The following is a 57671-nucleotide window of genomic DNA, read 5'->3' as shown; positions in this document are numbered from 1 at the left end:
GCGGGAACTCCCACAGGTAGATCGCGCCGGTCGTGTCCAGGACGATGCGGTCGTCGTACAGCGCGCGGATCCGGCGCGGGACGGGTGCGGTGCCGCCGGGCGGGATCAGGGCTTCGGGGTAGGCGCTCATGCACCAAGTAAAACGCGGGGCCGGCCCTGGTGGTGCCGGCCCCGCGGATCTTGTCGGCTACACGGTGATCCAGTCGATGTCGGCGATATAGCCGTTCGGGTTGCTGATCTTCAGGGAGTTGGCGCCCGCCGTGAGCTTGACCGGGAGGTACGTCGTCTGCGGCGTGCCCCAGTCGTTGTCGCCCAGGCCGCTGTAGTTCACCCAGTAGTTGTCGATGTCGTTGACGGTGAGCATGCTCTGCCGGCTCGTGTCGCCGTCGGTGTACGCGATCTTCACCAGGTAGGTACCGGTCTTCGGGACGGTGATCCCGGTCAGCGTCACCGTCGACGAGTACCCGATGTTGCCGACCTTCGCGCCGCCGGAGCACAGGCTGCACCCGTTGACGCTCGCCGACCCGGTCAGCGTGCTGGTCGGCGCCTCCGCCTCGTACCGCACCGGCCCGTCGGACGCCGACGTCAGCATGGTCACCGGCGCACTCGGCGTCGACGTACGACCGCCCTTCACGCCCTTGACCGTGAACGTGTACTGCGTCTGCGGCAGCAGCCCGGTCACCACGGTGTTCGGCGTGGTGCTCGCCGCCACCTGCTTGCCGTTGGCAAATACCTGGTACGACGTCGCGCCCGCGCTCGGCCGCCAGGTCAGGGCCACCGTCGTCCGGCTGACGTCCGTTGCCGTCACGTCCGCCGGGATCGTGACCGGCACGTTCGCGGGCCAGATCTTGTAGAGCTTCGAGCCGTGCGCGGGCAGAGCTGCAGACACCTGACCGGACACATCACGGGTGTTCCGGTCCGCCCAGATGTCGCGGACGGTGGACTTGCCGTCGATGCCGAGCTGGGCGAAGTCGCCCGTCACGGTCGCGGGGGAGTCGGCCAGGTTGAACAGGGCAACGGTCGTACTGCCGTCGGCGTTCTTGGCGTACCAGGTCTGCTGCAGCTGGTCCTGGTTCAGCGGGCGGGCCGGGTTGCCGGACTGGTCGATCGCGATCACCTCGCGGTTCGTCAGCAGCTTCAGGCCGTACGCGTCCAGCTTGGTCAGGTCGTCGCCGGAGAACAGCGGCGCGGCGTTGATCGCCCAGAACGTCATGTACGACTGGCGTTCCGCGTCGGTCAGGCCGTCCATCGCGCCGACCCCGACGTCCAACGCGTCCAGGTTGTTCCAGTGCCCCGGGCCGGCGTCGTCGATCCACTGCGCGACGTCCCACCAGCGCTGCTTGACCGAGCTGTCCCACTTCACGATCGTGTCGCAGTAGCACTCGACGTCGGTGTCGATCCGCCAGCCGTTCGAGTTCTGCTTCCAGACATCGGCGTACCGGTGGCTGAGCGACCATGACAACGTGTACTGCATCGGGCGGCCGGCGTTCTGCACCGCGCGCCACCACGCCTCGACATCGGCGGTGTTGTTGTGGTTCGGATCGTCCGGAGCGCCCTTCCAGGAGCCCGGGCCGACGCCGTCCATCTTGATGAAGTCGACGCCCCAGGACGCGAACAGGTCGACGATCGAGTCGGCGTACTTCTGCGCACACGGGCTCGCGTAGTTGATCTTGTACGCCGCGTCCCAGCCGTTCGTCTTCCGCAGGTCCGGGTAGACGATGTCGCGGGTGAAGCACCCGGGCGCGTCGTAGATCGGCGTGTTGCCGTCGCGGTACACGTCCGTACCGAGGCCGACCGTGGTGTAGATCCCGAACTTCAGGCCGAGCTTGTGGATGTCGTCGCCGAGGGCCTTCATCCCGCGCGGGAACCGTTTCGCCATCGCGACCGGGCGGCCGTACTCATCACCGCCGTCCTGCCAGCCGGCGTCGACGTTGACGTACTCGTAGCCGTACGGCTTCAGCTTGGTCGCCAGCGCCTGAGCCTGGGTCAGGATGTTCTTCTCGCTGATGAAGCTGCCGGGGCCATCGGGGTTCACACCCGGGTAGTTGGTGGACTGCAGACTCCAGCTGCTCCAGCCCATGTAGGGCTTCGCAGCGATCTGTGGAGCGCTCGGCCGCGGCTCCTGGGCCGCGTCGGCGGGGGCGGTTGCTGTCGTCAGAACAAGGGCTGCCGGCACCAGGGCGACAGCGGCGAGCACGATCGAGGTACGACGTCTCAAGGACATAGAACGTCCTCCGGGGGAGGAGTGAGCGGACCTGGCCGAGCCTAGGTGGGCTTAATTTACGCAGTCAAGTATCAAGCGCCTGCGACTTTCAAGGGACTTCCTGTGACAGGACTGCCATCGAACCTTGATCAACTTCGTGACGGAGCCCGGTCGTCGTACCAGCAGCAGGCCGGCCTCGTGAGGACGCCGGCCGAATGCACGAGGGGGTTCCATCGTGAAGGCACGAAAGCTCGGCCGGGCGGCTGTCGCCGCGGCCGGGGCGGCCGGTCTGGTCGCACTCGCAACCGCCGGCGCATCGACGGCCTCGACCGCTGCTCAGACGGCTCGCCCGCCGTTGAAGTTGGTTGCCGGGAGCATCGACGTGACGCTCGACAACGATCCGGACTACGGCATCGCGCTGGATCTCGGCACACACCTGGTGGCCGGCAACGCACCGGTCGAGATCCGCGCGAACCGGGCGACCTACGCGTCGCCGGTCGTCGCGTGGCAGTACGTCAACGGAAAGGCGACCCGGCGACTGCCGAAGGGGCTCGTCACGGACTTCGCCGGGCTCGGGAAGTTCCTGCACGTCACGATCACCGATGCCACGGGCAAGAAGGTGCTCGAGCGGGACGAGACGGTCTGTTTGAACGGCGAGGGTTCCCGGACCCGCCCGGACGCACCGGCCACGTCGCCGTACCCGGACGGTTGTTCGGCGAACCCGTTCACCCAGGGCGCGGTCTGGGGATTGCAGACCGGCTGGTCGACGCGGACGTACGACTACAACGCGGCGCCGGTGAAGCTTGCCAATGGCAAGTACAAGGCGACGGTCACGGTCAACAAGGCGTACCGCGACTTCTTCAAGATCCCGGCGAAGGAGTCGTCGGTCAAGCTGAACCTGACCGTCGAGAAGGCCCCGGACTGCGTCCGCGGGTGCGCAGCCGCGAAGGACCTGGCGGCGAAATCCGTTGTGCTGAAGCCGAATGCGGCTCGTCCGACCGGCAAGGCGAGCGTGCCGAAGGGGCCGAAGCCTGATCTGCGGCCGGTGCCTGCATGGGGTATCGAGGTCGCGCCGGGCGACGCGGGAACGCCGGACGCGAACAAGGACTTCCTGCAGTTCTCGGCGACCGTGTGGAACGCGGGTCCGTCGCCGCTGGTGCTGGACGGTTTCCGTCGTCAGGGCAAGGATCTGATGGATGCCTACCAGTACTTCTACGACGCGCACGGCAAGCAGGTCGGGTACCACAACACCGGCACGCTGGAGTGGGACGGCCGGCCTGGCCACAACCACTGGCACTTCACCGACTTCGCCCGGTACAGCCTGCTGAACGCGAAGCAGACCGAGGTGGTGCGCAGCCAGAAAGAGGCCTTCTGTCTGGCCGCGACCGACTCGATCGACTACACGGTGAAGAACGCGAACTGGCACCCGGACAACACCGATCTGCACACCGCGTGCGGCGACCACGGTTCGCTGTCGGTCCGTGAGGTCCTCGACGTCGGCTCCGGCGACACGTACGTGCAGTCGTTGCCCGGTCAGTCGTTCGACATCACCAACCTGGCCAACGGCACGTACTACGTCCAGGTGACGGCCAACCCGGAGCACCGGCTGTACGAGGCCAGCACGACCAACAACGTCGCGCTGCGCAAGGTGATCCTGGGCGGCACGCCGCACCACCGCACCGTCAAGGTGCCCCCGGTCGGCGTCATCAACATCCCCTGATGCCGCCACCGCCGGCTGGTCGGTTCACGGCCACCGGCAAGCTCGCGCTCCTGGCCGACGATCCAGCCGGGAGCGCGAGCCTTCTCAGCGTGTTCCAAGCAGGGCCCACCTATCTTCGGACGGACCAGAGGGAGGGCGGATGCGCCGAGGTTTCGTCGCTGTCGTCGGATTGTTGGCAATCGTCGTGTTGGCCGGCTGTCAGGCGGGACCGAAGCAGCAGCCTTCGGCTGCCCTCGGCAGCGTCTCGCATGCTGTGAGCGCCGGAGCACGAACTCCGGCTTGGGTGATCACCGACAGCCGGATGGCGGGTCCGGCCGACCTGGGCGGCTACACCGACCATGTCAGCGTCACGAGCGGCGAGCCGTTCCGGCTCTTCGTCTCGTCGTCCGACGGCAACTTCACCGTCCGCGCATTCCGCCTCGGCTGGTACCGCGGAACCGGCGCCAAGCTCGTCTGGACGTCGGCCGTCGTACCGGGCGTGCCGCAGCCGCCGCCGACCCTCACGCCGCTGCGGATGATCACGACGAACTGGAAGCCGTCGCTGACGGTCCCGACCAAGGGCTGGCTGCCGGGCGCGTATGTGCTGTTGCTGCGCGCCGCGAACGGCAAGGAGAAGTACGTACCGATCGTCGTGCGGTCGAACTCCGCCCGCGACGCGGTGCTGATCGTCGACGCGGTCAACACCGAGGAGGCGTACAACGCCTGGGGCGGGTACTCGCTCTACCACGGGCCCCATTCGCTCGCCGCACGTCGTTCGCTCGAGGTCACGTTCGACCGGCCGTACGACGACGGCGGCGCGCGCGGGCTGCTGAACTACGCGGCGCCGGTGATCCAGGAGGCGGAGCAGAGCGGCGTACGGCTGGCGTATGCGACCAGTGCGGATCTGGACGCCGACCCGGGCCTGCTCGCCGGAGCGCGCGGGATCGTGTTCGGCGGGCACGACGAGTACTGGACGCTCGGGATGCGGAACGCGGTGACGAAGGCGCGGGACCACGGCACGAATCTGGCGTTCCTGGGCGCGAACTCGGTGTTCTGGCGGGTACGGTACGCGCCGAGCCGGCTCGGGCCGCGGCGGGTGATGGTCGGGTACAAGGACGCCCGGCTTGATCCGGTGAAGAACCAGCCGGTGACGACGGTGCGGTGGCGGAGCAACCCGTTCGCTGATCCGGAGAACAGCCTGACCGGGATGCTGTACGAGTGCTTCCCGGCGGTCGGGGCGTTCACGGTCCGGGACCCGGGCTTCTTCCTCTTCGCGGGCACCGGTGCGCGCGCGGGTACGGCGTACCCCGGACTCATCGGCGACGAAGCCGACCGGGCGTACCCGATCCCGGGGACGCCGGCGAACCTGCAGGTGGTCGCGCACTCGCCGACGACCTGCGGACCGACGCATCACACGTTCTCCGACGCCACCTATTACACGGCGCCGTCCGGGGCCGGCGTGTTCGCCACCGGTTCGATCGAGTGGGTGCGGGCGCTGGCGGGGCCGGACCCGAAGGCGGGCGTCGATCTGGCCGGCGTGACGTTCGCACGGACTGTGACGTTGAACGTGTTCCGGGCGCTCGCGTCCGGGCCGCTCGGGCGTACGCATCCGGCGCACGGTGATCTGGCGCCGCTGCACGAATCGCCGTCGACCGCGAGTGGTACCGGAGGGGTGGTCGGCACGGTGCCGAAACCGCTCGACCTGCATACCAAGGCCTGAAGGAGATCATGTTCACGGTGCGACGCGGATTGGTGCTGGGCGCAACGATGGTGCTGCTCGCGACGGGTTGCAAGTCGACGGCGCCCACCTCGCAGCCGGCACCGGCCTCACAGTCCGCACCGACGTCCGCGCCGGCAACAACGCCCTCAGCCGTCGGCCCCGGTGTGGTCGCCGAGAACGCCAAGCGCGGGACGACCGCCTGGAAGATCGACACCCAGCGGATCGCCGGGCCGCTCGAACTGGCCGGCTACGCGGACCACGTCAGTGTCCGCAGCGGCCAGCCGTTCAAGCTGTTCGTGACGTCGACCGCGGGCGCCTTCACCGTGCGGGCGTTCCGGATCGGCTGGTACGGCGGAACCGGCGGGCGACTCGTGTGGACGTCGCCGAGCGTTCCGGGTCGGGTGCAACCTGCGGCGGTTGTCCGGCCGTCCGACCATCTCGTCACGACCACGTGGCAGCCGTCATTGACGGTTCCGACGACGGGCTGGCCGGCCGGTGCGTACCTCTTGCTGTTGACCGCGGCTGATGGGAAGCAGAAGTACGTCCCGCTGACCGTCCGCTCGGAGTCGACGCAAGGCGCGGTCGCGATCGTCAACGCCGTGAACACGTACGAGGCCTACAACGAATGGGGCGGTTACTCGCTCTACAACGGTCCGGACAAGTCGTTCGCGTCGCGCGCGCACCGGGTCACCTTCAACCGGCCGTACGACGGCAACGGCGCGCGGACGCTGGTGCAGTCCGAGCTGCCGTTGATCCAGCTGGCGGAACGTAGCGGCGTACGGCTCGCGTACCTGACGAGCGTCGACCTGGCCACCGATCCGAACGCGCTGTCCGGTGCGCGCGGTGTGGTGTCGCTCGGGCACGACGAGTACTGGACGGTCGCGATGCGTGACGCGGTCACCAAAGCGCGGGACAGTGGGACGAACGTCGCGTTCCTGGGCGCGAACGCGGTGTATTGGCGGGTACGGTACGAGGCCGGGAATCGGGTGATCGTCGGCTACAAGGACGCGACGCTGGACCCGCTGCGCAACCGCCCCGACACGACCGCGAAGTGGCGCAGCAAGCCGGACCCACGCCCCGAGAACTCGCTGACCGGCATGCTCTACGAGTGCTTCCCGGCGGTCGGATCCTTCACCGTACGCGACCCTGACTTCTTCCTGTACGCCGGAACAGGTGCGCGCAAGGGCTCGGCGTACCCGGGCCTGACCGCGACCGAGGTGGATCGCGCCTACCCGATCCCCGGAACCCCGAAGACTCTGCAAGTCGTCGCCCATTCGCCGGTTTCGTGCGGGCCGACGATCCACACATTCTCGGACGCCACGTACTACACAACGCCTTCCGGCGCGGGCGTCTTCGACACCGGCTCGATGAACTGGGTCCCGTCCTTGCACGGGCCCAACTCCAAGCACTCGTTGACCGCGCGAGAGGTCGCGTTCGCCCGCACGGTCACCGTCAATCTGCTTCGAGCCATGTCGGCAGGTCCGCTCGCCCGCACACACCCCGCGCAACCGGATCTGAACACGCTCGGCGCTTCAGCATCGACGTCCACCGGCTCGGGCGGCTCCGTCGGCTGACCAGCTGCGCGGGAGCCCGGGACAGGGCCGAGGTGTGGACGGCAGCCGCTCGACCCTGTCCCAGGAGTTTCTAGTGGTGCTGCGCGCGACGGCGGGGGCGTAGCGGGCGGAGGTGGGAGTCCGCGCGTGCGTGTTGCCGGCGACCGAGAACGAAGGGCCGCGAGGTGCGGGGGAACGGCGTGCTTCTCGGCGCCGACAACTGGATCTCGGTCTGCTGCAGGTTGAGACGGACGGGGACCTGGTGCCAGGGGGAGCGAGTGCGGACGAGGACGAGCCGGAACTGACCGTCCCGCCGCAACCGCAGGCCGATGGCCACCGTGGCGATCGCCGGGACCAGGCCCGCGATCAGCAGCGCCGAGCGCGCGCCGAAGTGCTGCGCGAGGAACCCGACCAGCGGGCCGCCGATCGCGCCGCCGCCGATGAAGACCAAGTTGTAGATCCCGGACACCCGGCCGCGCAGACCGTCCGGCGTGGTCAGCTGGACCATCGACTGCGCCGCGGTGAGGAACATCAGCGTCGCCATCCCCATCGACGCGAGCACCGGGATGAACGTCCACAGCGACGGCTGGATCGCCGCGAGTACCTCGGTGATCGTCAGCAGACAGGCGATCCCGATCAGGTTCCGCAGCCGGGTCGGCCGGACGCGGCGGGCCGACAGCAGCGCGCCGGCCAGCGCCCCGAACGCCACCACCGAGTTGAGGACGCCGTACCCCGAAGCGCCGGTGTGGAAGACCCGGTCGGCGAACGCCGTCAGCGTCACCGGCAGGCTGATCGTGAACATTCCGTAGATCCCGACCAGCGCGATCGCCCAGCGCACGGCCGGCTCGTCGAGCGCATACCGCACGCCGTCGCGCAGACCGTCCCGCATCCGCAGCCCCGCGCTCGCCTTGCGCGCCGCGTGGAACCCGGGCATCTCGCTCTCCCGCATCCGCAGCAGCGCGCTGATCGACGCGAAGAACGTCAGACCGTTGAGCGCGAACGCCCATCCGGCCCCGATCGTGCCGAGCAGTACGCCGCCCAGCGCCGGGCCGATCAGGCTGCCGAGCTGGAACGTCGACGAGACCATGCTGATCGCGTTCCGGACGGTGTCGCGCGGGACGAGTTCGGTGACGAACGACTGCCTGGTCGGATTGTCGACGGCTGTCGCGAGGCCGAGGACGAACGCCATCGTGTAGACGTGCCAGACCTGGACGCTGCCGGTGAACGCGGTCAGTGCGAGCGTGCCGGCACAGGTACCCATGGTGATTTGGGTGACCAGCAGGACCTTCCGCTTCGGGAAGCGGTCGGCGATCACGCCGCCGTACAGGCCGAGCACCAGCGTGGGCAGGAACTGCAGCGCGGTGGTGATGCCGACCGCGGTGGCGCTGCCGGTGAGCGTGAGCACCAGCCAGTCCTGGGCGATGCGCTGGATCCAGCCGCCGGTCGAACTGACCAGCAGACCGCTGACCAGGAGGCGGAAGTTGCGGACCCGCAGTGCGCTGAAGGTGTCCTTGAAGCCCGGGCGGCGCGTCTCCCGGAGGCGGTTCGAGTCGGTGCGGTGGAGGTGGAAGTCGGTGGACGGGACAGTACCGGTGGCCCGGGTGGTCAAGAGTAATCCCTACGCGAGTGGTCGGTCAGGGGAGGACACGTCCATCCTCACGGTTCGGTACTGGATATCGACAGCGAATTACTCCTATTAGTCTTATAGCGTCACGTAATGGGAGGTGCATCGATGTACGACCCGGACCAGTTGCGCACGTTCCTGGCCGTCGCACAGTCGCTCAGCTTCACCCAGGCGGCCGAACGCCTGGGGATCCGGCAGCCGACGGTGAGCCAGCACGTCCGCAAACTGGAAACCGCGGTCGGACGGCCACTGTTCGTCCGCGATACCCGCACAGTGACGCTGACCGCCGACGGCGAGGCGATGGCCGGGTTCGCGCGCACCATCCTGGCCGCGCACGAGGAGGCCGCGGGGTACTTCACCGGCTCCGAGCTCCGCGGCCGGCTGCGGTTCGGCGTCACCGACGACCTGGCGCTGACGCCGCTGCCGAAGATCCTCCGCGACTTCCGCCAACTGTACCCGCGGATCGACCTCGAGCTGACCGTCGCGCAGAGCCCGAACCTGCTCCGCCGGGTCGAGTCCGGCCACCTCGACCTCGCCTACGTGAAGCACGGCGCCGGCGGCGGCTACGAGCCGAACGGCCGGCTGGTCCGCCGAGACTCGCTCGTCTGGGCCGGGATCGCCGGCACCCGGATCGCGCCCGACGGCCCGGTGCCGCTCGTCACGTACCAGGCGCCGTCGCTGAGCCGGTCGCTCGGTGTGCAGTCGCTCGAGCAGGCCGGCCGGACCTGCCGGATCACCTGCATCGTCCGGGGCGTCAACGGCGTCCTCGCGGCCGTTCGGGCCGGGCTCGGGATCGCGATCTTCGCCCGGTCGCTGATGCCCGCGGACCTGGTCGAGCCGCCGCCGAGCGCGGGACTGCCCGAGTTGCCGCCGATCGACCTGGTGCTGATCACGAACCCGCGCGCCGCCAAGGAACCGGCCGAGGCCCTGACCGCCGCGATCCTCGGCAGTACGTCGCCACTCAAACCGGACGCGGGTTAAGTCAGCGCATCCCCGCGCAGTACCAGCGAAACGATGCTGACGGCAGCGATCGCGATCGTCACCAGGAACGGCGCGTTCCGCCAGAACAGAATCGTGGTGAGCAGCGCGGCAACCACCGCCAGCGCGATCCAGCCGACGACACCGATCGCGCCGGCCGGGGCGATCACCAGCAGGACGGTCGCCGCCGCGAGCGGGAGCGGCGCGATCAGGCGCGCGTAGCGGCCGAGCCGCTGCGGCCAGCCGCGGACGCCGGTCGCCAGGTCGTCGGCGAGATCCGGGACGACGTTTGCGAGATGGGCACCGATTCCCAGAAGAGCACCCGCGGCGGTGGCCCACCACGGCGCCCAGACGTGCGCGGTCCCGAGCGTCACGAACGAGGGCAGCCCGCCGAACGCGACGGCGTACGGGAGCCACGAGATCACGGTCGACTTCAGGCCGAGGTTGTACGCCCAGGCGCAGGCAACGAACAGCAGATGAACCAGTCCGGCCAGGAATCCGTTGGCCAAAGAGACGGGGACGGTGATCACGAGCATGACGCCCGCACCGATCGCGAGGGTCCGGCGACTCACCAGTCCACGCACCACCGGCTTGTCCCGGCGGTTCACAATGGTGTCGCGGGCGGCATCAATCGCGTCATTGCTCCAGCCGATCGAGAGGTGGCCGGTGAGGATCGTTGCTGCGACGAGGAGACACCCGGCCGGATTCCGCCCGGCCGACCACGCGACGGCCGTGACCAGGGCGGTGACGGCAAGGGTCGGCCCCGGATGGCAGGCGAGCGCTAGACCGTTGACCGTCCTCATCACCCTCGTAACGATGCCACGATGACGCGGATCGCAGCGGTCCGCCCCGCGCTCCCGCCCTACCGTTATCCGCAGTCGGAGCTGACCGACGCGTTCGCCTCGATGTGCCTGCCCGACGGCACGGGTACGGCGTTGCTCAGGCGGCTGCACGCGAACGCGGGCGTGTCGCACCGGCATCTGGCGTTGCCGCTGGAGGAGTACGCCGCGCTCAAGGACTTCGGTGCCGCGAACGACGCGTGGATCGCGTCGGCGGTCGACCTCGGAGCGGAGGCGGTCGCGGGCGCGGTGAAGGACGCGGGGCTGACGCTGGACGACGTCGACGTACTGATGTTCACCACGGTGACCGGGGTGGCGGCGCCGTCGATCGACGCGCGGGTGGCGATGCGGCTCGGGTTGCGGGACGACGTGAAGCGGCTGCCGCTGTTCGGCCTCGGGTGTGTCGGGGGAGCGGCCGGGATCGCGCGGCTGCACGACTACCTGACGGCGTGGCCTTCGCATGTCGCCGTACTGCTGTCGGTGGAGCTGTGTTCGCTGACCTTGCAGCGCGACGACGCCTCGTTGCCGAATCTCGTCGGTGGCGCGTTGTTCGGGGACGGCGCGGCGGCGGTGGTGATGACCGGGTCCGCGCATCCGTCGGCGTCGGGGCCTTCGGTGGTCGCGACGCGTTCGCGGTTGTACCCGAACTCGGAACGGGTGATGGGGTGGGACGTCGGTGCGGGCGGGTTCCGGATCGTGCTCGGCGCCGACGTACCTGAGGTGGTACGGACCTATCTCGGTGGCGACGTACGCGAGTTCCTTGCCGCACACGGATTGGCGATCGGCGACATCGGGACCTGGGTCAGCCATCCGGGCGGCCCGAAGGTACTCGAGGCGGTGTCGGAGACGCTCGGGCTGCGGCCCGGTGCGCTCGACCTGACCTGGAAGTCGCTCGATGCAGTCGGCAACCTGTCGTCATCCTCGGTGCTGCACGTCCTCGGTGACACTCTCAACCTGGATCCTTCAGGCATGGGTCTCCTGCTTGCGATGGGCCCGGGGTTCTGTTCCGAGCTCGTCCTCCTGGAGTGGTGATGACGGATTCCTTGTGGTGGTACGTCGCTCTCGTGGTGCTGGTCGGGCTCGAGCGCGTCGCCGAACTCGTCGTGTCGCTGCGGAACGCGAAGTGGAGTTTCAGCCACGGGGGAGTGGAGTTCGGGAAGGGGCACTACCCGTTCATGGTGGTGCTGCACACCGGGCTCCTGGCCGGGTGCGTGGTCGAGGCGATCGTGTCCGGCCGGCCGTTCGACCCGCGGCTCGGGTGGACCATGGTGGCCGTCGTGGTGACGATGCAAGCATTGCGGTGGTGGTGCATCTCGGTGCTCGGGTACCAGTGGAACACCCGCGTGATCGTCGTACCGGGACTCGGACGGGTCACGCGCGGCCCCTACCGGTTCCTGCGGCATCCGAACTACCTCGCCGTGATCGGTGAGGGGATCGCGCTGCCGCTCGTGCACTCGGCGTACATCACCGCGATCGTGTTCACGTTGCTCAACGCACCGTTGCTGGCGATCCGGATCCGGACCGAAGAGACCGCCCTCGGTACCGTGCTGACCCGATGATCGACCTGCTCGTGGCCGGCGCCGGGCCGGCCGGTGCGGCGACTGCGATCCGCGCGGCGCTTTCCGGTCTCTCGGTGGTGGTCGTCGAGCCACGGGCAACTCCGATCGACAAGGCCTGTGGTGAGGGCATCGCGCACAGCGCGGTCGAGTACCTGTCGCGGCTCGGCGTGGAACTCCCGGGCCGTTCGTTCCACGGCATCCGCTATCTCGACGGCACGCATTCCGTCGAGGCTCGGTTCACGGCGGGCCGGGGCCGCGGAGTACGCCGTACCGCCCTCCAAGCAGCCCTCGCCGACCGCCTCGCCGCCCTCGACATCCCGGTCCTTCAGTCCCGCGTCGGCCCCATCACCCAGAACACCACCTCGGTAACCGCAGCAGGCATCACCGCCCGCTACCTCGCCGCCGCCGACGGTCTCCACTCCCCCATCCGCCGCCAACTGGGCCTGACCTACGCGCCACCCGACCCCGCCACCCGCCTCGTGCCCGCCCGTTCCGCGCCCCTTGACCCTGCCACCCGCTCCGCGTCCCTTGACCCTGCCACCCGCTTCATGCCCCCCGGCCCGGCCGCCCGCCTTGCGGGCTCTGCCCGCTCGTTCTTTCACGCGTCGCACAGCGCCCCCAGCGACGTGCGGCGCGGACTTCGCCAGCACTTCACCGTCGCCCCCTGGACCGACCTGGTGGAGGTCTACTGGTCCCGCCTGGGTGAGGCCTACGTCACCCCAGTAGCCGACGACCTCGTCGGCGTAGCCGTCCTCACCTCCGCCCGCGGCACCTTCGCCGAGCACCTGGAAGCCTTCCCCCAACTCAAACGGCGCCTGCAAGGAGCCCCGCCGGCCAGCTCAGTCATGGGCGCCGGCCCCCTCCGCCAACGCGTCCGCGCCCGCACCGCCGGCCGCGTCCTCCTGGTGGGCGACGCCGCCGGGTACGTCGACGCCCTCACGGGCGAAGGCATCGCCGTAGCCCTCCGCACCTCGGCCGAACTCGTCGACTGCGTCCGCGCCGACCGCCCGCAGGACTACGAGGCCGCCTGGCGCCGCGTCTCCTGGGAGTGCCGCCTGCTCACCGCATCGTTGCTCTGGGCCCGCAACCGCCGACTGGTTGCCCCGTACATCGTCCCCGCCGCCGCCCGCCTCCCGGCGGTCTACCGGACCATCGTCAACCGGTTGTCCTAGGCAACCTCAAGGGCGAGGAAATGCCGCAGGCCCGGCGGTCGCTCAGACATCGCCGGGCCCACGGGTGGCCCCAGCTTCCTGGTGAAAAGCTGGGACCGGGCAGCCTTTCCGGTCTCCTGGTGAAAGATCGGACCTGCTGACAAGGAAGACTCTGTCAGGCGGATGTTGCCCAACAGTTGCCGGAATGTGAAGCCTTGTTACACGGCGCTGTGGCGTACATCTCAGTGCTCCGTCCGGACCGCGGCAATCTGCAATTGCAACGCCAAGCGTTCCTGCGGATCCGACAGATCCAGCTCCGCGATCTCGCCGATCCGCTTCATCCGGTGCCGCAGGGTATTCGTGTGCAGGTGCAGTTCGCGGGCCGCCCGCTGCGGCTGACCCGGAAAGTCCAGCCAGGCCTGCAACGTTTCCACGTACCCGGTGTCGTGCTCGATGTCGTGCCGAAGCAACGTCGCCAGCGGACCATCCATCTTGGTGGTATCAAGCGACGTCACCGCCCGATGCACCGTCAGTACGTGCCACGCCTCCTCGACCCGCAACGCCGGCCCCCGCGCCACACCCCGCCGTACCAGTCCGAGCAACTCGACGGCCTCCGCCCGTGAGCTCGGCAGATCCGCCGGACCACGCGCAGGACCTCCCGCAGCGGCGTACGTACCGGGGGACTGCTCCATGACCAGCTTCTGCAGCCAGCTCCAAGAACCGGGCCCGTCCGCGTCCGTGACAACCGCCAGCACCGTCCCGTCGAGGTCGGCCAGCTGCGGCTCGCTCCACCCATGACGACGCCCGAGCGACTCCCACAGGTCCAGTTGCTGCGGTACGTCGTACCCGTCCGGAGACCCGAGTGCGACCACCCGCCACGGCTGCCGTGGTAGCCGTACATCAACCGGGTTGTCCGGCGAGAACTGCCGCAAGACCGTCCGCAGCCGATCGATCGCGCTCCTGCGGGCTACGTCCGCCTGTGCTCGTAGCCGTAGCAGGTGCAGGGCCAGCACTGAGGCTGCATTGCTGAGCTCGGTAGTGACCGCCTCACTCACCGGACCGTCCACGACAGCCCAGATGGACCCCAGCCACTCACCACCGGCCCGTACAGGTACGACGAGACGCGGGCGGATGCCGTTCGGCCCGTCCGGTACCAGGAACGGCTCGCTGGACCGGGCCAATCGCCTGAAGATGCCCCGGGCCCGGAAGTGCGCGATGACCTCAGGTGGTACTCGCCGTCCGACGATGGTGGAGACCCGGGTCGGGTCGGTGAAGTCCTGACCCGAGGAGTACGCCAGTACCCGCGACTGATTGTCCTCGATGGTCACCGGCGCATCGACAATCGCAGCGGCCGCGTCGGCCAGTGCGAACAGCTCCTGGTGTACGCCGGCGTCGCCCGCGGCGGGGGAGTCCGGTGCGGCGGCACGGTCGAGTACACCGCGCAGCAGCCAGACCACATGCGCCCAGGTGACGCTCGGCTGGAGCGCTACGAGCGTGAGCGCCTCCCGCTCCGCTGCAGCGACCACGGACGGCTCGTGCGCCAACGCCGTACGGAGGACCACTCCTGATGCGTTACCGGCGGCGCAGCGTTCCACCAGCTCGACGGAGTCTTCCGCATCGCGGAGACCGAGGCCTAGCACCAGGTCGCCCGGCTGACCGGTCGCAGGCTCCTGTGGGTCGGCCAGGAACACGTCCCTGACCTCGTTGTCGCCCTTGCCGGGCACCACGACCTCGAACAGCGCAGGGCCGACAGCGACGATCAGATCGGATGAAGAGATCACCAGGTTATTGTGCGCTCAGCACAGTAATTTGTCTCTGCAATGGTGTGATCGCACCATGACAGACGTCGTTGCCGGCCGCACCATCGATACATGACCACAGTTGGTTCCACTCACCTCGTCCCGGATCGCGTCGCCGTCGTCGGCGCGGGCATGGTCGGCCTGGCGACCGCCTGGTTCCTCCAGGAAGCGGGCGTCGAGGTAACCGTGCTCGACCGCGAGGGTGTCGCGGCCGGCGCGTCCTGGGGCAACGCCGGCTGGCTGACCCCCGGCCTGGCCACCCCGCTGCCGGAACCAGCGGTCCTCAAGTACGGCGTCCGTGCGGTGCTGAGCCCGTCCTCCCCTGTGTACGTGCCGCCCACCGCGAGCCCGCGGCTCCTCAAGTTCCTCACCCGCTTCGCTCGCAACAGCACCGCCGGACGCTGGAAGACCGCGATGGAAGCCCTCGTCCCGATCAACCGCCAGGCGCTGACCGCGTTCGACTTCCTGGCCAAGGCGGGCGTCGAGGCGCAGACCTACGAGGCCAAGTCGTTCCTGGCCGCGTACCGCACGGTCGAGGAGCGCAAGGTCCTGCTCGAGGAGATCGAGCAGATCCACGCCGCCGGGCAGGGCATCGAGTTCGAGGCGATCACCGGTGACGACGCCCGCGAGATCGAGCCGTCGCTGTCCGACGAGATCGGCGCGGCGATCCGGCTGCACGGCCAGCGCTTCATCAACCCGGGCGAGTACGTCAACCAGCTCGCCGACTCGGTGATCGCCCGCGGCGGGCAGATCATCAGCGGCGTCGTGGTGAAGGACATCGTCGACGAGATCCGCGGCGTCCGCCTGGTCACCGCCGACGGCGAGACCGACCCGTTCGACGCGGTCGTGATGGCGACCGGCGCGTGGCTCGGCGACCTGGCGCGGCAGTTCGGCGTACGGACCGTCGTGCAGGCCGGTCGCGGCTACAGCTTCAGCGTGCCGATGGCGCACGTACCGTCCGGCCCGGTGTACTTCCCTGCGCAGCGGATCGCCTGCACGCCGCTCGGCGACCGGCTCCGGGTGGCCGGGATGATGGAGTTCCGCAAGCCCGAGGCGAAGCTCGACCCGCGCCGGATCGACGCGATCGTCGACGCTGCCCGTCCGCTGCTCCGCGACGCCGACCTGGACGCCCGGACGTTCGAGTGGGTCGGCCCGCGGCCCTGCACTCCGGACGGTCTGCCGCTGATCGGCGCCACGTCGTCTCCCCGGGTGTTCGCGGCCGGTGGGCACGGTATGTGGGGCATCACGCTCGGCCCGATCACCGGCCGGCTGCTGGCCGAGACGATCACCACCGGACGTACTCCCGAGGAGCTGCGGCCCTTCGACCCGACCCGCTGACAGCTTGGAGAGGCCCCAACGACGTGGCCTCTCCATCCTGCTGACCGTCACCTCGAGCAGCCCTTCCGGTGAGCCTCACTCGGGCAGCGCCTCACCTGCCCGCGCCTCCTCCGGCCACCACGTAGCCGCTCCGGTCAGCCCCGAGAGCGGGCCCTGGCTTCGTCATTCTCCTGCCCAGGGCCCGCTCTCACTCTGTTCTGGCCAACCCGTCGACGCCTCCTTCGCCGTCCTCACCGACCCCGAGGGCAACGAGTTCTGCGTGCTGAGCTCGCGCGACAGCTGACCGGACACAACAAATCCGGGAGACCCTGGTGGGTGCTCCCGGATTGGTTGGGGTGGATCAGTGGGTGTGCGGCTCCGTGCCGTGTTCGGCCTCGTGGGCGGCGATCTGGGCCTTGACCTCGTCCATGTCGACCGCGCGGAGCTGGCCGATCAGGTCCTCGAGGCTGGCGGCGGGGAGCGCACCGGCCTGGGAGTAGAGGACGACGCCGTCGCGGACCGCCATCAAGGTCGGGATCGAACTGATCTGGAAGGCCTGCGCCAGCTCACCCTGCGCCTCGGTGTCCACCTTGCCGAACGTGATGTCCGTGTGCTGCTCGGACGACTTCTCGAAAACCGGTCCGAACATCTTGCACGGGCCACACCACTCGGCCCAGAAATCCACCAGCACGAGACCGTCGCCACCGACCACCTCGTTGAAGTTGTCCTGGGTCAGCTCGACCGTTGCCACTACGACCTCCGAAAGTAGTTGAGTACGCCGTAGTCAACACCGATCCCCCCGCAACTTGTTCCCACGCCCCGCCTGGCAATTCCCGTACGCCGTACGAGGCGACGGATCACGCGCCGCCCCCGAGGCGGCACCAGCACGCCGCGTGACCCCTGACCGGAATGCGGAGTCTCGTATGTGACCTGGGCCACGTTGTCAGGCGGTTGGTCAGATCGGCATGTCCACGAAGGGTGACTCGTAGCCCTGGACCTCGGCCAGGATCGACGCGGCGTCCTCCGGGGTCAGGTCGGCGCGCTCGCGCTCCGCGACGATCATCTGCCGCAGCAGCCGGGTCTCGCCGGCCGTCGCCAGGCCGGTGATCTCCGGGTGCCCGTTCAGCAGCCAGGCGGTCGCGGCCGTGATGTACCGCTGCTCGTCGAACGGCCGGTACCAGGTGTCGTACGACTTCTCCTCGCCCTCGGCCCAGTTCCGCCGGGCGATCATCTTGATCGTCATCAGCGCGGCGTCCGAGGCCTTCACGGCGTCCACCAGCGCCGCGTAGTCAGCGGCGTACTGCGGATCGGTGGAGAGCTTGTAGTTGAGTGGCGTCAGCACGCTGTCGAAGTCGAACCGGCGCAGCCCCTCGGTGTGCACCGACGGCGCCTGCGCGGTGTGGCCGGTGATACCGATCGCGCGGACCATGCCCTCGTCCTTGGCCCGGATCGCCGCCTCCAGCGAACCGCCCTTGCCGGTCACGAGATCGAGGTTCTCCAGGTCGCAGACCGCGTGCATCTGGATGAGGTCGACGTGATCGGTCTGCAGCCGCTCCAGCGACCGGTTGATCTCGCTCCAGGCCTCTTCGTAGGTCCGGCGGCCGGTCTTGGTTGCGAGGAAGATCCGGTCGCGGATCTCCGGCATCCGCGGGCCGAGCCGCAGCTCGGCGTCGCCGTAGTCCGCGGCCACGTCGAAGTGGTTGATTCCGGCCTCGAGAGCTTCGGAGATCGAGGCGTCGGCGCGGTCCTGGTCGACAGCGCCGAGAGATGCCGCACCGTAGATCAGTACCGAGCTCTGGTGGCCGAGTCGGCCCAGCCGGCGAGTTTCCATCCTGGTCCTCCAGGGGTAGCAGGGATCACTGACGACCTTATGCCCGGACCCGCTCCCGGCAAGCGGTTGTCCACAGGCGATTTTGACCCTCGCGCCACGGGAGAGTTTTCCACAGGCCGATCGTTGGATCGGTTACTATCTGTGATCAGTGGGTACGTGCTTTTACCATGTTGTTCGCACGGATTTTCGAACCTGTCCGCGGCGTGTGGCATGGTGTGCGCTGCCCGGTCGACCCGAGTGGGCATGAGAGAGGAGCTATGACGACGGTACCGAAGGTGTCACGCTTGGCCGGTACGAGCGGCCGCGAGGGTGGCACTGCCCGCGTGTGGGGTAACAGTATGGCTGCGGGGAGCGATGGACTATCCGGATCCTGGTCTCAGGTCTCCCGGAGGACAGTTGCGTGCCGTATCCTCCCGGCTACTGTCCGCGTAACTGCTGTCTGAGGGGCGGGTAGGGATGAGTTGGTGGCGAACAGTACTGAATCTGCCGCCAAAAGGTGAGCACTGGTCGGACCAGCGCCGGACGAAGAAACCCGGCAAGGCCCGTCCGCAAAGTACCGCGCCGGAGTGGTGGGCCCACCCCGGCGGGCCGGTCTCACCTACCCCGCGCCAGGCGCAGGGGGTCGCCGCACAGTACTCCGCTCCGCAGAATCCGCCACCGCCGCCGAACGGTGGCGTCATGGCTCCGCCGCGCCGCCCGGCCGCGCGCCCTTCGGACACACCGCCGCCGGCCCAGGGCCCGCGCGCACCCGAGCGCCTGAGGCAGCGTTCGCCGCACGGCGCGCACGCCGCGCCCGCCCCGCCCGGTCCGCCGCGTGAGGTGCTGGCTCCCGGTCAGACCCCGTGGTCGACCGAGCCCGAGTCGTCGTTCTCCACCTGGGCGCGGCGGTTCTTCCGCGGCCTCGTCGTCGTCGTCCTGCTGCTCGCCGCGATCAGCGGCATCCGTTCCTGGATCGCGCCGAACCGGACGCCGCAGACAGTGGTCAGCGCGCAGAGCAGCTTCCCGTCGGACGAGGCCCGCGCGGTCGCCACCCGGTACGCCGTCGCCTACCTGACCTGGGACGAGAACAACCCCGACGCCCGTCCGGCCCAGGTGGGCCTCGACCTCGCGGCCGGGCTTGACAGCGGCGCCGGCTGGAACGGCCGCGGCAAGCAGACCGCCGACGTGGCCTACCCCGGGGAGGTCACACCGGACCCGAGCGGTGTCACCGCGATCGTCGACGTCCGGGTCCGGGTGCACACGTTCAACCGGACGGGCGGCAACGCCTTCGCCGCCGGTCCGATCGTCTGGGAGCGGTTGTCGGTCCCGGTCGCACGGACGTCCTCCAGAGTGGTGGCCACCGGTGCGCCGACCTTCGTGCCGGACGAGCGGGCCCCGCTGCCGAGCAACATGCCCGATGCCGGCAAGCCCGACGACGACCTGACCGCCGCGACCGAGAAGGACGCCGAGGCGTTCTTCAGCGCCTACGCCGAGTCCGACAACAAGGTGTCCGCGGTGACCGCGCCGGGCTCGACCATCCGCAGCCTGAACGGCGCGGTGAAGTTCGGCCAGCTCAAGGACTGGCAGGTGTACACCGGCAACGACGACGAGCGGCAGGCGACCGCGGCCGTCACCTGGAACGGCGTGGGCGATACCACGCTGGACCAGACCTACACGCTCACGCTGAGGCGTACTGTCGCCACGGACGGAGCACAACGATGGCAAGTGGCTGCCGTCGGATGAATCCAGCGACCGGCCATCGGATGACCGAGGCAACAAGGGAGACACCGCAATGACGACGCACGAACTGGCTGCGAGCGTGGTTCAGCTTGCCGTGCCGATGGCCAACCCCAACGTCCCCACCGGCGCGGATTTCAAGGACTGGGTCCTGGTCATCGCGGGCAACATCTTCATCGCCATCCTGGTGCTGCGCGCGATCGGCCACTACTTCAAGCGTGAGTGGGGTGAGCTGTTCGGCCACATCGCGGCCGGGGTGCTGGTCGGTGGTCTGATCTACGCCAACAACCAGACCATCAACGTGCTCAAGGGCTTCTGGGGATTGCTCTCCGGGGGTAATTGATGCGCGTCGGCCGTACCCTCACCCACCACTTCGAGATCGAGACCCGGCAGTACGACCTGCTGGGCATCGACCTCGGCGAAGGCGCCCGCCGCCGGATGATCATCTTCGGCGCGGTCGTCATCCTGCTCTGGGTGGCGCTGCTGTTCCCGTTCATCGGCGTACCGCAGAAGCCCACCGTCAGCCTGTACGTCGTCCCGCCGTTCGTGATCACCGCGTTCGGCTGGCGGCCGGGCAAGTTCCACGAACGCCGCCGCCGGGTCACCGAGTGGGCGCTGGCCGTCCGGTACGCCTTGCGTGCGCACCGGCCGATCATCGGCCTCGGGGCCCGGGCCGCGGACAAGTCGGAGTACCTGCCCTGGCGGGAGCGGATGTCGACCCGCAAGGTCGCCGACTTGGCGAAGGCCCGGATCACGCCCGAGTGGGAGCGCGAGGTCGTGGTGGAGGCCGATCCGATGGTCCGCGCCGGTGCGGACATCACCGTCAACCAGCGGGCCCGGTTGCTGGGAGCAGAGCATGTGCAACGGGTGAGCCGCAGGACGTCGTCAGGAAGAGGCCTGGATGAAGATCGCTGACAAGCTCCTGAACCTGGTGGGGGTCGGTCGCGAGCGCGGCCTGCCACCGCCACGGCTGGTCGCCATCGCCGACGGCCTGCTGGTCACCGAACGCAGCGCCGAGGCGTGGTTCCTGATCTCGGTCGCGAACACCGACCTGGCCACCGAGGCCGAGCAGGACGCGGCCCTGGACGCCGCGGTGAGCGCGGCCGCGACCATCCTCGGCGACCGGCTCAGCCACCTGAAGGTGGTCTGGGGCCGTTCGACCGGCCAGGACTACCTCGACTCCGTGGCCGGCCACTACCGGCTCGGCGACCACGAGGCGTGGGCGCAGACCCGGGCCGACCGGATCGACGAGATGCGGATGCCGGAGCGGTACGTCGCGCTCGGCGTGCACCTGTCCGACCGGGACCCGCGGGCCACCGCGCAGGTCCGCGGTTCGATCAGTGACGCCCTCGGGACGACCTCGTGGCGAGTGAGTGCGCGGGAGCTCGCGCACCTCGACGAGCGGGTGCGCAAGCTCGCTCGTCAGCTCGGCTCGACCGTCTGGCGGGCGCACACCGCACCGGCCGAGGTGATCTCCTGGCTGATCAGCCGTGAGATGCACCGGGGCGCGGTCGCGGCGCCGCGACGTGGCCTGATCACCGGCGCCTCGCTGGCCCGGCTGACTTCGGGCCGCGTCGTGCCGTACACCGACCACCTGCGGATCTACGACACCCGCGGCCAGATCGCGGCGTACACGTCCGTGCTGGCGATGACCGACTTCCCCGAGGAACTCGAGACGCCGGGCGCGGGGGAGTGGCTGCGGACGCTGTCCGAGATCAAGGCCATCGACGACGACGGCGACGAGATCGACGTCACGGTGGAGGCGTCCGTCCGGTTCCGGGTGCTCAGCAAGAAGACCGCGCGGCACCTGGTCGACGAGACCCGCAAGAGCGCGAAGGAACAGCGCCGTTCGGCCGCGAAGGGTACGGCCGAGGAGACCGCCGACGAGATCGTCGAGACCGAGCGCGTGATGCGTGAGGTCAAGCGCGACATCAACCGCAGCGGCCTGACTCTGGTCGAGGACCACCCGCGGCTCCTGGTCAGCGCGGACACCCGCGAGGACCTCGAGGCGTACGTCGACGCCGTCATCGCGCACTACGCCGATCGCGGCATCACCGTCGCCGTCGGCGCCGACGAGCAGCGGGACCTGTGGCTGGAGTCGCTGCCCGGCGACCAGCTCCGGGTTCCCGACCTCGGGCACGTCCGCGAGTCGACGGCGTTCTTCGGGTCCTGGTTCTGGGGCGGCGCGTCGATCGGTGACGCCACCGGTCCCGCCATCGGGTACCTGACCGGCTCCACGCCGGGTCTCGTCCGCTTCGACGCGGCCGCCGGTTCGGCTCTCGGCGACGCCACCACGACGCTGTTCCTCGGTCGGTCGGGCCGCGGTAAGACGACCGCCGCGATGCTGGGCGGCCTCGATTCCGCGTTCGCCGGCGCCTGGGTCCCGCTGCTGGACCTGAAGGGCGACGCCGCGGGCGTATCAGCAGTCGCCGCCGAGTACGGCGTACCGACGGCCGTCATCGAGATCACCGCCCAGTTCTCCGGCGCCGCGGACCTGCTGCGAGTACTCCCTGTCGACGACGCGCTGCTGCAGGCGCCGTCACAGCTGATGCTGCTGCTCCCGCCGCACCTCCGTGGCGCGGCCGAGGCCCCGGTCGTGGCCGCGACGCGCGCGGAGATCCAGTCGCCGGACCCGTCCTCCTGGGGCGTCATCCAGCGGCTGTGCAATTCCGACTCCGAGACCGTGCGCACCGTTGGATTTGCATTGCGCGACCTGGTCGAGACCGGCCTCGGCTCGGTCGTGGCCGGCCCGCCGTCCGGCCTCTCCTCGCTGACCACGAACCCGGGTCTCTGGGTGGTCCAGATGCCTGGCCTCACCCTGCCTTCGCCCGAGTCGGCGCCGGAGTCCTGGTCCCCGATCGAACGCGTCGGCATGGCCTGCCTGCGCGGCTGCCTCGCCTGGATGATCCGCACCACCGGCCGCCGCGAGTTCCGCGGCCGCTCGAAGGTCGTCATCGTCCCCGAGGTCCACCTGCTGACCAAGACGCCGGACGGCGCCTCCTTCCTCGACTACATCGCCCGAGTAGGCCGCGCCCTGGGTGCCTCCCTGGTCCTCGACACCCAGGACCCGGCGTCCATCCTGAAACTCCCCGGCCTGGTCGAGCAGATCACGACCCTGTTCGCCTTCAGCCTCCGCTCCCGCGAACAGGTCGACTCCCTCCTCGAACTCCTCGGCCGCCCCCAAACCGCCCCGTACCAAACCCTCGTCCGAGGCATCAACACCGCCGCCAACGGCAAATCCATCCGCCACGGCCACTGCATCATGCGAGACCGCTGGGACGAAGTAGCCACCGTCCAAATAGACATCCCCAGCCAACGCGTGGCCACCCTCCTCCGCACCACCCCCGAATCCGAACACACCCCCGGCACGCCCCCCACCACGCCACCCCCCACCCCAGACCCCTTCGCCGAAGACGACTACACCGACGCGTCAGACTTCGAGCCCACCCCAGCCGCCTACGCGCAAGCGACCGCGGCCGCCTACGAGGAACCGGCTCCGACCGCCTACGAGGAACCGACTCCGGCCGCCTACGCGGAACCGACTCCGGCCGCCTACGCGCAACCGGATTCGTCCTCCCAGCCGGAGCCAGCCGCCACCAGGAACGCAGAAGCACCTCCGACAACCCACACGACCACCACTCCACCCTCCGCAAACCACCCACCCGCGCCCACCCCGCCGCCAACCGCCGCCCCATCCCAGACCGGCGCCCCGTCCTCGGCGACCCCAGCAGCCCCATCGCCCTCCGCAGCCCCACCGACTGCGGCGTACGGCGACGGCGTCGCACCGGCGGTGGCCTACGAGAACGGCGTCGTACCGACTGCAGCCGAGCCGGCTCCTGCGGCGTACGGCCACCAGCCCACACCCGCCTCGACCCCACAGCCGGAGCAGCAGCCACCCGCCGCACAGACATCCGGTCAGCCAACGAACGGTACGACCAACGCGCCCATCACCACCGAGGCCGCGGCAACCCCCGGAGACTCACCAACGCCCCCCGCACCCAACCACGAGGCCGCGCCGTCAGCACCGCAGGCGGCACCCACCGCACCGCCCGCACCCACAACGGTGCCCGCGACCCAACAACTTAGTGGCGCGGACGCTACCGCCCCGGTAGCCCAACAAAACGGCCACCCACCAACCCCCAACGGCCAAGACACACCACAACGCCATCCCTTCCGCTACGAGTCCCCGATCGGCCCCGACGAGGTCTACGACCAAGAGGCCGACGAAGCCGCCTACAACGAGGCCATGTACCCGGCCTACGGCGACGACCAGGACCCCGACCGCCCACCCACCGGCAACAAGGAGCACGTCGCATGACGTGGCGCCGCCGCCTCCAAACCGCGGCCACCATCATCGCGTTTTCCTTGATCATCACGTCGCAACTGGCACTGGCCGCCGATCCCAAACCCGGTCCGACGAACCCCACCGGATTTGCGGACTTGCTGCCTACCCCGGACTTGACCCACGGCGACACCCGAACCTTGTTCGAGCAGTACAGCCCAATGGATTACGGGCTGGACTTCGATACCGGGCTCAGTGACACCTTCAACATGATTTTCAACGGGTACGCCTACATCGTGATGATGTACATCCTGGCAATCACTCGTGCGGCGATCTCGGTCGGTTGGTGGCTCTTCTCATTTACCGATGTAAAGCCGCTCACTGATGCGACGTCGACGACCATCGGTGCCACTGGTACTCAGTTGGTCGGCTGGTTGTTGCCGTCGGCCCTCGCTTTTGGCGCGGTCGCGGCATACACACAGCGACGAGCGACCGGCAGCGCGTTGGGACAGATGGTGTGGGTGCTGGTCGCGGGAGTGCTCAGCATCAGTTTCGCGCTGGCTCCAGCAACCTGGCTGCGCGGCGTCGACGGCGCGCGTCAGATGGGTGCAAGCGCGGTCATGAGCGCATCATCCGATGCCCTTGGGCCGACGATTCAGAGTCCTATTCCCTGGCCAGAACCGGGATTTACAGGAACACCCCGGGACACCCTGCTCCGGAAGTCTGCTGACGCGAGCTGGAGAGGCTTCGCGGTCACGCCTTGGTGTATCGCGGAGTTCGGATCTATTTCGGCATGTGAGCGTTACGGCAAGGGCATGCTCGACGTTGGAGTCAGCGCGGATGCGCGGAAGGACTACGTCAACAAGGTCATCGTGCCCGCCGAGGGTGGTAACGACGCTCCGACGGTTAAATGGATCAAGGGTGATAATCCGTTCGGCCGTACAGCTGTGGTGATGCTCGCAGCGATTGCGGCCACGCTTTTCGGGTTCCTGAACATCGGCCTGGCCTTCACGGCGCTCATGGCCTTCATCGGCGCATTACTTCTCTTGGTCGTTGGGGTATTCTTCGCCTGCCTCTGGATCATCCCCGGTCGGCCGCGGCAATGGGGGTTGAACTGGTTCGAGGCTTTGGTCGGCCTCGTCTTGCAGTCGTTCCTGGCGATGCTTGTCTTCGGGACGGCCTTGACCCTGGTGACAGCTGTCTTCACGCTCAGCGGCCCCCTCGGTTGGTTGCCGGTCACCGGATTGGCGATCGTCGTCCTGATAGTGGGCTTCCGGCTCCGCCGATTGCTCGACAGCTTGACAACAATGATGCGGCCGGGGACCGGCAGCATCATGCTTGGCGGACTCGCGCGGCGTGGTGCTACGAGCGCGGTCAAACGTGTGATGAACGCGCTCGGCAGCCGCAGCCCCGCGCCGGCGCCTGCTGAGCGCAGTCGTGATCGCACCCGGTCGTCGGACGCGACCTCACAACGAGTTTCATCCGTGCGCGTTTACCGCCAGGCGCCGGTTGTTGGTTCGCTGTCCAGGGGTTCGACCGCCGGTTCGCCATATGAGCTGACATCCGGGTCGGACAGACGTCGGGCCGATGGCGGTACTGGCAACTCGGCTCCAGGGAGCGGTGGGCTGTTGGGTGGACCGGCCGCTGCGGGCTCAGACAGTCGCGTCACAGCGCCCGCCGGGCCAGTTCGCGGCACCTCGGCGCTCAACTTGGCTCGGGCCCGCTCGCAGTCGGGTGAAACCGGTAAGAGGCGAACGATCACGGTGACGACTTCTGGTGTTGCCGTTCCAACGGGTTCCGCCTCCGGCAATTCTCGGAGTGCGTCCGCCGACGGGCAGAAGGCTCGGCATTCTCGGCGGCCTGTGGCGGCGAGTCCTAATGACGTTCGGTACGAGCCTCGGATTCATACGCATTCCGCGAGTTTGCGGGAAGGGCCGCCGAAGGGGCAGCGGGCGCGGCGGAAGGCGGTGCCGTCGCAGTCCAGGCGGTTCCGGGACTACTCGGCCGTCAGCAAGGACGGCGTGACGGTGCACGTACCGACGCGCAGGTGATGGCAGATGTCCCGGAATTCAGGTTCGCCACAGGACCGTAGAGAAGGCGCTGGTCAGTCACGCCATCCTGCGACTGACCCAAGAAACTCGGACGCCGACCGCAGCCGCCCGGATGCACCGGACAGCTGGCGGTCGTTGATGAGCAACGACTACGACTACCCCGAGGAGCTCGACGACCTCAACGGCCGCCAGCGGCGTCGCGCCAAGAAGAACTGGCGGCGTGACGATCACGCCCAACGGATGGCGTTCCTGCGCAGCCAACGTCAGGCGGAGCCGACAAGTCCGGCCGCCATCGTCGTACTCGTTGTCATCGTCGCCGTCGTCATTCTCGGCGTGGGCGGTGGACTTCCGCGCCTGCTCGGCGGCAAGAGCAAGGACGACGGTTCCCCGATCAGCATCCTGACGCCTGGGCGCTCGGTGGTGCTCCCAACTGCTCCGGCAAGCCAAGCCAACCAAGGGACTGCGCCGATCACGACCCCGCTCACCACTCCACCGCCAGTGAGCCAACGTCCATCGGCCGACGACATCGCGCTGGCGAACGACGTAGTAGGTACGTGGGCGCGAGCCTTCTACACCCGTGACCCGAGCGCCGAAACCTACGCCGCGCTGGTGGAGAAGTGCGCGAAGTACATGACTGACGAGGTCGCCTCGAGCTTCACAGCTGCGGGAGATCCGACGTACGACGCGCTCAAGAACGACGGCGGGAAGTCGACCGTGTTGTCAGCACCGGTCAGCGCACCGCCGGCCACCGCGGATGCGCCGGTCGACACTCCTAGCCGGATCACTCGCTTCGTGAAGATCACCATCGACGTCACCGGAAAACATGCCCAGCGGTTCGACGTTCCCCTGCTCGTCACGCTGACCAACCAGAACGGCCAATGGGTGATTAGCGATGTGTCTGGTGGTACCGGACCATGACGGCAGGGGACTGGGATGTTCGACGAGGGTGATCTCGGTCGTGGCTTCCTCTCGGTCGCGCGCCGGGGATGGTTCGCCAAGGGGGCGGTCGCGCTGGCGCTGATCGGCGTCGCGAGCCTGTTGATGCTCGCGCCCTTCGGCGGCGGTACGACGACGCAGGCCGCTTGCAGTACCGGTATCCCAGGTCAAGGCGGCGACCCGAATCCGAACGGTCCGCTCCGCGAGACTCAGATTGGATGGGCGAAGCTGATCGACAGCGTCGCGGTGAAGCGCGGTCTGCCGGGCAAGGCGACGTTGGTCGCGTTGATGACGGCGCTGGTCGAGTCAGACCTGCAGAACCTTACGTACGGCGACAGTGACTCGGTTGGTCTTTTCCAGCAACGACCCTCGGCGGGGTGGGGCACGGCCGACCAGATCACCAAGACGCCGGAGTACGCGATCAACGCGTTCTTCGGTGGGAAGGGCCCGCCATCTCCGCCGGGCCTGGTGGACATCAACGGGTGGCCATCGATGGCGCTCGGCGATGCGGCGCAAGCCGTCCAGGTGTCCGCGTTCCCTGATCGGTACGCACAACGCGAGTCGGAGGCTCGTGACATTGCTGCGGCCGCGGGCATCGACCTCACCCGGGCCGGTAACCCGTACGCCGGGCGGGCGGACGCGCCGCAGGGCGGTTCGGTTGTTGACGGCGTTCAGGACGACAACTGCGACCAGTCGGGCGGACTGACAGCCGGAAAACCCGTCAACGGTGTGTGGCCGGAACAAACGGCGACGATCAAGGACCCGACCGGTACGGGCGGGCTGGTCACTCCGCGTACCGCGGCGTGGGTCGCAGAAGCCCGCAAGAACCTCGGCGCGCTCAGCATGAGCTGCTGGGACGCACACGCGTGGAACCCGACCAGCGATCACCCGCGCGGCAAAGCGTGCGACGTCATGGTCGGTGCCGACGCCCGGAAGTCGCCCCCCGCCCGCACCCGCGGCGACCAGATCGCCAACTGGGCCGTCAAGACCGCCGGCCAGACGGGCGTCCACTACGTCATCTGGTACGGCAAGATCTGGTCAGCCCGCCGCGGCACCTGGATCCCCTACAACGGCGGCGGCGTCTACAACCCCACCGACGCCACCGGCGGCCACTTCGACCACGTCCACGTCTCCCTGTACTGATAATGGACAAGACATCTGCCCAGATCGATAGGAGAGCCGATGACCGGCCCTGGTGATCCCTACAACCAGAACGGTGCAGAGGGCCCAGGTCCCAACCAGGTTCCGCCTCCGGGTCATCCTGAACACGGTCATCCCTTTCCGCCCAGGCCGCCGCAGTTGCCAGGACCTGACGGGACGCGGTCGGACCATCGGGACCGGGCCTTGCCAGAGGCGTCTGCATGGACCGCACTCCTGTCGGCCGTTCCCTGGTTCTTTTGGAGCTTGGTTCTGGTTGTTTGGGTCGCGGGGGCGATCGGCTTCGGCTGGGGCTGGATCGTTATCGCTGTGTGGATCCTCTCTGGGGCGTTGATCTTTGCACCCTCCACGGAGGAGCTTCTGGCGAAGCATCTCTTCCGGCTCCGCAAGCCGACTCTGATCGAACAGCAGCGGCTTGCTCCGGTATGGCATCAGTTGCTTCAGCGAGCCGGCGTCGTCCATGGACGATTCTCGCTGTGGATCCAGGAATCCGACGAAGTGAACGCGACCCCGACTCCTGGTCATACGGTTGGGGTGACCCGCTGGGCTTTGTACACGCTGCCTCCCCAGCATCTGGAGGCGGCGCTCGCTCACGAACTGAGTCACCATTTGGGCGGTCGGGCCTGGCTGAGCTTGATTGACTTCTGGTACTCGATCCCAGCGCGCGGTGGCTTGATTGTGGTGCGGGCGGTCGCACGCCTGATGCGGCGTGTGCCAGCGCTCGGATGTGTCATTGGTGGATTCATGGTTATGGCCTACGCCGGCATTGTGCTGGCAGCGATCACGTTCGGCCACGGTTATGTGTGGCCGATTCTTTTTCTGACCCCATTCATCGCTCCACCGCTGCTCGCTTGGCTGAGTCGTTGGCGCGTCAAGGAGGCAGACAAGAAGGCTGCGATGCTCGGGTACGGCACAACACTGGTACAGGTTCTGTATGGCTGGCAGATGCAGCATCAGCAGAGCCTCGGCCGGGACGGAAGCAGACGAGCGCAGGTGATGTCGAGTACGCCGTCGCTCGTTGAGCGCGTACACACAATCGAGCAGGCGGCTGGAATTCCTCCGGCGGCGTGGGGTAATCACTGAGCGGTCAGCCTACGCTTCGGTGACGTCCGGTCCACTCGCCGGAATCTGCTGTTCTGCGTCGAGGAACGCGCGGAGCGAACAGTTGATATGCAGAAAATAGTTGTGTAAGACCGTGTGCGAGGTATCGGCGCCTACATACCTTGATCCACGCTCGAGCGATCGAACGGCGTTCGGGCCGCGCCGGCCCCGGTGAATCTCCGGACACAAGCAGACCGCGGCGCACGGAGCTCGATCCGTTGTATGCGCCGCGGCCTCATCGACATCGTCGGTGTTAGCGCACCTCCGTCGACATCAGAACCATACAGGAGCACGCGCCCGGCTGGCGTCGGTCCTGCTAGCCCTATGTGAAAAGACAGAAGTACCACATGGTGCTTTCTTTGTTGATGGGGAGTTTGATTGGTCTGCTTCGGCGGGCTGCTCAGGTTGTCCTGATCGTTGTTGCCGTGGTCGGGGTGTTCTGTCCGGGGCTTTTGCCGCTTGTGGCTGCGGGGTCGGCCCTGCTTTTGCAGGTTCGGCGTTCGTAAGTGCGAGGTACTACAGCTCGGCCCCTTTGGGGTCGGGCTGTAGTGCTTTAGCGGTCGCTCAGGCCGGCCTCGAAGGCCGTTAGGAGGTGGCGGCCTTGGGGCCAGGCGGCGAGGTTGGTGGTGCTGTTGATGTGGCCGAGGTTGGGCAGGGGGATTAGCGGGGCGTTCCAGGCTTTGGAGAGGTGGGTGGCGGTGGGGAGGGGGCAGTAGGGGTCGTTGGTGCTGGCTAGGAGGAGGGCGGGGACGGGGAGGGGGTGGGTTGGTAGGGAGGTGAAGGTTGGGAGGCGGGCGGTGGGGAAGGTGGGGGCTTGGGGGTCTGGTGGGGCTACTAGGAAGGCGCCTCGGACGAAGCTCGGGTCTTGGGTGGTCAGCCAGTGGGCTGCGGCGTGGCAGCCGAGGCTGTGGGTTATGAAGGTGACGGGGGTCGGGGCGGAGTTGACGGCTCGGGTGATGGCGTTGGTCCAGTCGGTCAGGTCGGGGGACGTCCAGGACGTCGGCTGGATACGTACGGCGGGGAGCGTGGCCTCCCAGTGGGATTGCCAGTGGTGTTCGTCGGAGCCGTCCAGGCCGGGGATGATGATGTAGGTCATCGAGCCTCCATAAAGGGTGGGATGGCTGCCATGATGGGGGAGTCATCGCCGGAAGACGGCGTCAGCTGATGAAATGAAGGTCGATGAGCGAGGCAACGACTGGTTCATTGGATTCGATCGATCGGGCGATCCTGGCGATCCTGCAGACCGACGGGCGGCTGAGTGGGGCTGATATCGGGCGGAAGGTGGGGTTGTCGCAGCCGGCGGTGTCGGCGCGGATCCAGCGGCTCGAGCGGACCGGGACGATCACCGGGTACCGGGCGGTCGTCGACCCGGCGCGGATCGGGCTGAACATCCACGCCGTCGTACGGCTGCGTACGTCGCACGCCCGGATCGCCGAGGCGGTCGAGTTGTTCGCGACGCTGCCCGAGGTCGTCGCGACGTACCGGCTGACCGGTGAGGACTGTTTCCTGCTCGACGTGCACACGACCGACGCCGGACGGCTCGAGCAGGTGGTCGACAGCATCGGCCGGTTCGGGCCGGTGAGCACTTCGCTGGTACTGCGGGAGTACCCGGCCAAGGGTTTTCCCTTGCCAACGTCACGATCCGCTTCCCAGTGAGTACTGCGCGGAACTAGGGTTCGACGGACCGTAGTGGTTGCGTTACGCAACACGGACGTGGGAGGGAAACGTATGACGAAACGCCGTAAGGCGCTGCTGGCCGTCACGGTCGGACTGGCCTCTGTTTCGCTCGGGTTATCATTCACAAGCGCCGCCGGCGCGCAGGCGAATCCAAACGGCCTGAAGTTGATCAAGACCAAGACATCGCTGCTCGGCAAGCATTACTGGTACCAGCAGACGTTCAAGGGCCTGCCCGTCGTCAACGGGTACTACGCGAAGCACGTCGGCAAGAACGGCGCCGTCGAGATCGCTGACGGCCGGGACGCCGTACCGGCGAACCTGGACGTCAACGCGAAGGTGGCTCCGGCCTCCGCGACCCAGGCCGCGAATGCGACCGTCACGGCTCGCGCGCAGCGGGACGCCGGGCCGAACAAGAGCCTGGTGAGGCAACCGGCCGCGACGAGCGGCGCCGCGCAGCTCGCGGTCATCGGCGGACCGAACGCCCGCCTGGTCTGGAACGTCACCAGCCGCTCGACCGAAGGTGTGAGCCGGTCGCTGGTCGACGCGAAGACCGGCAGTGTCGTCGAGTCGAAGGTGATCAGCGACAACATCGACGGCCGCGGCTCGGTGTTCGACCCGAACCCGGTGGTGAGCGAGCAGAACGAGAAGCTCACCGACATGAACGACAAGAACCAGGACGCTCTGTTCCTCGCGCAGAAGAACGTGATCCTGCGCAACCTGGACGGTTCCGGCAAGCTCGACGGCTCCTACGTCAACATCAAGGAAGCTAAGGGCGGTATCGCCCAGAGCAAGACCAACACCTTCGTCTACCAGCGCGCGAACGACAAGTTCGAACAGGTGATGGTGTACTACCACATCAACCAGACGCAGGAGTACATCCAGAAGCTCGGGTTCACCGACGTCAACAACGAGTCGCAGGACTTCAGCGTCGACACGTACGCCGGGGACAACTCGTTCTACGACCCGTCGACGGACATGATCACCACCGGTGAGGGCGGGGTCGACGATGCCGAAGACGCCGAGGTGATCTGGCACGAGTACGGGCACGCGATCCAGGACGACGTGGTGCCGGGCTTCGGTGAGTCGGAGCAGGCCGGCGCGATCGGCGAGGGCTTCGGCGACTACTGGGCCGTGACGAACTCCGTACCGGTGAGCAAGGGCTTCAACCTGCCGTGCGTGATGGACTGGGACGCGACGTCGTACACGACCGACGAGCCGCACTGCCTGCGCCGTACCGACGGGACCAAGACCACCGACGACATCGACGGTGAGGTCCACGACGACGGCGAGATCTGGTCGCGGGCGCTCTGGGACATCCAGAAGTCCCTCGGCCGGGCCAAGGCGGACAAGCTGATCCTCGAGGCGACGTTCTTCTACGACCCGGACACGTCGTTCGCGGCTGCGGCGCAGGACACCGTCCAGGCCGCCCGGCTGATGTACGGGAAGGCCGCGGCGCAGACGGTGACCGACGCGTTCAAGGCCCGCAAGATCCTCTAGTACGCAACCAGGTCGTGCGCCCATGACTACTGTGGGCGCATGACCTGGAGTACGGCGGACATTCCTGACCTCACGGGGCGACGGGCCCTCGTCACCGGCGCGACCAGCGGACTCGGGTACGAAACCGCGCTGGAGCTGCTCAGACACGGCGCCGACGTGATAGTTGCCGCGCGCAACCCGGAGAAGGCGGCGCGGGTCGCGGAAACGCTGACCCAGAAGGGCGGCCGGGCGCCGACGGTGCTCGAGCTGGACCTGGCCGATCTGGTGAGTGTGCAGCGGGCCGCCGAGGAGGTCGGTTCGACGTACGACCGGCTGGACCTGCTGATCAACAACGCCGGCGTGATGGCGACCCCGTACCGGCAGACCGTCGACGGGTTCGAACTGCAACTCGGGACCAACCATCTCGGGCACTTTGCGCTGACCGGGCGGCTGCTCCCGCTGCTGCTCACCGGCAGCCGGGTGGTGACGGTCAGCTCGTTCATGCACAAGACCGTCCGTGGTATCAGCGAGGACGACTTGCGGAGGCCGGCCGGTACGTACCGGAAGTGGGAGGCGTACGGGAAGTCGAAGCTCGCGAATCTCCTCTTCACGCTCGAGCTCGACCGCCGCGTCCGCGCCGCCGGAGCCGAGTTGCTCAGCGTCGGCGCGCATCCCGGCTACGCGGCGACGCAGCTGCAGATCGCCGGTCCGGAGCTCGCCGGGAACGTCCGGCGGGCGCGGTTCGCGGGTGCCGCGACGCGGCTCGTCGCACAGTCGGCCGCGGCCGGTGCATGGCCGAGTCTGTACGCCGCGACGTACGCCGACCTGCGCCCGGGCTCGTACGTCGGGCCGGGCTTCTTCGAGTACCGCGGCAGGCCGAAGGTCGTACTGCCGACCCGGACCGCGCAGGATCCGGAGCTCGCGCAGCGGCTCTGGGCGTGGTCCGTGGAGGCGACCGGCGTCAATCCGGTACTCACCGTGCTGCGATAGTGACAGAGCGGCACCCCGTTGGTTACCCTCCGGTAATTCCCGATCGCCGGAGGTACCCCGTGCGCAGACTTGCCGCCGCCCTCGCAGTCTCCCTGACGCTGATCGCGATCGGCCCGCGGGCCGACGCCAGTCAGACCGCGGCAGGTTTCAGTACGGCGTACCAGCGCATCCCGGGCGCCGACGGGATCAGCATCGGCGCGGTCGTACTGACGCCGACCGGGCAGGGCGACGGCCCGTTCCCGCTCGTGGTGATGCCGTCGAGCTGGGGCGTGCCGAACGCCGAGTACGTTGGCCAGGGCGCGAAGCTGGCCACCGCCGGGTTCCAGGTCATCTCGTACTCGAGTCGCGGGTTCTGGGACACCGGCGGCGGGATCGACATCGCCGGGCCGCCGACCGTGGCCGACGTGAGCAAGGTGATCGACTGGGCCGGTCAGCACACGCCTGCCGACACGAGCCGGGTCGCGGCCGTCGGGATCTCGTACGGCGCTGGTACGGCGCTGCTTGCCGCCGCGAAGGATCCGCGGATCCGGGCCGTCGGCGCGCTCAGCGGGTGGGCGGACCTGATTCGCTCGCTGGACCCGAACGACACGGTCGCGTTGCAGGCGGTCGCCGGACTGATTGCCCTGGGCAACGTCACGGGACGGCCCGGGCCGGAGCTGGCGTCGCTGCAGGCGAAGTTCGTCGGCGGTGACTTCGACGGCGCGATCGCGGAGGCGAAGGAGCTTTCGCCGGTGCGTTCGGCGGCGACGGTTGTCGACGATCTGAACGCGAACCATCCCGCGGTGTTCCTGGCGAACGCGTTCGAGGACTCGATCTTCCCGCCCTCGCAGTACACGGACTTCTTCACCAGGCTGACCGGTCCGAAGCGGCTGCTGCTCGCCCACGGCGACCACGCCACACCGGAGGCCACCGGCGCGATCGGCCTGCCCAACGAGACCTGTGACGAGCTCGCCGGCTGGCTGCGGCACTACCTCACGGGTGCGGACAACGGCGCCGATCGGGAGCCGCCGGTGCATCTCAAGTCGCAGCGCGGGACCTGGCGCGGGTACGCCGACTGGGCGGCGGTCGGGCAGGCTCGTACGTCGTACCTCACCAAGGCGGGTGCGCTGCAGGGCACGGCGTCGAGCGGATGGAGCCGCACGATCGGGGCCGGCGTACCGACGGTGGCGGACAGCGGCGTCGCGCTGGTTTCCGGCGCGCTGCAAGGATTGCTGACGATCCCCACAGGTGTGGCGACGCCGCTCGTCGACCGGTCGTTCGCGGGGGTTTGGTCCGGTCCGGCGTTCGACCGGACGGCAGTCGTGAACGGTACGCCGAGGGTGCACGTCACGGTGCAACCTTCGGCGGCGTCGACGTCGCTGTTTGCGTACTTGTACGACGTGGATGCGCTCGGCATCGGGTCGTTGATGTCGCACAAGCCCTACACGTTGCGCGGGGCAACGCCGGGCAAGGCGGTCACGCTCGACGTACAACTCGAGGCGACGAGCTGGGAGGTGCCGGCCGGGCATCACCTCGTGCTCGTGGTGGACACGGTCGACCCGCGGTACCTCGGCCGGAGCGTGATCGGGTCGACCGTCACGTTCAGTTCACCTGCCGGCGATCCGTCGTGGGTCAACGTCCCGCTGGCGGCGTGACAGGGCGGGGTTCGAGATGCGAGAACGGTGCCGAGCCACGATCCTGTAGGTAGTCGACCGGCGGAGGTGAGGGCGGTGACCATGCCTAGTCATGTGCTGTCGTCGCGTTCGACCGTTCGGTTTCGGCCGCCGCGGTTCGGGCTCGGCGGCTCGCAGCTTGGTGACTCCGACGAGCAGACGGCGATCGCCACGGTCGACGCGGCATACCAGGCCGGCATCCGGTTCTTCGACACGTCTGCAAAGAACGGCGCCTCCGAGGAACGGCTCGGTAGGGCGCTCCAGCCGCGGCCGCGGGGCGAGTACCTCCTGTCGATCAGGACCCGCGGTGAAGACCCGGAGGGTGATGTTCGAAGAAGCAGCGAGCGACTGGGCCTCGCGGTGGACCTGGTGCTCGCGGCCAATGCAGCGGAGTACCCGGTCCTCGAGGAGCTCCGCCGCGACGGTGTGATCAAAGCAGTCGGCGCCGTCGCCGACGACTGGCAGCAACTCGACCGCCTGGTCCAGGAGGTCGACCTGGACTGTGTACTCCTCACCCGCCACTACTCGCTGCTCGACCGACAGGCCAGACCGCTGCTCGACAGCTGCCAAGCGCGTGGCGTCTCGGTGATCGTCTCCGGCGCCCTCGTGCTCCGACCGGAAACCGTCAAGGCACGACGGATCTCTGCCGTCTGCGAGCGGTACGGCGTGTCGCTGCCGCAGGCCGCACTCGCGTTCCCGGGCAGGCATCCCGCCGTCACTTCGGTCCTGATCACCGCCAAATCACCGGCAGAGATTCGTGCCGACGCCGCGCTGGTCCGCCGGCCCGTACCCGAGCGCCTGTGGAAGGACCCGGAGCTGCTCCGCTTGCTGTCCTCGTAACCAGGAAAACCCCGGACCGCCAAGCCGCAGCTAGAACTTCGACCCCGGGGTCGAACTACCACCAGGTGAATCGGTCGGCAGCGACGTCGGGATCCCGGTCGTCGGCGTCACCGGCACCGTCGGGCTGCTGGTCGGCGAGCCCGTCCCAGGCGGCGGGGTGGTCGGCGTGATCGTGACGGTCGCGGTGTTCGTCGGCGTCGGTACGACGGGCGGCGGCTCCAGCGGCGGCGCGTTCCGGAACAGCAGCCACGCCAGGAACACCGCGAGCGCCATGATCACGGCCATGGTCAGCAACGCGAGCGCCAGGGCCCAGCGGGACGCCGGTCGCAGCGCGTTCGGCCAGGGGAGCGGCCAGATCCGGAACAGACCCGGACGCCGGCGGTTCTCCCAGTAGTGGCGGAAGTCCGGGCCGCGGAGCTTCCCGGGCTGCGGGATCCGGTCCATCAGTACCGCGGACAGGATGTCCTCGCCCCGGCGTTCGGCGATCAGCCGCTCGTCGGACGCCGCGCTGGACCCGTCGTCGGGACGGATCGGGCCGATCGCGGCCCAGAGCGCCAGATCGTCGTCGTCGGCGTCGTTGTGCGCCAGTACGGCGGATTCGGGCAGCTCGTCGACGGCGTTCACGAACCGTTCCCGGGCGGCGGCGTCGTCGGCGGAGCCCTCGGTCATCATCGCGACGATCGCGTCCCGGCCGTCGTCGGTGCTGGCGGCGTACAGGTAACCGGCCGCGTTCGCGCCGAGCCGGCCGCGCAACCAGAACTCGCCGACCCGCGGCGGGTCCTCCGGCTGCAGCGGCAGCGCCGCCGGAATCTCCAGCGCAGGCGGCGCGGCCGGCTCGGCGGCCGGCTGCACCTCGGTCTGGGATTCGGTCGCAGTCATCACCCCAATCCCACCACATGCCTGGTAGCACTGTCGCCACAGCACCGATTTGCACGGCGGGGGAGGATGGGACGGGGCTCCGCGGGCGCTGGCCCCGGCGATCTGATGGAATACCCGGTGTTGCAAGTGGGGATTGAGAGTGTTTGACAAGGCTCGCGTGCGGGCCCCGGAAGGACAGGCATGACCGAAACCACGGTGCCGGCGGGAACGGTGGCCCAGCAGTCCCGGCTGATCGGCGAGGCCGTCGGCGAGGTCAAGCGGGTGATCGTCGGCCAGGAGCACATGGTCGAGACCCTGATGGTGTCGTTGCTGGCCAAGGGTCACTGCCTGCTCGAGGGTGTTCCGGGCGTCGCCAAGACGCTGGCGGTCCGGACCTTCGCCAGCGTGGTCGGCGGCTCGTTCGCCCGGATCCAGTTCACTCCCGACCTGGTTCCTTCCGACATCGTCGGCACCCGGATCTACCGGCAGACCCGCGAGGCCTTCGACATCGAGCTGGGCCCGACGTTCGTGAACTTCGTACTGGCCGACGAGATCAACCGCGCGCCGGCCAAGGTGCAGTCCGCGATGCTGGAGCTGATGGCCGAGCGGCAGGTGTCGATCGGCGGCCAGACCTTCCCGATGCCGAAGCCGTTCATCGTGATCGCCACCCAGAACCCGATCGAGTCCGAGGGTGTCTATCCGCTGCCCGAGGCGCAGCGCGACCGGTTCCTGGTGAAGATCGACGTACCCCATCCGCGCGGCCACGAGGAGTTCGAGATCCTCCGCCGGATGAGCGTCGACCCGCCGGAGCCGCGGCAGGTGCTGAAGCCGGAGACGATCCTCGAGCTGCAGCGGTCCGCGGAGCAGGTGTTCGTCCACAACCTGGTCGCGGAGTACGCCGTCCGCCTGGTGATGGCGACCCGGACGCCGACCGACTTCCACCTGCCGGACCTGGAGCCGATCATCGAGCTCGGCGTCAGCCCGCGGGCCACCCTCGGCCTGATCGCCGCCGGCCGGGGACTCGCGCTGATCCACGGCCGCGACTACCTGCTGCCCAGCGACATCCAGACCGTCGCGCTCGACGTGATGGGCCACCGGCTCGGCCTGACCTTCGACGCGGTCGCGGACAACATCGACCCGCGCGCCGTGATCGAGCGCATCCTGGCCACCGTCCCGCCGCCGCAGCCGGTCTGGCGCGACGGCACCGACGGCACCGGCCGCCCGGAGTTCGTGTAGTGCCCAACCGACCCGATCCACGAGCTGCGATGACGATCTCGCAGCTTGCTCCCGAGCGTGCGTTGCGGCGGCTCGAGCTGACCGTCGTACGGCGGTTGGAGGGCTACCTGCACGGCGAACACCTCGGCCTGCTGCCCGGTCCTGGCACCGAGCTGGCCGAGGCCCGCGAGTACCAGGTCGGCGACGACGTCCGCCGGATGGACTGGGCGGTCACCGCGCGGACCACGATCCCGCACGTCCGCGACCTGATCGCGGACCGTGAGCTGGAGACCTGGGCGCTGGTCGACCTGTCCGCCTCGATGGACTTCGGTACGTCGAACCTCGAGAAGCGCGAGCTAGCCGTCGCCGCCGTCGCGACCGTCGGGTTCCTCACCCACCGGCTCGGCGACCGGTTCGGCGGGTTGATGCTGCGCGACTCGGCGCTGCGGCGCTGGCCGGCCCGCTCCGGGCGCCTGGCGCTGTACGGCCTGCTCCGCGCCCTGCTGGCCGAGCAGTTCGAGGGCGACCAGGAGGCGCACCGCAGCGACCTGGCCGCCGCGCTGGAGTCGATGGCGCGGACGCAGCGCAAGCGTGGCCTGCGGGTGATCGTGTCGGACTTCCTCACCCCGCAGGACGGCGAGGTGGCCAGCCAGATCGAGCCGTCCTGGGAGCGCGCGATGCGCAAGCTGACCGCCCAGCACCAGGTGCTCGCGGTCGAGATCGTCGACCCCCGCGAGCTCGAACTCCCGAACATCGGCGTGGTCACGATCGGTGACCCCGAGACCGGCGAGGTCCGCGAGATCGACACCCGGCGGCGCAAGGTCCGGGACGCGTTCGCGGTCGCGGCGCTCGCGCAGCGGGAACGAACCAGGGCCGCCCTGCGTAGGGTAGGTGCGGGACATCTGGTACTGCGGACCGACCGGGACTGGGTCGCCGACACCGTGCGGTTCGTGCTCGCGTACCGGCGGGTTGCGCCCCGCCTGCACCAACCGCCGAAGGGAGTGGCTCGCTGATGCAGTTCCTGTCGCCCGGGCGGTTGTGGTTCCTGCTGCTCATCCCGCTGATCGTCGCGGGGTACATCTTCCTTCAGCACCGTCGCTCGCAGTACGCGCTGCGCTTCACCAACATCGCGCTGCTGGACCGCGTCGCGCCACGGCGCCCGCAGTGGCGGCGGCACCTGGCCGTCGGGTTGGCGCTGCTGGCCGCGCTGGCCTGCATCCTCGCGTTCGCGCAGCCGAAGGACCAGGTGAAGGTGCCGCGCGAGCGGGCCACGATCGTGGTCGCGATCGACGTGTCGCTGTCGATGATGGCGACCGACATCGAGCCGAACCGGCTGGAGGCCGCGAAGGAGTCGGCCAAGGAGTTCGTGAACTCGCTGCCGGCCAAGTTCAACGTCGCACTGGTCAACTTCGCCGGTACGGCGTCCATCATCGTGCCGCCGACCACCGACCGGGCCACGGTCGACCGCTCGATCGACGGCCTGGAACTGGCCGAGTCGACCGCGACCGGCGAGGGCATCTTCACCTCGCTGCAGGCGCTCACCCAGGTCCCCGCCGACCCGGCGCACCCGAACGACCCGGCCCCGGCCCGGATCGTAATGCTGTCCGACGGCAAGCGGACGGTCGGCCGGACCGCCCAGGAGGGCGCGCAGGCCGCGAAGGCGAAGAACACGCCGATCTACACGATCTGCTTCGGCACCGACTCCGGCTTCATCGAGATGGACGGGATCCGGCAGCGCGTGCCACCGGACCGCACCGAACTGCGCAGCATCGCCGAGATCAGCGGCGGCGAGGCGTACACGGCCGAGTCCGCGGGCGAACTGAAGGACGTCTACAAGAACATCGGCTCCTCGGTCGGCTACGACAAGGTCGACAAGGAGATCACCGCCCGCTTCGCCGGCATCGCGATGCTCCTGACGCTAGCCGCCGCCGGCGCCTGCATCGCCCTGGCAACCCGCTTCCCCTAGGCGTCAACGAGCCGCATCACAGGTTGAGCTGTGGCTGAAACGTGGCGTCGTTGCGCGGAAGCACGTGGATCGCGGTGACCTCGACGAGCAGGTCACCGTGCACCGGATCGGTGCCGCTGATGTGCATGACGGTGCCGGTCGCGCTATCGCGCGCGATGCGCAGGTTCCTGACCTGCTCGTGCGGGACGGTGAACCAGTCGACCTCTTTGCCGGACAGCCGGGCGTCGTCCACGACGGGAACGGGCTCGTGCTCTGCCCCGAGCCACAAGGCTGCCGAACGGAGATCGCGGAGCGCGGATACCTCGGTTGCGGGTTCCCACCACACGACCTCACCGGCAGCGTTGTCGTCCAGCGGCGGGGATGTGGTGAGCTGACCGTCGTACACCCACGCGATCTGACTGTCAGTCGCAAGCCACAGGAGCATTCCTGTGTCGTCACGCACGCAGGTCTCGGTCGCCGTCATCCAGGCCCGAAGCAGGCGTGGTGCGTGCCGCACCGCGCCCGCGGTCCGGATGGTCAGGTCGACCATGGAGTCCGATGCCACCGCATCGCGTCCTGGCCCGGGTGCCGGGGACGGCGTCGACGGGCCGGGTGAACTGTCAGTCATTGGCAACGCCCTAGCGGGTGGCCGGTGCGACTGGCACCTCGGCGCGGATGTCATCGATTCCGGATGGTGCGGAGTCTACGCCTCGGTCACGCGGCTGCGCGTTTTCGTTCGAGGCGTTGCTGGTTCGGCCATCTGACGTCGTAGGCCCAGCCGAGGCGTTCGGCCTGTTTGATGAACCAGGCGTTGATGTCGATCTGGCCTTTGAGTACGCCGTGGCGGGCACAGGTGGGGTCGGCGTGGTGGAGGTTGTGCCAGGACTCGCCCTGGCTCAGGATGGCCAGCCACCAGACGTTTCCCGCCCGGTCGCGGGAGACGAACGGTTTGTTACCTGTGACGTGGCAGATCGAGTTGATCGAGAACGTGACATGGTGCATCAGGGCGATCCGGACCAGAGTTCCCCAGAAGAATCCGGTCGCTGCGCCGTGCCACGACCTGTCCCACAGCCCACCGATGAGCGCGGGCGCCAAGAGAGATACGGCCACCAGCGGACGGAAGAGCCGCGAGACCGCCACCAGGTCACGGTCGGCCAGCAGGTCCGGGGCGTAGTGCTTGGGCTCCGCCCGATCCTCGCCCCACAGCACCCACCCGACGTGGGCGAAGACGAACCCCTTGGTGACCGCCCACGCGGTGGTGCCGTAGCGCCAGGGCGAGTGCGGATCGCCCTCTCGATCGGAGAACTTGTGATGTTTGCGGTGGTCGGCCACCCAGCGGATGACCGGACCTTCGAGCGCCAGCGTCCCGGCGACCGCGAGGGCGATCTTGAGGCCACGCGTGCTCTTGAAAGATCCGTGCGTGAAACATCGGTGGTATCCCATGCCGATACCGGTGGTGGTGATCACGTAGAACACGACCAGCAGCACGATGTCGTGCCAGCCGATCCAGCCGCCCCAGGCGAAGTAGATTGCCAGTGGCACCGCGAGGGTAGGCACCACGATGAAGACCCAGATGAGGCCGCGCTCGAGTTTCCCTCCGACGGCCTGGAATTCGCCCATACCTGTATCAGTACCCGCGCCGCCCCGATTTGAGCCTCCTTCGGCGTAGCTCTGTCATCCGGTGCGACACGACGGTGATGTGGTTGACACGGCGAGGTTACTGGTGTTCGTGGGAGCGGTGGTGCAAGATGGTCAAGTGTTTCGCGGGTCATCTTGTGATGCCCTGAGGGACTGAGTGCACCGACGATCGACGAGCTGCTTCGAGAACGCTGGGGAAGGCGCCCCTCGAGCACAGGAGGTCCCGGTGGCGACGACTCGTGGCGTGCTGTACGTCCACACGGTGCCGTCAGCGTTGTGCCCGCATGTCGAGTGGGCCGCGGGCGGCGTCCTTGGCGTGCCCGTGAAACTGGACTGGACGCCGCAACCAGCGGCGCAGGGCACGTACCGGGCCGAGCTGTCCTGGCAGGCCGAGGCCGGCACGGCGGCCAAGCTCGCCTCCGCCCTGCGCGGCTGGCAGAAGCTGCGGTTCGAGGTCACCGAGGAGCCGAGCAACGGCGCCGAGGGCGAGCGGTACTCGTTCACGCCCGAGCTCGGCATCTTCCATGCGACCACCGGCGTCCACGGCGACATCATGGTCCCCGAGGAGCGGCTGAAGGCCGCGATGCTGAAGGCGGCCGCAGGCGAGGCCGACCTGACCGAGGAGGTCGAGCGTTTGCTCGGCCGCCCCTGGGACGACGAACTCGAGCCCTTCCGCTACGCCGGCGACGGCGCGCCCGTGCGCTGGCTGCACCAGGTCGTCTGAGGCGGGTTGGCTAAGGAGATCCTGAGAACTTCGGAAGAAAGCTCTGAAGCCCACAGACTTGGCCGAACTTTTCGGTGAGACTGAGCATCAGACATTCCACATGGGTGGGAGGGGCCGTGGCCGCTGGGCCACCGGGTGTCGGGACACCCCCGGTGGTTGTGAACAACAGCGGCCGCACCACGTGAAGGGCGCGAACCTCAGGGTTCGCGCCCTTCAGGCTTTCAGAGCGGAATGTTGCCGTGGGCACCACGGCGCGGTCCGTCGGCCTCGGCCTGAGCCAGCGCGCCGGCCAGTGCCGTACGAGTGCGGGTCGGCTCGACGACCTCGTCGACGACGCCGATCTCGCGGGCGCGATCGATGCCCCCGGCAATCTTTTCGTGTTCGGCGGCCAGCTCGGCCTCGACCTGCGACCGGAGCTCCGGCTCCACCTCTGCAAGCCGGCGCCGGTGCAACACCCGGACAGCGGCGACCGCGCCCATCACGGCGACCTCGGCCCGCGGCCACGCGAACACTCGGGTAGCGCCCAGCGACCGCGCGTTCATTGCGATGTACGCCCCGCCGTAGGTCTTCCGCGTCACCAGGGTCACCCGCGGTACGACGGCCTCCGCGAACGCGTGCAGCAGCTTCGCGCCGCGCCGTACGACGCCGTCCCACTCCTGGCCCACGCCCGGTAGATAACCCGGTACGTCGACCAGGACGACGAGCGGGACGCCGAAGGCGTCGCACATCCGGACGAACCGGGACGCCTTCTCCGCGGACAGCGCGTCCAGGCAGCCGCCGAGCCGGAGCGGGTTGTTCGCGATCACGCCGACGGTCCGGCCGCCGAGCCGGCCGAGCGTGGTGACGATGTTCGGCGCCCAGCGCTGGTGGAGCTCGACGCCTGCCGGCGCGGCGTCCTCGTCGAGCACCCCTCCGACCAGCGGATGGACGTCGTACGCGCGTTTCGCCGACTCCGGCAGGAATCCGGACAGGTCGATGTCCGGGATGTCCGTGGCGATCGTGCCCTGGTTCGCGAGCAGGTCGGTCAGCCGCCGCGCCTGCTCCAGCGCGTCCGCCTCGGAGTCGGTGGTGATGTGGACGACGCCGGAGCGGCGGCCGTGCGGCTCGGGACCGCCGAGCCGGAGCATGTCGACGTCCTCGCCGGTGACCGAGCGGACCACGTCCGGTCCGGTGACGAAGATGCGTCCTTCGGGCCCGAGGATGACGATGTCGGTGAGGGCCGGGCCGTACGCCGCTCCACCCGCCGCCGGTCCGAGGACGACGGACAGCTGCGGGATCTTCCCGGACGCCTGGGTCATCGCGTAGAAGATCTTGCCGACCGCATGCAGGCTCAGGACGCCTTCGGCCAGCCGGGCGCCGCCGGAGTGCCAGAGCCCGATGATCGGTACCTGCTCCGCCCGCGCGACCTCGTACGCCTTGACGACGACCTCGCAGCCCTCGTCACCCATCGCGCCGCCCATCACGGTCGCGTCCGAACAGAAGGCGACCACCGCGGCCCCGGCGACGGTCCCGCGAGCCGCGACCATCCCCGACAGGTTGTCGGGGGTGATCAGCTCCAGGCTGCCTCGGTCGAGCAGGTTCGTCAGACGGGTGACCGGGTTCCGCGGGTCCTGCTCACGAGGAAGCTTGACGGGCTTCGCCGGGGCGACGGTCATGTGAACTACACCGACTTGAAGGCGATGGCGGCGTTGTGGCCGCCGAAGCCGAAGGAGTTGTTCAGCGCGGCGATGTCGCCCTCGGGCAGCTTGCGCTGCTCGGTCGCGATGTCCAGCTCGATCTGGTCGTCGAGCTTGTCGATGTTGATGGTCGGCGGCGACACCCGGTGATGCACGGCCAGCACGGTGGCGATCGACTCGACCGCGCCGGCGCCGCCGAGCAGGTGACCGATCATCGACTTCGGCGCGGTCGCGACCGCGTGGTCGGCGTCCTTGCCGAGCGCCTGCCGGATCGCGAGTGACTCGGCGATGTCACCCTGCGGGGTGGACGTGGCGTGCGCGTTGATGTGGAAGATGTCCGCCGGGGTCAGGTCGCCCTCGGACAGCGCCCGCTGCATCGCCCGCCGGGCACCCGAACCGGTCGGGTCGGGCTGCGCGATGTCGTGGCCGTCGGCGGAGATGCCCGCACCGGCGAGTTCGGCGTAGATCTTCGCGCCGCGCGCCTTGGCGTGCTCGTACGACTCGAGGATCAGGATGCCGGCGCCCTCACCGAGCAGGAAGCCGTCGCGGTCGACGTCCCACGGACGGGAGGCCTTCTCCGGCTCGTCGTTGCGCTTGCTGAGCGCCTGCATCATCCCGAACGCGGCCAGCGGCAGCGCCATGATCGCGCCCTCGGCGCCACCGGCGATCACCACGTCCGCGCGGCCGAGCCGGATCTGGTCCAGGCCGAGCCAGATCGCCTCGTTGCCGGACGCACAGGCCGAAACCGGCGTGTGGACGCCGGCCTGCGCGCCGAACTCCAGGCTGACGTAGGCGGCCGACGAGTTCGGCATCAGCATCGGGATCGCGAGCGGTGACACCCGGCGCGGGTTGGACTGCAGGGCGTCGTAGTTCGCCAGGGTGGTGTGCAGGCCGCCGATCCCGGAGGCCACCGCGACGCCGAGTCGCTCCTTGTCCAGCCCGGAGTCGGCCAGGCCGGCGTCGGCCCAGGCCTCGCGGGCGGCGACCACGGCGAGCTGCGCGGTCCGGTCCAGCCGGCGGGCCTTGACCCGCTCGATGACCTCGGTCGGCTCGACCGCGGCCGGTGCGGCGATCTGCACCGCCAGGTTCTGCACCCACTCGTCGGTCAGCCGCCGCGCGCCGGAGCGGCCGGCCAGCAACCCTTCCCAGGAGCTGGCCACGTCGCCCCCGAGCGGGGTCGTGGCTCCGAGCCCGGTGATGACGACTCGGGTCTTCGGCATGGTTACCTCATCCTTCACATGGACGTTGTGCGGTTGGGAGCGAGGGGTGGGTACTGCTGGTGCTCACCGGAAACGATCCGATGAGCACCCGGGGCCGGCACGGGTGACGGAAGCGTCAGCCGTTCTGGGCGCGCTCGATGAACGCGACGGCGTCGCCGACGGTCTTCAGGTTCTTCACCTCGTCGTCGGGGATCTTCACGTCGAACTTCTCCTCGGCGGCCACCACGACCTCCACCATGGAGAGCGAGTCGACGTCGAGGTCGTCGGTGAAGGACTTGTCCAGCTGGACGTCCTCGACCGGGATGCCGGCGATCTCGTTCACGATCTCGGCGAGGCTGGAACGGATCTCTTCGGTGCTGGCCATCTCTTGGTTTCCCTTTCGGATTTCTGCTGACAGAACCAGCTTCGCTGGCTACCGGTGCAGCCACCTGAGCTGCCCCGGACAACTATGGACTACGGCAACCGGACCACTTGGGCTGCGTACACGAGCCCGGCGCCGAAGCCGATGATCAACGCGAGGTCGCCGCTCTTGGCTTCGCCGTTCTCGCGCATCGCGGTGATCGCGAGCGGGATCGAGGCCGCGGACGTGTTGCCCTGCCGCTCGATGTCGCGCGCGACCTTGACGTGCTCGGGCAGCTTGAGCGCCCGGCGCATCGCGTCGGTGATCCGCATGTTCGCCTGGTGCGGTACGAAGACGTCGAGCTGCTCGGCCTTCACGCCGGCCACGTCGAGCGCCTGCTGCGCGGTCTTGGCCATCTCGTACGACGCCCAGCGGAACACCGGGTTGCCGTCCATCGTGAGGTGCGGCCAGTTGAAGCTGCCGAACACCTCCTGCCAGGACTCCTTCTGGCTGATCACCTGGTGCTGCGTCCCGTCCGAGCCCCAGACCACCGGGCCGATCCCCGGTTCGTCGGCCGGGCCGACGATCGCAGCCCCGGCGCCGTCGGCGAAGATGAACGCCGTACTGCGGTCGGTCCGGTCGGTGATGTCGCTGAGCCGCTCGACGCCGATCGCCAGCACGTACTTCGCGCTGCCGCCGCGGACCAGGTCGTTCGCCATCGCGACGCCGTAGCAGAAGCCCGCGCAGGCCGCCGAGATGTCGAACGCGGCCGCGGTCGGGGCACCCACCTCGACCGCCACCCGGGTCGCGATCGCGGGCGTCTGGTACAGATGGGTGACGGTCGCGACGATCACGCAGCCGATCTCGGCCGGGTCGATGCCGGACTCGGCGATCGCGTCCTTGGCTGCGTTCACCGACATCATCAGCACGGTCTCGTCATCGCCGGCCCAGCGGCGCTCCTTGATCCCGGAGCGGGTCTGGATCCACTCGTCGCTGGAGTCGATCTGCTCGAGGATCTCCGAGTTCGGTACGACGCGACGCGGCCGGTACGACCCGATCCCGAGGATCCCGGCGTACTGCGCGCCGCTCGACGCGGTGATCACGAGGCGCTCCCCGTGGGGTGCAGGCGGAGCAGGGGCTGACCCGGGGCGACCGGGTCGCCCTCCTCGGCGAGCCACTCGACCACGATGCCACCGTGCGGAGCGGTCACCTCGACCTCGTCGCGGAGGCTCGCGACCTTGGCCACGACCTCTCCGGCCGCGACGGTGTCACCGGACTCCCGCCGGACCGCGGCGTCCCGGGTGAAGGTGCCCTTGATCGGGGCGACCAGCAGGCGCCAGGTGGGGGAGGCGTCGATCTCCGACGGGCTGCCATGCTTCTCGACGAACGCGCGGGCGTCGTCGAGCTGATCCGGGGTCTTCAGCGCGAATGTCTCGACGCCCTTGAGGGCGCGTCGTGCGATCCCGGTCAGCGTGCCCGCCGGGGGCAGCTCCAGGATGCCGGTCACCTCGAGGTCGGCCATGGTCTGCATGCACAGGTCCCAGCGGACCGGCGCGTTCACCTGCGTGACGAGCCGCTGCAGCACGTCCCGGCCGTCGTGGACGACGTGACCGTCGCGGTTCGAGATCAGCCGGGTCCGCGGGTCGTGGGTGCTGATCGCGGTCGCGTACTTCGCCAGCGTCTGCACCGCGGGCTCCATGTGCCGGGTGTGGAACGCCCCGGCCACCGACAGCGGGATCAGCCGGGCCTTCGCCGGCGGGTCGGCGGCCAGCGCGGCCAGCTCGTCGACGGTGCCGGCGGCAACGATCTGGCCGGGGCCGTTGTCGTTGGCCGGGGTCAGGCCGTGTTCGGCGAGCTTGGCCAGGATCTCGTCCCGGTCGCCACCCAGCACCGCGGTCATCGACGTCGGGGTCAGCGCGGCCGCGGCGGCCATCGCCTTGCCGCGCTCGCGGACCAGGACCATCGCCTGCTCGGCGGTCAGTACGCCGGTGCCGGCCGCGGCGGCGAGCTCACCGACGCTGTGCCCGGCCACCGCGCCGACCTTGGCGAACGCGTCGGCCGGGTGCGGGAACACCGCCAGCGCGGCCAGCATGCCGGACGCGACCAGCAGCGGCTGCGCGATCGCGGTGTCCCGGATCGTGTCCGCGTCGGCCTGGGTGCCGTAGTGGGCGAGGTCGAGACCGGCGACCGCGGAGAGCCAGTTCAGCCGGCTCTCGAACACGGGATCCGCCAGCCACGGCTCGAGGAATCCTGGAGTCTGGGCACCCTGACCGGGCGCGACGATGACGAGCACGAGACCACTCTCCCTCAGCCGGGCCCGATCGGAGCGGCATCGCGAGCACGAAATCTCCCGGGCGGGTTTTGTGGGAATCCTACAAAACCGGGTTCCCGGGCTCCGGGCTGAGCAGGCGGCCCAACGTCAGTGCGACACGCAACGTGAAACTGTCGCGGGGATTCAGCGGGTTGTAGCCCGTGAGGTCCGCCACACGCTTCAGCCGGTACCGGACGGTATTGGCGTGCACGAACAGCGCACGGGCCGTCGCCTCGATCGAGCCGCCGGAGTCCAGGTACGCCGAGACCGTGTCGAGCAGCGCGCCGTCGCCCGCGGTGAGCGGGGCGTAGACCTCGTTCGCGAGCTGCCGGCGGGCGTGGCCGTCTCCGGAGAGTGACCGTTCGGGCAGGAGTTCGTCGGCGTACACGGGTCGCGGTGCACCCGGCCAAGCGGCCACCGCCCGCAGTCCGGCGACGGCCGCGCGGGCCGAGGTGACGGCGGACATCAGGTCCTTCACGACTGGGCCGACGACGATCGGACCGGGGCCGAACCAGCGGGTGAGTTTTTGTACGATCTCCACAGGTTTGCTGCTCCCGCCCAGTACCACCACCAGCCGGTCGCCCTGGACCGCGCACAGTGCGTCAGCACCCGCCTCGCGCGCGGCGTGCCGGACCAGGTCGACGACGCTCGAGCCGCTGTTGGCGGGAGCGGGCGTCTCGGCGGCCGGTGCCCGACCGACGACGACGGCCACCTCGGCGGCTCCCGCCGTACCGATGGCGCCGGTCCAGCCGAGGGCGGAGGCGCGGGAGCGGACCGACTCGTCGGTCTCGCCGCGGATCACCGAGTCGACCAGCAGCGCCTCGAGCCGGGCGTCCCAGGCGCCGCGCATCTCGGCGGCCTGCGCGTACACGGTGGCGGCGGCGAACGCGACCTCGCGCGCGTACCGCTGGATCGCCTCGTGCACCACCGGTACGTCGGCCGGCGGCAGCAGCGTGCCGATCGTGGTCTCGATGGTCTCGATCGTGGTCCGGACCAGGTCGACGGTCTGGTGCAGCGAGATCACCCGGGTGAACTCGCGCGGCGCCGAGCCGAAGATCCGGGTCGGCATCGACGAGTGCGCCTCCGGGTCGCGGAACCAGTCGACGAACGCGGAGATCCCGGACTGCGCGACCAGCCCGATCCAGGACCGGTCCTGCGCCGACAACTGGCCGAACCAGGGCAGCTTGGCCTCCATCGCCGCCATCGCCGCGGTCGCGAGCGCGCCCGTCGCCGCCTGCAGCCGGTCGGCCCGCGCCCGATGCCCGTCTCTCGCCACGCCTCGACCTTAGGCCCTGTCGGGTGATCCGGCGCCTACTGCGGGGCGGTTCCCGGCCGGCTCGAGGGTGATGGTCCGGGGGTCCGCCCTGCGATGATGGAACGCATGACGGACAAGGCGGGCGTCGAGGACGCGATCGCGGCGCTGCGGGCGATCGGGTACTACCTGGAGCGGGACCGGCAGCCGACGCACCGGGTGAAGGCGTACCGGCGGGCGGCGGACACGATCGCGGCGCTGCCGGCTGCCGAGGTCCGGGCCCGCCGCCGGGCCGGCACGCTGACCGAGCTGCCCGGGATCGGCCCGAAGACCGAGGCGGTGATCGTCGAGGCGATGGACGGCGCCACCCCGTCGTACCTGGTGAAGCTGGAGGAGGCGGCGGGTGAGCTGACCACGGCCGGCAACCGGCTGCGCGCCGACCTGAAGGCCGATCTGCACCTGCATTCGGAGTGGTCCGACGGCGGCAGCCCGATCGAGGAGATGGCCCGTACGGCGCACCGCCTCGGGCACTCCTACATCGCACTCACCGACCACTCCGCGCGGCTCACCGTCGCCAGCGGGCTGTCCCGCGAGCGCCGCCTGCAACAGCTCGAGGTCGTTGCCGAGCTCAACAAGAAACTGCAGGACGAGCTGGACGGGTTCACGATCCTGAACGGCATCGAGGTGGACATCAACGAGGACGGATCGCTCGACTGCGACTCCGAGATCCTGGCCCGGCTGGACGTCGTGGTGGCCAGTGTGCACTCGAAGCTGCGGATGCCGTCCGAGCCGATGACCGAGCGGATGGTGCGCGCGATCGCCAACCCGCACGTCGACGTACTCGGGCACTGCACCGGCCGGTTGATCACCGGCGGCCGCGGCACCCGGCCGGAGTCGGAGTTCGACGCCGAGGTCGTGTTCGAGGCGTGCCGCCAGTTCGGTACGGCGGTCGAGATCAACTCCCGCCCGGAACGCCTGGATCCGCCGAAACGGCTGCTGTCGCTGGCGGTCGAGACCGGCTGCCTGTTCTCGATCGACACCGACGCGCACGCGCCGGGACAACTCGACTGGCAGGTCTACGGCTGCGAACGCGCCGAGGACTGCGGGGTCGCGCCGGAGCGCGTCATCAACACCTGGGACCAGCAGGTTCTGTTGGATTGGACTGCATCATGAGTGATCTCGAGAAGGATCCGGCCGAGGTTGTCGGGACCGGGGACTGTGAGGGCCCGACCCTGGAGCTGCTCGAAGGGCGGGAGGTCGTGCTGGGGCGGTCCACGACCGTGCGGCGGCTGCTTCCGAACAAGAACCGGCGGATGGTCGGCGCGTGGTGCTTCGTCGACCACTACGGACCGGACGACCTGACGCAGCGCGTCGATTCGTACGACGTACCGGGGGAGCGCGGTATGCACGTACCGCCGCATCCGCACACCAGCCTGCAGACCGTCAGCTGGCTCTTCGAGGGCGAGATCGAGCACCGCGACAGCGTCGGTTCGCACGCGTTCGTCCGCCCGGGCGAGCTGAACATCATGACCGCCGGCAACGGCATCGCACACTCCGAGGTCTCGACGCCGGACGCGCCGCCGATGTTGCACGGCGCCCAACTGTGGGTGGCGCTGCCGGACGGCGTTCGTACGACGACTCCGCCGGCCTTCAACGCGTACGCCGATCTCCCGGAGCTGGAGTTCGACGGCGCCCACGCGACCGTGATGATCGGTACGGTCGCCGGCGTCACCTCACCCGCGCCCGCGTACACGCCACTCGTCGGTGCCGACATCACGATCGAGGCCGGTCGTACGTTGGCGCTCCCGCTCACGTCGTCCAACGAGTACGCCGTGCTCGTCGTCGACGGCTCGCTGACGGTTGGTTCGTTGTCTCCGGGGTTCGGCGAGATGGTCTACCTGGGCGCCGGTCGGGACGTGGTCGAATTGGTTGCGTCCGGCAATGGAGTCCGCTTCCTGCTGCTCGGCGGCGAACCGTTCGAGGAGGAGCTGGTGATGTGGTGGAACTTCATTGGCCGCTCCCACGAAGAGATCGTTGCCGCTCGCAACGCCTGGCAAACCGCGATCAGCACCGGCGATCCGCGCTTCCCGATGGTCCCCGGCTACGACGGCGATCCGTTGCCGGCGCCGCCGTTGCCCGCGACCACGCTCAAACCGCGACCGCGGTCGCGCTGACCCGCCTGCGGTAGTACGCCCACGTGACGACGAGCAAGGCCGGTCCCCAGAGGTTCAATGGGCTGTAGCACGTCAGCATCAGGACCTTCCAGGGCGTGCTGCTGAACGGGATGAAGTGGCCGGTGTACGCGTCGCGGAAGGCGTACGTCCAGATCGCCATCAAGGACAGCGATCCGAGGACGGCCGGGACGATCGCGGCGTACGGGTGGACGCGCCGGCCGCCGATGAGCGGGAGCCGGCGCGGGGCGACCTCGCCCCAGCGGCTGACCAACCCGAGGGCGGTCAGCGCGACCAGCTCGGAGACGATCGTGAGGCTGACGACGTACAGCTTCTGCCCGAAACCGACGAGGTACGCCGGTGCGCCGGCGTCGTCGAGCATCCCCATCGACGAACCGAACACCAGCCCGAGCCGCCACAGCCCCGACGGCAAGGCCAGAAACGGGATCGCATGCGCGAGGACGTAGGCCCAGCGCGGGACGGGACGTTCTGTTGTAGTCACGTTCCGAGCATCGCCGTACGGAAGCCCCGCCGCCTCACCCGCCGGAGTGAACCCCGTCCCTCCGGAGGCCGATTCCCTGTTCCAGTACGTCGAACGCGTCGTCGATGACGGCGACCTGATCGCGGCGGACCTGCTCGACGTCGTCGCCCGCGATGATGCGGCCGACCGCGGTGTGCCAGATCGTGGTGATCGTCGAGGTCAGCAGGCTGCCGATCAAGCGGGACCGGAACTCGTCGCCGGTCTCCTCGGTCAGTAGCCCGGCGAGCAGTTCGGCGATCTCGTGTTCTTGTTCGATCATCCGGCTCATCAGTGCGGGGCTCTCGTGCAGCACGCTCCAGAAGCCGCGGACACCCTCGATGGCGCCGGACAGCGGGTGTCCGGCGGCCAGTAGTTCGTGCTGGTGCCGGCGCATCGCGACCGAGACCGGTTCGCCGGCCGGGCGGTCGCGGACCACGGCCTCGAGGTCGCGGAGACGGTCGAGGTGGCGGTCCAGGTACAGGTCTTCCTTGCGCGGGAAGTAGTTGAAGACGGTCATCTTCGAGACGCCGGCTGCCTCGGCGATCTCGGCGACCGTGACGGCGTCGAATCCGCGCACCACGAACAGCCCGGTGGCGATGTCGGCGATCATCCGCCGGGTCGCCTGTTTCTTTCGTTCGCGCAGTCCCTGCTCGGCCATGGTCGGAATTGTACTGGACCAAATTTTGTACTCGGTCTAAGATTCCTGCCATGGAGACCAAAGACGTAGTAATCGCCGGCGGCGGGCCGGTCGGGCTGATGCTCGCGTGTGAACTCCGGCTGGCCGGGCTGGAGGTGCTGGTCGTCGAGCGGCTGCTCGACATCGACCCGACGATCAAGGCGGGTTCGATCAACCTGCCGACCGCCGAGGCGCTGTACCGCCGGGGACTGCTGCCGGCGCTGCAGGAGGTGCAGCAGCAGGCGTTCGAGCAGATGAAGGCGTTCCGCGGCGGCAAGGCCCCGAGCGCCCCGCGACCGGCCGGACACTTCGCCGGGATCATGGTCGGCTGCGCGGGGATCGACTTCAGCGATCCGGACTTCCGCGACGCCGGGCCGGCCGCCTCGGTCTTCGTGGTCGGTCAACAGGCACTCGAGGCGATCCTCGGCGCGCGGGCCGCGGAGCTCGGCGTCGAGGTACGCCGCGGCGCCGAACTGACCGGTTTCACCACCGACGATGCCGGCGTTACCGTCCAGCTCGGCCCGACGGCGGACAACCAGGTTCGGGCCGAGTGGTTGGTGGGGTGTGATGGCGGGCGCAGTCTGGTGCGCAAGCTCGCCGGGTTCGACTTTCCGGGCACGGAGCCTGCGATCACCGGACGGCAGGCGATTGTCGAACTCGAAGGTGCCGAGAGGCTCAGGCCGAGCTGGCACTACACCGACACCGGTATCTATGCCCACGGACCGGTCCCGGGCCGGATCCTCACCGTGGAGTTCGACGGTCCGCCGGAGGATCGGGACGCCCCGATCACCGCCGAGGAGATCCAGGGCAGCCTGCGCCGGGTCTCCGGCGTCGACGTCACCGTCACGAAGCTGGTGTCGGCGACCCGTTTCACCGACAACGCCCGGCAAGTGACGTCGTACCGGAAGGGCCGGGTACTGCTCGCCGGCGACGCGGCACATGTGCACTCGCCGTTCGGCGGGCAGGGACTCAATCTCGGGATGGGCGACGCCGTCAACCTCGGCTGGAAGCTCGCCGCGACGATCCACGGCACCGCGCCCGACGGTCTGCTCGACACGTACACCACCGAGCGGCACCCGATCGGCGAGTGGGTGCTGGACTGGACGCGCGCGCAGATCGCCTTGATGGGCACGGATTCCCGGACGGCGGCGCTGCGGAGCGTCGTCGGTGACCTGCTCGCCACCCCGAGCGGATCGACGTACCTGGCCAAGAAGTTGTCCGGCGTGCTGCAGCGGTACCCGATCGAGGGCGACCACGAACTGGTCGGCACGAGCGCGCCGGACTTCGAGTTCGCGGACGGTACGCGGCTCGGCGAACACCTGGCCGACGGCAAGTCGCTGCTGCTCGACCTCGCCGACTCGCCCGCGATGCGGGAGGCCGCCGCTGGGCGAGTGCGGGTGCTGACGACGAAGTACGGCGGTGAGCTGACCGGCGTACTGATCCGGCCGGACGGGATCGTTGCCTGGGCTGCCTCGGACGGCTCCACGAACGGTCTGGATGAAGCGCTGGCGACGTGGTTGGGTCAGAGCAGGTCGTGATCGCGGGCGTAGGCGGCGGCTGCGGTGCGGGACGGTACCGCCAGCTTCGTGAAGATGTTGGTGAGGTGCCGGGCGACGGTCTTGTCGCTCAGCACCAGCCGGCGGGCGATCTCGGTATTGCTGTTGCCTGCAGCAACCAGTTTCAGGACCTCGAGTTCGCGGCCGGTCAGTCCGCCGGTCGTGGCGCGGCCGATCAGCCGCTCGACCTCGAACCGCGCGGGAACAGCGCCGAGCTCGGCGAACGTGCGGCAGGCGGCGGTCAGTTCGGCCGTCGCCGAGTCCTCGTCGCCGAGCAGCCGGACCGCCCGCCCGACCAGCACCTTCGCGCGGGCCACCTCGTACGGCGCCCGCAGTTCACCCCAGAGCTGCGCCGCCGCGCGCGCCGCCGGCAACGCGCGCTGCGGGTCCTCGGCCGCCAACGCGACCAGCGCCTGGCAGTACGCCGCTGACGCGCGCAGACCCGCGCACCCGAAGGATTCGGAGATGGCCGACAACTGGATCGCGACCTCCTCCGCGTCCCGCACTTCGTCACCGGCGAGCAGCACCTCGACCGCCCCGGCCAGCAGCCGTGACCGATGGACAGGGTCCATGGTCTCGGCGAGTAGCCGGCGGACGGCGGAAACCGCAGCCGGTACGCGGCCGCGCGCGACCAGCAACAACGCCCGGCCGGGTTGCGCTTCGTACCCGTACCGGGCGGCTTCGTCGTACGACGCCTCCGCTGCCGCGTAGTCGCCCCGGATCCGCAGGACATCGCCACGCTCACCCATCGCCAGCCCGGCCGCTGTGGTGGACCCCAGCGCCGCATATCGCCGGCAGGCCTCCTCGAATTCGGCCAGCGCCTCCGGGTAGGCCGCATGCAGCCGGAGGATCTGGCCGCGATGGACGGCGCACTGGCCGGTGAAGGGTACGAGATCCGGCTGGGTGTCGCACCAGCGGGTGAGCGCGGCCGTCCAGGTGGAGACGCGTTCGAAGTCGAGAACCTCCTGGCACCCTTCGATCATCGCGCAGTAAACGGTGCCGGCGAAGACCGTCGAGAGCTCGCCCGCGGCGACGCCGACCATCGCCTCGTCCAACGCTGCCAGACCTTCCGGCACGTGGCCGGAGTAGATCAGCATGCGGCCCTTGCAGACCAGGCCCTGGGCCACCAGATCGGCGTCGCCGTGCCGGCGTCCCACGCTGACGATCTCCTCGCCGACGGCCAGCGCCCCGGCGAAGTTGCCGCGTTCCAGGCAGCGGAAGAAGTCGTAGATCAACAGGTAGCCGCGCTCGACGACATCGCCGGGATGGTCGGCCAGCAGCCGCTCGGCCCGCGCCGCCCACCCGCTGCCGACCGCCCCCTCGCCGCGTCCGATGTGCACCCGGGCCAGCCAGTACGCGAACCGGACCGCCCCCAGCACCTCCCCGCTGTCGATCCGCTGCCGGTAGCCCCTCTGCAACGCCCGGATGCACGCATCCATGTCACCGAGCAGGAACGCCGCCATCCCCAACGTCATCAGCTCGTCCGCGCCCAAGCCCGCTCCGCCGGCTGCTTCCGCGTCGGCCGTTGTCAGCGTTTCGTAGGCGGTGGCCCAGTCGCGGCGCTCGAACGCGACCCGGGCTCGCTGTAGATCGTCGACAATCCCCATGGCTACCCCCACCCGCGAGCATGCCTCCCCGCTTCACGCGACGGCAAGGCTCCGGTCGGTGTGGGCCCGCGCCGCGATCCGGCGGGCGACGTGCGCCGCGTCCCGCCCGACCCCGGGCAGCACCATCGAACTGAACGCGTACTGGAACGACAGACCGCAGAAGAACAGCCCAGGCGCACCCTCGGCCACACCGCGGTACTCGCGCGGCCATCCGTCCGCGCCCGCGACCGGCACCTTGATCCAGTCGAACACCTGCCGGAACCCGGTCGCCCACACCACGTTGTTGACCTCCAGGACCCGCCCGTCGGCGAGCATGGGCAGCCCGTTCTGCGTCCCGGTCACCCGCGCCGGCACCCGCTCGACCCCTCGCGCGAGCAGGTCGGCGCGCTTGACCCGGATCATCGGACCACCGTGATGCCGGATGTGGCCCATGGCCTTGCGCCCCATCGGTGTCCGCCGCGTCAGCACGTGCCGCCACGCGAACAACATCACCGGCCAGAAGAACGCCTGACTCGGCTTCCCCGGAGTGAACGGCACCTGCCCCGGATCACGCCCGCACAGGATCGTCGGATGGGTCTGCGCGACCTCGTACGCGATGTCCGTACCCGAGTGCGACCCGCCGACCACCAGTACCGGCCCGTCCTTGAGCTGGCCCGGCCGCTGGTACTCCGAAGAGTGCAGCTGCCGGATCGCCGGATCCAGGTCGACAGCGAAGTCCGGGAGGTACGGCGTACGGCCGAAGGTCCCGGTGGCGACGACGACATTGTCGGCGATCAGCCGATCGCCGCCGACCGTGACGACCCACTGGTCGTCGAGCCGCTCCAGCCGGTCGACCCGGGCGTTGTGCCGGATCGGCAGCCGGAAGTGCGCGGCGTACGACGTGAGGTAGTCGGCGACCTCGTCCTTGCTCGGGTAGTGCCACGGTTCACCCGGGAACGGGAGGCCGGGCAGCCCGTCGTACTTCGCCGGCGAGTACAACCGCAGGCTGTCCCAGTGCGACCGCCACTGGTCACCCAGCCGCGCGTTGCCGTCGAGGATCGTGAACGGCTCACCGAGCCGCTGTAGGTGGTAACCGGTGGCGAGCCCGGCCTGTCCCGCGCCGATGATGATGGTGTTCATGCCCCGACGGTAGGAATCCAGGACCTGCCACCGCGTCGGACGGAATACCCAACTCGGCTGCGCCGTGAACTACGAGGTTTCTCGTACGCGAACGGGCCGCTCACCGAATGGTGAGCGGCCCGTTCCGGGGGCTTGGCGTCAGGCGCCTGCGCCCTCCTGCTTCACGCCGGCGACCGCGGTCGGGTCGTCGATCCGGTACTTGCGGGCCGCCTCGGCCGCTACCTCCGGCTTGACGTCGCCGCGCTTGGCGAGGATCTCCAGGGTGGCGACGACGATCGACTCGGCATCCACCTGGAAGTGGCGCCGGGCCGCGGCACGGGTGTCGGCCAGGCCCCACCCGTCGGTGCCGAGCGAGGTGTAGTCGTTCGGTACCCAGCGGGAGATCTGGTCCTGGACCGCGCGCATGAAGTCGCTGACGGCAACGACCGGACCCTTGGTGTCCTTTAGCTGCTCGGTCACGAACGGCACCTGCTCCGGCTCGTCCGGGTGCAGCAGGTTGTGCTGCTCCGCGGCGACCGCATCCCGGCGCAGCTCGTTCCACGACGTGACGGACCAGACGTCCGCCGCCACCGAGTACTCGTCGGCGAGGATCTGCTGGGCCTTCAGCACCCAAGGGAGCCCCACGCCGGACGCGAGCAGCTGCGCCCGCGGGGCGTCGTCACCGTCGGCGACCTGACCGGTGTTGAACCGG

The 57671-nt window shown here is 69.0% G+C and carries 50 protein-coding genes (2 of these 50 cut by a window edge); 28 read left to right on the top strand and 22 right to left on the bottom strand.

From position 1 onward, the window contains the following. Together FB475_RS36470 and FB475_RS36465 are read right to left on the bottom strand one after the other, a co-directional pair. On the bottom strand, positions 1 to 130 hold the 5' end (the start) of the coding sequence (locus FB475_RS36470; protein WP_141863039.1) for a DUF427 domain-containing protein. The gene continues 632 nt to the left of window position 1, outside the view; only the first 130 of its 762 coding nucleotides appear in the window; the start codon lies at positions 128 to 130; the stop codon falls past the left edge of the window. Between the two features lie 57 nt (positions 131 to 187). After that, positions 188 to 2224: a fibronectin type III domain-containing protein gene (locus FB475_RS36465; RefSeq protein ID WP_141863037.1), complete on the bottom strand. Its 2037-nt coding sequence runs from the start codon at positions 2222 to 2224 to the stop codon at positions 188 to 190. A gap of 214 nt (positions 2225 to 2438) precedes the next feature. Between FB475_RS36465 and FB475_RS36460 the strand changes: the two genes are divergently transcribed. The 3 genes from FB475_RS36460 (at position 2439) to FB475_RS36450 (ending at position 7196) form a co-directional block, all read left to right on the top strand. Next, on the top strand, positions 2439 to 3923 hold the full coding sequence (locus FB475_RS36460; protein ID WP_238332660.1) for a lysyl oxidase family protein: 1485 nt from the start codon (positions 2439 to 2441) through the stop codon (positions 3921 to 3923). A gap of 139 nt (positions 3924 to 4062) precedes the next feature. After that, the gene (locus FB475_RS36455; protein WP_141863033.1) at positions 4063 to 5622 is read left to right on the top strand and encodes a N,N-dimethylformamidase beta subunit family domain-containing protein; all 1560 of its coding nucleotides are present in this window, start codon (positions 4063 to 4065) and stop codon (positions 5620 to 5622) included. Positions 5623 to 5639: 17 nt separating this feature from the next. Continuing rightward, complete coding sequence (locus tag FB475_RS36450) at positions 5640 to 7196, top strand: N,N-dimethylformamidase beta subunit family domain-containing protein (RefSeq protein ID WP_238332659.1); 1557 nt, start codon at positions 5640 to 5642, stop codon at positions 7194 to 7196. Between the two features lie 70 nt (positions 7197 to 7266). Here FB475_RS36450 and FB475_RS36445 read toward each other — a convergent pair whose 3' ends face one another. Further along, positions 7267 to 8784 carry an MFS transporter gene (locus FB475_RS36445; protein WP_141863031.1) on the bottom strand — a complete coding sequence of 506 codons (1518 nt, stop codon included), beginning with the start codon at positions 8782 to 8784 and terminating at the stop codon, positions 7267 to 7269. A gap of 108 nt (positions 8785 to 8892) precedes the next feature. Between FB475_RS36445 and FB475_RS36440 the strand changes: the two genes are divergently transcribed. Further along, a complete protein-coding gene (locus tag FB475_RS36440) occupies positions 8893 to 9780 on the top strand; it encodes a LysR substrate-binding domain-containing protein (RefSeq protein WP_238332658.1) in 888 nt (295 codons plus the stop codon). Here FB475_RS36440 and FB475_RS36435 read toward each other — a convergent pair. Then, positions 9777 to 10580 carry a UbiA family prenyltransferase gene (locus FB475_RS36435; protein ID WP_141863230.1) on the bottom strand — a complete coding sequence of 268 codons (804 nt, stop codon included), beginning with the start codon at positions 10578 to 10580 and terminating at the stop codon, positions 9777 to 9779. The two genes, FB475_RS36440 and FB475_RS36435, sit on opposite strands and share 4 nt — an antisense overlap. A gap of 21 nt (positions 10581 to 10601) precedes the next feature. On the opposite strand from FB475_RS36435, the gene FB475_RS36430 reads away from it, so the two are divergent. The 3 genes from FB475_RS36430 to FB475_RS38010 are packed head-to-tail and all read left to right on the top strand — an operon-like array spanning position 10602 to position 13347. Further along, a complete protein-coding gene (locus FB475_RS36430; RefSeq protein ID WP_141863029.1) occupies positions 10602 to 11648 on the top strand; it encodes a type III polyketide synthase in 1047 nt (348 codons plus the stop codon). Then, on the top strand, positions 11648 to 12175 hold the full coding sequence (locus tag FB475_RS36425; protein ID WP_185759593.1) for an isoprenylcysteine carboxyl methyltransferase family protein: 528 nt from the start codon (positions 11648 to 11650) through the stop codon (positions 12173 to 12175). The genes FB475_RS36430 and FB475_RS36425 overlap by 1 nt, the downstream gene beginning before the upstream one ends. Beyond that, on the top strand, positions 12172 to 13347 hold the full coding sequence (locus tag FB475_RS38010) for an NAD(P)/FAD-dependent oxidoreductase (RefSeq protein ID WP_185759592.1): 1176 nt from the start codon (positions 12172 to 12174) through the stop codon (positions 13345 to 13347). The genes FB475_RS36425 and FB475_RS38010 overlap by 4 nt, the downstream gene beginning before the upstream one ends. Before the next feature lie 221 nt (positions 13348 to 13568). Here FB475_RS38010 and FB475_RS36410 read toward each other — a convergent pair whose 3' ends face one another. Continuing rightward, entirely contained in the window at positions 13569 to 15107 is a 1539-nt protein-coding gene (locus FB475_RS36410) for a helix-turn-helix domain-containing protein (RefSeq protein ID WP_141863027.1), read from the bottom strand. A 90-nt stretch (positions 15108 to 15197) separates the two neighbouring features. Between FB475_RS36410 and FB475_RS36405 the strand changes: the two genes are divergently transcribed. Continuing rightward, positions 15198 to 16463 carry an NAD(P)/FAD-dependent oxidoreductase gene (locus FB475_RS36405; RefSeq protein ID WP_141863025.1) on the top strand — a complete coding sequence of 422 codons (1266 nt, stop codon included), beginning with the start codon at positions 15198 to 15200 and terminating at the stop codon, positions 16461 to 16463. A gap of 340 nt (positions 16464 to 16803) precedes the next feature. Here the strand turns inward: FB475_RS36405 and trxA are convergent, their stop codons facing one another. Both trxA and FB475_RS36390 read right to left on the bottom strand, forming a co-directional pair. Continuing rightward, entirely contained in the window at positions 16804 to 17193 is a 390-nt protein-coding gene (trxA, locus tag FB475_RS36395) for a thioredoxin (RefSeq protein ID WP_141863023.1), read from the bottom strand. Between the two features lie 204 nt (positions 17194 to 17397). Beyond that, positions 17398 to 18273 carry an aldo/keto reductase gene (locus FB475_RS36390; RefSeq protein WP_141863021.1) on the bottom strand — a complete coding sequence of 292 codons (876 nt, stop codon included), beginning with the start codon at positions 18271 to 18273 and terminating at the stop codon, positions 17398 to 17400. A gap of 678 nt (positions 18274 to 18951) precedes the next feature. Here FB475_RS36390 and FB475_RS36385 point away from each other — a divergent pair. The 8 genes from FB475_RS36385 to FB475_RS36345 all read left to right on the top strand — a co-directional run bounded on the left by FB475_RS36385 (position 18952) and on the right by FB475_RS36345 (position 29499). After that, complete coding sequence (locus tag FB475_RS36385; RefSeq protein ID WP_185759591.1) at positions 18952 to 19995, top strand: conjugal transfer protein; 1044 nt, start codon at positions 18952 to 18954, stop codon at positions 19993 to 19995. Positions 19996 to 20044: 49 nt separating this feature from the next. After that, on the top strand, positions 20045 to 20332 hold the full coding sequence (locus FB475_RS36380; protein WP_141863017.1) for a hypothetical protein: 288 nt from the start codon (positions 20045 to 20047) through the stop codon (positions 20330 to 20332). After that, on the top strand, positions 20332 to 20904 hold the full coding sequence (locus tag FB475_RS36375) for a hypothetical protein (RefSeq protein WP_141863015.1): 573 nt from the start codon (positions 20332 to 20334) through the stop codon (positions 20902 to 20904). The genes FB475_RS36380 and FB475_RS36375 overlap by 1 nt, the downstream gene beginning before the upstream one ends. Continuing rightward, positions 20891 to 24307 carry an ATP-binding protein gene (locus tag FB475_RS36370; RefSeq protein WP_202878700.1) on the top strand — a complete coding sequence of 1139 codons (3417 nt, stop codon included), beginning with the start codon at positions 20891 to 20893 and terminating at the stop codon, positions 24305 to 24307. The genes FB475_RS36375 and FB475_RS36370 overlap by 14 nt, the downstream gene beginning before the upstream one ends. After that, on the top strand, positions 24304 to 26322 hold the full coding sequence (locus tag FB475_RS36360) for an ABC transporter permease (protein WP_141863013.1): 2019 nt from the start codon (positions 24304 to 24306) through the stop codon (positions 26320 to 26322). Before FB475_RS36370 ends, FB475_RS36360 begins: the two co-directional genes overlap by 4 nt. Before the next feature lie 138 nt (positions 26323 to 26460). Then, positions 26461 to 27240, top strand: coding sequence for a hypothetical protein (locus FB475_RS36355; RefSeq protein ID WP_141863011.1), 780 nt, complete (start codon positions 26461 to 26463; stop codon positions 27238 to 27240). A gap of 15 nt (positions 27241 to 27255) precedes the next feature. Next, complete coding sequence (locus tag FB475_RS36350) at positions 27256 to 28401, top strand: VldE C-terminal domain-containing protein (RefSeq protein WP_141863009.1); 1146 nt, start codon at positions 27256 to 27258, stop codon at positions 28399 to 28401. Between the two features lie 261 nt (positions 28402 to 28662). Further along, on the top strand, positions 28663 to 29499 hold the full coding sequence (locus tag FB475_RS36345; RefSeq protein ID WP_185759590.1) for a M48 family metalloprotease: 837 nt from the start codon (positions 28663 to 28665) through the stop codon (positions 29497 to 29499). A gap of 571 nt (positions 29500 to 30070) precedes the next feature. On the opposite strand, the gene FB475_RS36340 is transcribed toward FB475_RS36345, so the two are convergent. After that, positions 30071 to 30613: an RBBP9/YdeN family alpha/beta hydrolase gene (locus FB475_RS36340; RefSeq protein ID WP_141863005.1), complete on the bottom strand. Its 543-nt coding sequence runs from the start codon at positions 30611 to 30613 to the stop codon at positions 30071 to 30073. Positions 30614 to 30696: 83 nt separating this feature from the next. Between FB475_RS36340 and FB475_RS36335 the strand changes: the two genes are divergently transcribed. From FB475_RS36335 to FB475_RS36315, 5 genes are all read left to right on the top strand, one after another. Further along, positions 30697 to 31173: an Lrp/AsnC family transcriptional regulator gene (locus tag FB475_RS36335; RefSeq protein ID WP_141863003.1), complete on the top strand. Its 477-nt coding sequence runs from the start codon at positions 30697 to 30699 to the stop codon at positions 31171 to 31173. Positions 31174 to 31245: 72 nt separating this feature from the next. Further along, positions 31246 to 32691 (top strand): M4 family metallopeptidase, encoded by a 1446-nt coding sequence (locus tag FB475_RS36330; RefSeq protein ID WP_141863001.1) that lies wholly within the window; start codon positions 31246 to 31248, stop codon positions 32689 to 32691. Positions 32692 to 32730: 39 nt separating this feature from the next. Next, complete coding sequence (locus FB475_RS36325) at positions 32731 to 33660, top strand: oxidoreductase (RefSeq protein WP_141862999.1); 930 nt, start codon at positions 32731 to 32733, stop codon at positions 33658 to 33660. A gap of 59 nt (positions 33661 to 33719) precedes the next feature. Then, on the top strand, positions 33720 to 35294 hold the full coding sequence (locus tag FB475_RS36320; protein WP_141862997.1) for an alpha/beta fold hydrolase: 1575 nt from the start codon (positions 33720 to 33722) through the stop codon (positions 35292 to 35294). An 81-nt stretch (positions 35295 to 35375) separates the two neighbouring features. Then, positions 35376 to 36152 carry an aldo/keto reductase gene (locus tag FB475_RS36315; RefSeq protein ID WP_141863226.1) on the top strand — a complete coding sequence of 259 codons (777 nt, stop codon included), beginning with the start codon at positions 35376 to 35378 and terminating at the stop codon, positions 36150 to 36152. Between the two features lie 30 nt (positions 36153 to 36182). Here FB475_RS36315 and FB475_RS36310 read toward each other — a convergent pair whose 3' ends face one another. After that, positions 36183 to 37031, bottom strand: a complete 849-nt coding sequence (locus tag FB475_RS36310) for a hypothetical protein (protein ID WP_141862995.1) — start codon at positions 37029 to 37031, stop codon at positions 36183 to 36185. Between the two features lie 180 nt (positions 37032 to 37211). On the opposite strand from FB475_RS36310, the gene FB475_RS36305 reads away from it, so the two are divergent. From FB475_RS36305 to FB475_RS36295, 3 genes are read left to right on the top strand one after another with little or no spacing between them, the layout of a single operon-like run. After that, positions 37212 to 38246, top strand: a complete 1035-nt coding sequence (locus FB475_RS36305; RefSeq protein WP_141862993.1) for an AAA family ATPase — start codon at positions 37212 to 37214, stop codon at positions 38244 to 38246. Between the two features lie 29 nt (positions 38247 to 38275). Next, entirely contained in the window at positions 38276 to 39238 is a 963-nt protein-coding gene (locus FB475_RS36300) for a DUF58 domain-containing protein (protein WP_141862991.1), read from the top strand. Then, positions 39238 to 40191 carry a VWA domain-containing protein gene (locus FB475_RS36295; protein ID WP_141862989.1) on the top strand — a complete coding sequence of 318 codons (954 nt, stop codon included), beginning with the start codon at positions 39238 to 39240 and terminating at the stop codon, positions 40189 to 40191. The genes FB475_RS36300 and FB475_RS36295 overlap by 1 nt, the downstream gene beginning before the upstream one ends. 16 nt (positions 40192 to 40207) lie before the next feature. On the opposite strand, the gene FB475_RS36290 is transcribed toward FB475_RS36295, so the two are convergent. Next, positions 40208 to 40735 (bottom strand): hypothetical protein, encoded by a 528-nt coding sequence (locus FB475_RS36290; RefSeq protein ID WP_141862987.1) that lies wholly within the window; start codon positions 40733 to 40735, stop codon positions 40208 to 40210. Between the two features lie 149 nt (positions 40736 to 40884). After that, positions 40885 to 41790, bottom strand: coding sequence for an acyl-CoA desaturase (locus FB475_RS36285; protein WP_141862985.1), 906 nt, complete (start codon positions 41788 to 41790; stop codon positions 40885 to 40887). A gap of 244 nt (positions 41791 to 42034) precedes the next feature. On the opposite strand from FB475_RS36285, the gene FB475_RS36280 reads away from it, so the two are divergent. Further along, on the top strand, positions 42035 to 42532 hold the full coding sequence (locus tag FB475_RS36280) for a DUF3145 domain-containing protein (RefSeq protein WP_141862982.1): 498 nt from the start codon (positions 42035 to 42037) through the stop codon (positions 42530 to 42532). A 221-nt stretch (positions 42533 to 42753) separates the two neighbouring features. Here the strand turns inward: FB475_RS36280 and FB475_RS36275 are convergent, their stop codons facing one another. The 6 genes from FB475_RS36275 to FB475_RS36250 all read right to left on the bottom strand — a co-directional run bounded on the left by FB475_RS36275 (position 42754) and on the right by FB475_RS36250 (position 49355). After that, a complete protein-coding gene (locus FB475_RS36275; protein WP_141862981.1) occupies positions 42754 to 44187 on the bottom strand; it encodes a carboxyl transferase domain-containing protein in 1434 nt (477 codons plus the stop codon). Between the two features lie 5 nt (positions 44188 to 44192). Next, a complete protein-coding gene (locus tag FB475_RS36270; protein WP_141862979.1) occupies positions 44193 to 45428 on the bottom strand; it encodes a beta-ketoacyl-[acyl-carrier-protein] synthase family protein in 1236 nt (411 codons plus the stop codon). Between the two features lie 115 nt (positions 45429 to 45543). Further along, positions 45544 to 45792 carry an acyl carrier protein gene (locus FB475_RS36265; protein ID WP_130380551.1) on the bottom strand — a complete coding sequence of 83 codons (249 nt, stop codon included), beginning with the start codon at positions 45790 to 45792 and terminating at the stop codon, positions 45544 to 45546. A gap of 89 nt (positions 45793 to 45881) precedes the next feature. Next, positions 45882 to 46871 carry a beta-ketoacyl-ACP synthase III gene (locus tag FB475_RS36260; RefSeq protein ID WP_141862977.1) on the bottom strand — a complete coding sequence of 330 codons (990 nt, stop codon included), beginning with the start codon at positions 46869 to 46871 and terminating at the stop codon, positions 45882 to 45884. Then, positions 46868 to 48061, bottom strand: coding sequence for an acyltransferase domain-containing protein (locus FB475_RS36255; RefSeq protein ID WP_141862975.1), 1194 nt, complete (start codon positions 48059 to 48061; stop codon positions 46868 to 46870). Before FB475_RS36255 ends, FB475_RS36260 begins: the two co-directional genes overlap by 4 nt. Before the next feature lie 79 nt (positions 48062 to 48140). Continuing rightward, complete coding sequence (locus FB475_RS36250) at positions 48141 to 49355, bottom strand: PucR family transcriptional regulator (RefSeq protein WP_238332657.1); 1215 nt, start codon at positions 49353 to 49355, stop codon at positions 48141 to 48143. 105 nt (positions 49356 to 49460) lie between these two features. Here FB475_RS36250 and FB475_RS36245 point away from each other — a divergent pair, with 105 nt between their 5' ends. Both FB475_RS36245 and FB475_RS36240 read left to right on the top strand, forming a co-directional pair. Further along, positions 49461 to 50504, top strand: coding sequence for a PHP domain-containing protein (locus FB475_RS36245; RefSeq protein WP_238332656.1), 1044 nt, complete (start codon positions 49461 to 49463; stop codon positions 50502 to 50504). Continuing rightward, positions 50501 to 51505, top strand: coding sequence for a pirin family protein (locus FB475_RS36240; protein WP_141862971.1), 1005 nt, complete (start codon positions 50501 to 50503; stop codon positions 51503 to 51505). The genes FB475_RS36245 and FB475_RS36240 overlap by 4 nt, the downstream gene beginning before the upstream one ends. Here the strand turns inward: FB475_RS36240 and FB475_RS36235 are convergent. Further along, positions 51480 to 52004, bottom strand: coding sequence for a hypothetical protein (locus FB475_RS36235; protein ID WP_238332655.1), 525 nt, complete (start codon positions 52002 to 52004; stop codon positions 51480 to 51482). The two genes, FB475_RS36240 and FB475_RS36235, sit on opposite strands and share 26 nt — an antisense overlap. A 34-nt stretch (positions 52005 to 52038) precedes the next feature. Beyond that, positions 52039 to 52680, bottom strand: a complete 642-nt coding sequence (locus FB475_RS36230) for a TetR family transcriptional regulator (RefSeq protein ID WP_141862969.1) — start codon at positions 52678 to 52680, stop codon at positions 52039 to 52041. Positions 52681 to 52730: 50 nt separating this feature from the next. On the opposite strand from FB475_RS36230, the gene FB475_RS36225 reads away from it, so the two are divergent. Continuing rightward, positions 52731 to 54236, top strand: coding sequence for an FAD-dependent monooxygenase (locus FB475_RS36225; RefSeq protein WP_141862967.1), 1506 nt, complete (start codon positions 52731 to 52733; stop codon positions 54234 to 54236). Here the strand turns inward: FB475_RS36225 and FB475_RS36220 are convergent. The 3 genes from FB475_RS36220 to aceE all read right to left on the bottom strand — a co-directional run. After that, a complete protein-coding gene (locus FB475_RS36220) occupies positions 54221 to 55861 on the bottom strand; it encodes a helix-turn-helix transcriptional regulator (protein ID WP_141862965.1) in 1641 nt (546 codons plus the stop codon). The two genes, FB475_RS36225 and FB475_RS36220, sit on opposite strands and share 16 nt — an antisense overlap. A 33-nt stretch (positions 55862 to 55894) precedes the next feature. Then, on the bottom strand, positions 55895 to 56980 hold the full coding sequence (locus FB475_RS36215; protein ID WP_141862964.1) for a flavin-containing monooxygenase: 1086 nt from the start codon (positions 56978 to 56980) through the stop codon (positions 55895 to 55897). Between the two features lie 138 nt (positions 56981 to 57118). After that, positions 57119 to 57671: the final stretch of a pyruvate dehydrogenase (acetyl-transferring), homodimeric type gene (gene aceE / locus FB475_RS36210; RefSeq protein ID WP_141862962.1), read on the bottom strand. Its footprint extends 2216 nt past the window's final position; 553 of the gene's 2769 nt are visible here — the last part of the coding sequence; the start codon falls outside the window, past its right edge; it ends in the stop codon at positions 57119 to 57121.

The organism is Kribbella jejuensis, from assembly GCF_006715085.1.
Lineage (GTDB): Bacteria > Actinomycetota > Actinomycetes > Propionibacteriales > Kribbellaceae > Kribbella > Kribbella jejuensis.
Note: the sequence above shows the minus strand (reverse complement) of the source record. Positions and strands in the feature narration are given on the sequence as shown.

Bases quoted from the DNA above. Each gene is read 5' to 3' on its own strand.
- FB475_RS36390 (WP_141863021.1), bottom strand. From the start codon at position 18,273: ATGGAAACTCGCCGGCTGGGCCGACTCGGCCACCAGAGCTCGGTACTG.
- FB475_RS36215 (WP_141862964.1), bottom strand. From the start codon at position 56,980: ATGAACACCATCATCATCGGCGCGGGACAGGCCGGGCTCGCCACCGGT.
- FB475_RS36370 (WP_202878700.1), top strand. From the start codon at position 20,891: ATGAAGATCGCTGACAAGCTCCTGAACCTGGTGGGGGTCGGTCGCGAG.
- FB475_RS36455 (WP_141863033.1), top strand. From the start codon at position 4,063: ATGCGCCGAGGTTTCGTCGCTGTCGTCGGATTGTTGGCAATCGTCGTG.
- FB475_RS36220 (WP_141862965.1), bottom strand. From the start codon at position 55,861: ATGGGGATTGTCGACGATCTACAGCGAGCCCGGGTCGCGTTCGAGCGC.
- FB475_RS36340 (WP_141863005.1), bottom strand. From the start codon at position 30,613: ATGACCTACATCATCATCCCCGGCCTGGACGGCTCCGACGAACACCAC.
- FB475_RS36300 (WP_141862991.1), top strand. From the start codon at position 38,276: ATGACGATCTCGCAGCTTGCTCCCGAGCGTGCGTTGCGGCGGCTCGAG.
- FB475_RS36375 (WP_141863015.1), top strand. From the start codon at position 20,332: ATGCGCGTCGGCCGTACCCTCACCCACCACTTCGAGATCGAGACCCGG.
- FB475_RS36355 (WP_141863011.1), top strand. From the start codon at position 26,461: ATGAGCAACGACTACGACTACCCCGAGGAGCTCGACGACCTCAACGGC.
- FB475_RS36265 (WP_130380551.1), bottom strand. From the start codon at position 45,792: ATGGCCAGCACCGAAGAGATCCGTTCCAGCCTCGCCGAGATCGTGAAC.
- FB475_RS36305 (WP_141862993.1), top strand. From the start codon at position 37,212: ATGACCGAAACCACGGTGCCGGCGGGAACGGTGGCCCAGCAGTCCCGG.
- FB475_RS36245 (WP_238332656.1), top strand. From the start codon at position 49,461: ATGACGGACAAGGCGGGCGTCGAGGACGCGATCGCGGCGCTGCGGGCG.
- FB475_RS36295 (WP_141862989.1), top strand. From the start codon at position 39,238: ATGCAGTTCCTGTCGCCCGGGCGGTTGTGGTTCCTGCTGCTCATCCCG.
- FB475_RS36310 (WP_141862995.1), bottom strand. From the start codon at position 37,031: ATGACTGCGACCGAATCCCAGACCGAGGTGCAGCCGGCCGCCGAGCCG.
- FB475_RS36440 (WP_238332658.1), top strand. From the start codon at position 8,893: ATGGGAGGTGCATCGATGTACGACCCGGACCAGTTGCGCACGTTCCTG.
- FB475_RS36285 (WP_141862985.1), bottom strand. From the start codon at position 41,790: ATGGGCGAATTCCAGGCCGTCGGAGGGAAACTCGAGCGCGGCCTCATC.
- FB475_RS36270 (WP_141862979.1), bottom strand. From the start codon at position 45,428: ATGCCGAAGACCCGAGTCGTCATCACCGGGCTCGGAGCCACGACCCCG.
- FB475_RS36335 (WP_141863003.1), top strand. From the start codon at position 30,697: ATGAGCGAGGCAACGACTGGTTCATTGGATTCGATCGATCGGGCGATC.
- FB475_RS36405 (WP_141863025.1), top strand. From the start codon at position 15,198: ATGACCACAGTTGGTTCCACTCACCTCGTCCCGGATCGCGTCGCCGTC.
- FB475_RS36360 (WP_141863013.1), top strand. From the start codon at position 24,304: ATGACGTGGCGCCGCCGCCTCCAAACCGCGGCCACCATCATCGCGTTT.
- FB475_RS36350 (WP_141863009.1), top strand. From the start codon at position 27,256: ATGTTCGACGAGGGTGATCTCGGTCGTGGCTTCCTCTCGGTCGCGCGC.
- FB475_RS36435 (WP_141863230.1), bottom strand. From the start codon at position 10,580: ATGAGGACGGTCAACGGTCTAGCGCTCGCCTGCCATCCGGGGCCGACC.
- FB475_RS38010 (WP_185759592.1), top strand. From the start codon at position 12,172: ATGATCGACCTGCTCGTGGCCGGCGCCGGGCCGGCCGGTGCGGCGACT.
- FB475_RS36330 (WP_141863001.1), top strand. From the start codon at position 31,246: ATGACGAAACGCCGTAAGGCGCTGCTGGCCGTCACGGTCGGACTGGCC.
- FB475_RS36380 (WP_141863017.1), top strand. From the start codon at position 20,045: ATGACGACGCACGAACTGGCTGCGAGCGTGGTTCAGCTTGCCGTGCCG.
- FB475_RS36275 (WP_141862981.1), bottom strand. From the start codon at position 44,187: ATGACCGTCGCCCCGGCGAAGCCCGTCAAGCTTCCTCGTGAGCAGGAC.
- FB475_RS36315 (WP_141863226.1), top strand. From the start codon at position 35,376: ATGCCTAGTCATGTGCTGTCGTCGCGTTCGACCGTTCGGTTTCGGCCG.
- FB475_RS36430 (WP_141863029.1), top strand. From the start codon at position 10,602: ATGACGCGGATCGCAGCGGTCCGCCCCGCGCTCCCGCCCTACCGTTAT.
- FB475_RS36225 (WP_141862967.1), top strand. From the start codon at position 52,731: ATGGAGACCAAAGACGTAGTAATCGCCGGCGGCGGGCCGGTCGGGCTG.
- FB475_RS36230 (WP_141862969.1), bottom strand. From the start codon at position 52,680: ATGGCCGAGCAGGGACTGCGCGAACGAAAGAAACAGGCGACCCGGCGG.
- FB475_RS36385 (WP_185759591.1), top strand. From the start codon at position 18,952: ATGGCTCCGCCGCGCCGCCCGGCCGCGCGCCCTTCGGACACACCGCCG.
- FB475_RS36240 (WP_141862971.1), top strand. From the start codon at position 50,501: ATGAGTGATCTCGAGAAGGATCCGGCCGAGGTTGTCGGGACCGGGGAC.
- FB475_RS36425 (WP_185759593.1), top strand. From the start codon at position 11,648: ATGACGGATTCCTTGTGGTGGTACGTCGCTCTCGTGGTGCTGGTCGGG.
- FB475_RS36465 (WP_141863037.1), bottom strand. From the start codon at position 2,224: ATGTCCTTGAGACGTCGTACCTCGATCGTGCTCGCCGCTGTCGCCCTG.
- FB475_RS36325 (WP_141862999.1), top strand. From the start codon at position 32,731: ATGACCTGGAGTACGGCGGACATTCCTGACCTCACGGGGCGACGGGCC.